We start from the raw sequence: 55,621 nt of genomic DNA, 5'->3' as shown, positions 1-55,621 counted from the left end.
AGGTTGGATGTATCGAGACCCGACAACTCCTCTTCACCGACCGAGAAGGCGACGACCGGAATGTCATCCGCCGAAATGCCCGCAGCTGCCAGTTCCTTGTAGAAACCGATGTTGGCGTCGCCGTTGATGGTCGAGATCACGCCGACCTTCTTGCCGTCCGCGCCCAGCGCCACGACGTCGGCCACGATCTTGGACCAGTCCGAGTGGCCGAAGGGCGTGTAGTTCACGAAGATGTCTTCGGAAGCGATGCCTTTGCCCTCAAGATAGCTTTCGAGAATGTTGTTGGTCGTGCGCGGATAGACGTAATCGGTGCCCAGAAGCGCGAATTTCTCGACGCCGAGCTCTTCCAGGAAATAATCCGTGGCCGGGATCGCCTGCTGGTTCGGCGCGGCACCGGTGTAGAACACGTTCTTGGACGATTCCTCGCCTTCGTATTGCACGGGATAGAACAGCAGGCCGTTCAGCTCTTCGATCACAGGCAGCACCGATTTGCGCGAAACCGAGGTCCAGTTGCCGAACATTACGTCGACTTCGTGAACGGTCAGCAGCTCGCGTGCCTTTTCGGCGAACAGCGGCCAGTCGGAGGCGGGATCGACGACCACCGCTTCAAGCTGCTTGCCCAGAAGACCGCCCTTGGCGTTCTGCTGTTCGACCAGCATCAGCATCGTGTCCTTCAGCGTGGTTTCCGAGATCGCCATCGTGCCGGACAGCGAATGCAGCACGCCGACCTTGATCGTGTGTTCGTCGGCCATCGCGGCCGTGCCAAGCGACGCGGCCACAAGCGTGCCCGCCAATGTGCCTGTCAGCGTGGATTTGAGGAAAGTCATATATATCTCCAAAGCGGGCCGTTCGGCACCTGCGTGCGGTTTTCACCGCAGTCGAAGTCGCCTAAGCTGGTCCCGCAACTAAGCGTTGCAAATTCGTGTGGCGGCCGCCCGAGGTCCAATTCGAAAGGTCGCCACACATCCCCCCCGTCGGCGCCTATCTTGCGCGATCAGGTGGGTTCACCGTCGGGTCAAGTCTTTGTGAATGGCAAACACCCTCGCGGGTCAGACGCGGCGGCACGGCGGATTTCGCCTGAATTTTAGGCGGCTGACTGAAAAACGGTAGAAATTTGAGCGGTAAAAGGCAGAATTTCGGCCTCTGCATGGGCAATGCCGCAATCCGGTGCTCTAGTGAGGCGGCGCGGGGGGTGCACTGTGACTCGCCGCGCGACATGCACCGGGGACCGCAGGATTACACATCACGTCACCATACCGGCGACCTTCGCCCGACAGCCCCGCGCCCGCGGGCGTATCGCGGTATCGGCCAAGCTGGCGCGCGGGCGGTCGGTGCTGGCGGACCTGCATCAGGCCGGATCGTCGAAATGCCTGTTTCCACGTTATGACAGTACCGCGCTGGATGCCGTGATCCTGAACACCGCAGGCGGGATCACCGGCGGCGATCACTATGCCGTCGCAGCCGAGGCGCAACCCGGCACCACATTGTGTCTGACCACGCAGGCCTGCGAGCGTGCCTATCGCGCCCAGACCGGCGAGGTGGGCCAGGTGCGCAACACCCTGACCGTGGGGGCCGGTGCGCGCATCGACTGGCTGCCGCAGGAGACGATCCTGTATGACGGTGCAGCACTTGACCGTCGGTTGCAGATAGACCTCGCCACCGATGCGCGTCTGCTGATGGTCGAGCCGCTGGTTTTCGGACGCGCGGCGATGGGCGAGCGGTTGAACGCGGTGGCGTTTCGCGACCGCATCATGATCGACCGCGCGGGCGTGCCGCTCTACCGCGATGCGCTGATGCTGAACGGTGAAGTCTCGGCGCATCTGGCGAAACCCTTTGTTGCAAACGGTGCGGGTGCCATGGCCGCGATGATCTACATCGCCCCTGACGCCGCCGGACAGCTGGACGCGGTGCGCGCGATGCTGCCCGATACGGCTGCTGCCAGCCTGATCGGCGACGAAATGCTGGTCGCCCGTTTCCTTGCCCCCGACAGTTTCGAGCTGCGGCGCAGCCTGCTGCCCGTCCTTGCCCACCTGCGCGGTGGCCCCCTTCCCCGAACCTGGATGATCTGACATGAACCTGACCCCCCGCGAAAAAGACAAGCTGTTGATTGCGATGGCCGCCGTGGTCGCCCGCAAACGGCTGGAGCGCGGCGTAAAGCTGAACCACCCCGAGGCGATTGCCCTGATCACCGACGCGGTGGTCGAAGGGGCGCGCGACGGGCGCAGCGTTGCCGATCTGATGCAGGCCGGTGCGCAGATCATCACCCGCGATCAGTGTATGGAAGGGATCGCCGAAATGATCCACGATGTGCAGGTCGAAGCAACCTTTCCCGATGGCACCAAGCTGGTGACCGTCCACAACCCGATCCGCTGACAGGAGCCTACCTCAGATGAAATCCGTAACGACACTTGCCCTTGGCCTTCTGGCCGTCCCCGCTTTCGCCCACACCGACGCAGGGTTTCACCTGCACCCCCATGCGTCTGACGGGGCAGCAGCCTGGACGCCGGTTCTGCTGGGCATGGCCGCCATTGCCGCAGCCCTGGCCCTGACCGCCGGGCGCGCGGCAATCCGCGCACGCGGGCAAGGCCGCGAACATGACAAGGCACCCAAATGATCCCCGGCGAGTTGATACCGGGGACGGGCGACATCATCTTGAACGCTGAGGCCACGGCAATCACGCTGATGGTCGCCAACACCGGCGACCGACCTGTTCAGGTCGGCTCGCATTACCATTTTGCTGAAACCAACGCTGCGTTGGACTTTGACCGCGACACCGCGCGGGGCCTGCGTCTGGACATCGCCGCAGGCACTGCGGTGCGGTTCGAACCGGGCCAGCGGCGCGAGGTTTCGCTGATCCCCTATGGCGGGGCGCGGCGGGTGTTCGGGTTCAACCAGAAGGTCATGGGAGACCTCTGATGTCAAAGAAATCTGCACGCTACGCCACACCTGTCGAACTCTACGTTTCGTGGATGAACGCCTCGATGCTGATGGTGGAGACCGCCAGCGTCATGACCATGCGGATGATGGGCATGGCGGGCACCTGGTCCGTCACCAAATCGGAAAATGACCGCATGATGTCGGAAAAGCCCACGGCCTTTCTGGACAGTGCGGTCGCGGGGTCGATGGCCGTGATGAGCGGCAAGCGCCCCGACGAGGTGATGAACGCCGCCCTGCGCCCCCTGCGCCGCAAGACCCGCGCCAATGCCCGCCGTCTGGGCAAACGCGGACCCGCCATGCCGGGATCGAAACCCCGCCGCTGACCGCCCACCAAAGGACCTGACCCATGCCCAAGCCCATCGCCCGCGCCGATTACGCCGCCATGTTCGGCCCCACCACCGGCGACCGGATGCGTCTGGCCGACACCGACCTGATCATCGAGGTCGAGCGGGACCTGACCACCTATGGCGAAGAGGTGAAGTTCGGCGGCGGCAAGGTGATCCGCGACGGCATGGGACAGTCGCAGGCGACCCGCGCCGAGGGGGCTGTGGATACGGTGATCACCAACGCGCTGATCGTGGACCACACCGGTATCTACAAGGCCGACGTGGGCCTGCGGGGTGGGCGCATCCACAAGATCGGCAAGGCGGGCAACCCCGACACGCAATCCGGCGTCGACATCATCATCGGCCCCGGCACCGAGATCATCGCGGGCGAAGGGCGGATTTTGACGGCGGGCGGGTTCGACAGCCACATCCATTTCATCTGCCCGCAACAGATGGAGGACGCGCTGCATTCCGGCGTCACCACCTGTCTGGGCGGCGGCACCGGCCCTGCGCACGGCACATTGGCCACCACCTGCACGCCGGGGCCCTGGCACATCGGGCGGATGCTGCAGGCCTTTGACAGCATCCCGATGAACATCGGCCTGTCGGGCAAGGGCAACGCCAGCCAGCCCGGCGCCTTGGTCGAGATGGTCAATGCGGGTGCCTGTGCGCTGAAGCTGCACGAGGATTGGGGCACCACCCCCGGTGCCATCGACTGCTGCCTGTCGGTGGCCGACGACATGGACGTGCAGGTGATGATCCACACCGACACGCTGAACGAAAGCGGCTTTGTCGAGAATACGGTGGCGGCGATGAAGGGCCGCACCATCCACGCCTTTCACACCGAGGGCGCGGGCGGCGGGCACGCGCCCGACATCATCAAGATCTGCGGCGAGGAACATGTGCTGCCCTCGTCCACCAACCCCACGCGCCCCTTCACCGTCAACACGCTGGAAGAGCATCTGGACATGCTGATGGTCTGTCACCATCTCGACAAATCCATCCCCGAAGACGTGGCCTTTGCCGAAAGCCGCATCCGCCGCGAGACCATCGCCGCCGAGGATATCCTGCACGACATGGGAGCCTTTTCGATCATCGCGAGCGACAGCCAGGCCATGGGCCGCATCGGCGAGGTGCTGATCCGCACCTGGCAGACCGCCGACAAGATGAAGAAACAGCGCGGGCGTCTGGCCGAGGAGACCGGCGACAACGACAATTTCCGCGTGCGCCGCTATATCGCGAAATACACCATCAACCCCGCCATCGCCCATGGCATCAGCCGCGAGATCGGCAGCATCGAAGAGGGCAAGCGCGCCGATCTGGTGCTGTGGAACCCCGCGTTCTTTGGCGTGAAGCCCGAAATGGTGCTGATGTCGGGCACCATCGTCATGGCGCAGATGGGCGACCCCAACGCGTCGATCCCCACGCCGCAGCCGGTCTATTCGCGGCCCATGTTCGGCGCGTTCGGCCGGTCGGTAGAACACTCGTCGATCACCTTTGTCAGCGCCGCGGCACAGGACGCCAACATCCGCGAAACGCTGGGGCTGGCCAAGCAGACCGTCGCCGTCAGCAACACGAGGCATATCGGCAAGTCGGATCTGAAGCTGAACACCGCCCTGCCCCACATCGAGGTGAACCCCGAGACCTACGAGGTGCGCGCGGATGGCGAATTGCTGACCTGCGAGCCTGCCGAGGTCCTGCCGATGGCACAACGCTATTTCATGTTCTGAAGGTTTGACCATGCACACCCTGACCGCCTGCATCTATCACGACCACAGCCATGCGACGCCCTTTGCGCAGATCACGCTGGATTACGACACGCGGTTTTTGCGCCGCAAGATGCTGGAGACGGACGACGGCCAGCCGATCCTGATCGACCTTGCGCAGACCACATCGCTGGACCATGGCGGCGTGCTGGTGCTGGCCGACGGGCGCGAGGTGCTGGTGCAGGCCGCCGCACAGGATCTGCTGGAAGTGACAGGCGACGAGTTGCCCCGCATCGCGTGGCACATCGGCAACCGCCACACCCCCTGCCAGATCGAGGACCGCCGTCTGCTGATCCAGCCCGACCACGTGATCCGCGACATGCTGGGCAAGATCGGCGCTTCGGTGCGCGAGGTGCACGAGCCGTTCACGCCCGAGGGCGGCGCCTATGGCGTTGGGCGCACGCACAGCCATGCCCACTGATCCTACTGGCCCCGATCCTAATGGCCCTGGTCACGACGCCGTTCTGACGCTGGCGCAATGGTTCTCGCCGTCGTTTCCGGTGGGGGCATTTGCCTATTCGCACGGGCTGGAATGGGCGGTGCAGGTCGGTGACGTGACGGATGCCGCGCAGACGCGGGACTGGATCGAGACGGTGCTGCGGCACGGTGCGGGCTGGAACGATTGCCTGTTCATCGCTGCGGCCTTTGCGGGAGATGCGGGCGCGGTAGATGCCAGGGCGCGCGCCTTTGCAGCCTCGTCGGAACGCCTGCGCGAGACGGACCTGCAAGGCGCTGCCTTTGCCACCGCCGTCGCTGCGCTGAACGGCACAAAGCCGACGCACCGCACCTATCCCGTGGCCGTGGGCGAAGCGGCGCGGCACGCCGGTCTGCCGCTGGAGCTGACCGCGAAGATGTACCTGCACAGCCTGACCAGCAGCCTTGCAGGGGCGGCGATGCGGCTGGTGCCCTTGGGGCAAAGCGACGGTCAGGCGATCATCCGCGCCCTGACGCCGGTGGCACATGACGTGGCCGCACGCGCCTGCAACGCCAGCCTTGACGATCTGTCGGCCACGGCCTTCCTGAGCGACATCGCATCGATGAAACACGAAACCCAGTATTCAAGGATTTTCCGCACATGACCCAGATGAACGGCCCCCTGCGCGTGGGCATCGGCGGCCCCGTGGGCGCGGGCAAGACCACGCTGACCGCTGCCCTGTGCGAAGCGCTGCGCGACAGCCATTCGGTCGGGGTGATCACCAACGACATCTACACGCAGGAGGACGCCGAGGCTCTGATGCGGATGCAGGTGCTGCCGCAGGACCGCATCATCGGCGTCGAAACCGGCGGCTGCCCGCATACCGCGATCCGCGAGGATGCGTCGATCAACCTGGCTGCTGTGGACCAGATGGTGAAACGCCACCCCGACATCGAAGTGCTGCTGATCGAAAGCGGCGGCGACAACCTGTCGGCCACCTTCAGCCCCGAACTGGCAGATGTGACGCTTTATGTGATCGACGTGGCGGCGGGCGAGGAAATCCCGCGCAAGGGCGGGCCCGCGATCACCAAGTCGGACATCCTGATCATCAACAAGACCGACCTCGCACCCTACGTCGGCGCGTCTCTGGAGGTGATGGAGCGGGATGCAACGCGGATGCGGGCGGGGCGTCCGTTCTTGTTTACCGCGCTGCGCCAGCGCGAAGGCGTGGCCGAGGTGGTGGCGGCGCTGAAGAAGGTGGGTGGGTTGGACTGACGCCCATTCGAAGCACCAAAGCCCGGAAGCAACGTGCATAGCGCCGTCGGCCTCTCGGTGTTCGCAAGCGAAAACCTGTCTGCGACACATTGCTTTGCAATGTGTGAGAGGCAGCGCCCATCCGTCACGCCAAAGGCCTGCTTTCAGAACGACGGGCGGGCGCTGCCCCCGGTGTTTCGCGCCTCAAGGCCAATAAGCCGCCCGCAAATCCTTTTTCAGGATCTTGCCGATCGAACTGCGCGGCAGCACGTCGCGCACTTCCACCGCGCTCAGCCGGTGGCTCTTGCCCAGCTTCTCGTTCGCCCGCGCGCGGATGTCTTCGCCGGTCGAAACGGCCCCCTCGCGCAGCACCACCAGACCCAGGGGCGTCTCGCCCCAGGCGTCCGACGGCACGCCGATCACGGCGGCATCGGTCACCTCCGGGTCGGCCAGCAGGATCAGTTCCAGATCGTTGGCATAGATGTTCAGCCCGCCCGAGATGATCATGTCCTTCTTGCGGTCGGACAGCACCAGAAACCCGTCCGCGTCGAACGATCCCATATCGCCGGAGCGCAGATAGACAGCCCCCTCGGGGCTGCGCCACAGCGTCTCTTCGGTCAGGTCGTCGCGGCCATAGTAGCCTGCCATCATCGTCGGCGAGCGCCCGCAGATCTCGCCCACTTCACCGGGGGGCACCTCGGCCCCGTCGGGGCCGATCAGGCGGATGTCGCAATGCGGCGCAGCCTTGCCCACTGTGTGCAGTTTGTCGGGGTTCTCGTCGGCGATCAGCACGGTCACGCCGCCGCCTTCGGTCAGCCCATAGTATTCCACCAGCTTGCCGGGCATCTGCGCCAGAACCTTCTGTTTCACATCCGCGCGCAGGGGTGCCGAGGTGGACAGCTTCAGGCGCATCGCGCTGAGGTCATAGTCGGCAAACTGCGGCAGCTCGACGATGCGCTTGTATTGCACCGGCACCAGCATGGTGTGCGTGGCGGCCTCGGCCTGCGCCAGTTCCAGCCAGCCCTGCGCATCGAATTTCGACATCAGCACGGCGGTTGATCCGCCCACCAGCGTGGGCAGGAAGGCAACGATGGTCGTGTTGGAATAAAGCGGCGTCGACAGCAGCGTGCGCGCGGCGTCGTCGTAGCCGTTGGCGCTGACCCGGTCCATCTGGGCGGCGCGCAGGAAATGGGTGTGCAGGATGCCCTTGGGCGTGCCGGTGGTGCCCGAGGAATAGATCAGGTTGAACGCGTCATCCATCTCGACCGGCACCAGCGGATCGGTGGTGTCGGCGGCGGCCATTCCTTCGGCGTAGCACTCGAAGCCTGTCGCCTCGAAGTCCAGCGCGATGCGGGTGATGTCCATCGCACCGATGAAGGGCACCAGATCGCGGTAGGCTTCGGCCAGGCAGAACACCGATGCGCCGCAGTCGCGGACCATCTTTTCCAATGCGTCGCTTGATGCCATCGTCGACAGCGGCACGACGCAGCCCCCGGCCCGCAGGATGCCCATGAACAACACCGCATAGGGGATCGAGTTGGGCGACAGCACCGCCACCCGGTCGCCGCGTGTGACGCCCCGCGCGATCAGCATGTTGGCGGCGCGGTTGATTGCCTTGTCGAACTCCGCCCAGCTCAGCCGCGCACCATCGCAGACCACCGCATCGCGGTCGGGGTTTGCCCTGGCCACGCGGCGCACGGCATCGACGACCGTCCGGGTCGGCGGGGTTTCGGGCATGTTGGGAATGATCTGTGGCATGGGGCCTCCTCCGCTGCGACTTTGGCGCGATCCTTGCGCGGGGCGCGGGTGATTTCCAGCCCTGAAAGGGGCGCTGCGGCGCATTCTGACGTAGGGTCAGTGACCGGCCAGCAACCGCCCCGGTCCGCGCGCGGCAAGCCCCGAGAGTTGCGACATGTGCCAGGCCAGAACCACATTCGACGACAGCACCGGAAGATCCAGCGCGGCTTCCAGCGGGGCGATCACCGGCAGGGTGCGCAGGTTGGTGCAGGACAGGAACAGCCCGTCGACATCCGCCCCCGCGCACAGATCACGCGCGGCATCGATGATTGCGCCGGGTGCGATGCGCACGACCTTGGCCTCCTCGGCTTCGGCGAAACTGCCGAAGACCGGGGTTGCGATGCCTTCGGCCTCAAGCACCGTGCGCAGCCGGTCCGACACTGCGGCCACGTAGGGCGAGAGCAGCGCCAAACGGCTGATGCCCAGATGGCGGCAGGCGGCGATCAGCGCCGTCACCGGATCGGTCACCGTCTGCACCGCGCGCCCCTGCCGCACCAGCCGCGCGACCTGCGCGGACCCGATCTGTGCGGCACCCGACGTGCAACCATAAGCCAGCGCCGCCATGTCCGCCGACGGGGGCAGCAAGGCGGCGGCAGTCCCTAGATGCGCCGCCATTTCGGCCAGTGTCTCGGGCGTCACCTCCGCGCCGCTCGGCACGCGGCTGACAAAAAGCTGCGCATCGCCCAGAAGTGTGCGCATGTCGCCCTCGATGGTCTCGTCGACTTGCAGCACCACCAGCCCCAGCGATGGGCCGACCGCCACGCTGTCGTAGGCATAGACGGTCACAGCCCGACCATCTGGTCATCGCTGGGAATGCTCAGCCATTGCGGCCCTTCGGCGGTGATCACGATGTTTTCCTCGTGGACCATAATCCGCTCTGCCCTGAGCGCAATTGATGGCTCGAGCGTCAGCACCATGCCCGGTTCCAGCACCGTGCGATCGGCAGCGATCAGCGAGGGCCACTCGGTCAGCTGCATCCCCAACCCGTGCCCCAGCCGCCCCGCATCGGTGCCGCCTGCTCCGCCCGTCAGGACGCGGTCCATCGCGTGAAACAGATCCGCTGCCGTGGCACCGGGCGTTGCCGCCTCGAAGGCCACCTCGGTCGCCTCGATCAGCCGTGCGTGCGCGTCGCGGGCAGGTTGGCCCACGTCCCCCACCGCAAAGTTGCGGTCGAAATCGCAGAAATATCCCGCCTTGACCGCGCCCGTGTCCAGCATCAGCACATCGCCGTCGGCCAATGGCACGTCCGTCGCGGGTGAAATCACGTCGCCGTAGCCGCCCTGCCCTGCGGCACCGGCAAGGTAAGGCACCCAGTCGGCACCTTCGGTCAGCAGCAGGATCTGGAAGCGGCGGAACACTTCGGAGAGCGGCAGGCCCGCGCCGATCACCTCGGGCACCCGGTCGAAGGCGGCGTTGGCGATCTGGCAGATGGTGGCGATGCGGTCGATCTCGGCGTCGGATTTGATCAGCCGCAGGCGGCGCATGATGCCCGCGTCGTCGCGGAACTGCGCGCCGGATTGCAGGGTGGCCCATGTGTCGAGCGGCATCCGCAGGTGGGTTTCCGCACCGCTGGGCACGCCGACGGGGCCGCGCACCTCGGCCAGTGCGTCGCGCAGCAGGCTGGTGCCGTCGTCACCGGGCTGCGGGCTGCGCCAGGTGCGGATGTCGGTGATCCAGCTTTGCCCCATCAGATGCGCCCCGATGGAGGGGATCACCGCCACCGGGTCGCCGCTGGCAGGTACGATCAGATACCAGGGCCGTGCGGGGCTTTCCCAAAAGCGCGTCAGGAATCCGGTGAAATAGCGCACTTCGGGTTCGGTGGTCAGCAAGAGGGCGGCCAGCCCCTCGCGGGCCATCATCGCCTGGGCGCGGTGCAGGCGGGCGCGGTATTCTTCGGGGGCGAAATCGGTCATGGCCTACTCGGGTCCTTCGGAGAGGATGCACAGCACGCGGGCCTGCGTGTCGAGGCCAAGCGCCTGCGCGCCCGCGATCAGCCCGGCGATGCCTGCCGCACCGGACGGCGTCGACGGCAAGCCCTGCGCGGCGCAGGCGTCGGCCCCTGCCGCGCCTTCGGCTTCCGAGATCAGCATGAACGCATCCGCGTCCCGCGCCAGGCCCTTGAGTGCGATCAGCGAGGGAGCCTTGCAATCCAGCCGACCCATTGCCGAAGCGGGCCCTTGGGTCGTGACCGGCTTGCCTGCCGACACCGACGCATTAAGCGCCGGGGCCGCGTCCGGTTCGACCACCACGATCTGCACCGCCGCGCCCCATGCCTGTCGTGCCAGCGTCGCACAGGCGCAGGCCAGCCCGCCGACACCCGCCTGCAGGAACAGATGTGTCGGCGGCTGCGGCATCTGGCGGATCACTTCGGCCATCAGCACCAGATAGCCCTCCATCAGCCGATGCGGGCGGTCGTAGTACCCCTCCCACGAGCTGTCGGACAGCAGGGTGAACCCCTCTGCCTCGGCGGCATGCAGCGCGGCGGCCATGCTGTCTTCGTAGATCGCACCGTCGCGGCGGACCTCGGCGCCGATGGCGCGCAAGCGTTCGGCAAAGCTTTCCGGGACAGTTTCAGCGATGTAGACCACTGCGCGCGCCCCGAACGCTGCGGCACCGGCGGCGACGCTCATCCCGTGGTTGCCTGCGCTGGCGGTGACATAGGTGCGCCCCTTTGCCGTGCCATCGGCGGCGTCGCAGGCTATGACATAGGCAGCGCCCAGCGCCTTGAAGCTGCCCAGGCCCATGCGATCCCGCTCGTCCTTGATGTGCAGCGCACCGATGCCTGCCCGTTCGGCCAGCGCGGGGGCGGAGGCAAGCGGGGTTACCGCCGCCACCGGACATTGCGCCACCAGCAGCGCGGCGCGGGCCGCATCGACCGAAGGGAAAGGCACATCGAGAGGCAGCGAGACAGGGCGGCGCGGGGTGTTGTTCAGCAAGTCCATGCCCCAATAGGGGCGCTGCCGCCCGCGCGCGTCAAGCGTCAATGCAACCGCAAGCCCTCAGACAAAGTCGATATGCCGGTTCATCGGCATTTCGCGAATGCGCTGGCCCGTCGCCGCAAAGATCGCGTTCGACAGCGCCGCAGCAGCGGGCGGCACCATCGGTTCACCCATGCCGCGCACGTGAATGTCGTTTTCCAGCCCGCGCACCTCGATCTTGGGGGCCTGACGCATCCGCAGCCCTTCGAAGGCGTAGAAGTTGTCCTGTTCGGCCATGCCGTCGGCATAGGTGATCTCGCAGTTGATCGCGTGACCCAGCGCAAAGATCACGCCGCCCTGCACCAGGTTCTCGAAGTTTACCGGATCAATGACGCGGCCCACTTCTGCGGCGACCCAGACGTTGTCGATGCGGATGCCCTCGGGGGTTGCGGTGACGTCGATCACCTCGGCCACGGGCACGCCGAAGGACGTGCAGAACGCGACGCCGCGCCCGCGTCCTGCGCCGGGCAAGGTGGCCCAATTGGACATTTCCGCCACGGCCTCAAGCACCTTGCGCGAGGGGTCGTGCCACATCAGGCGCAGGCGTTCCTCTAGCGGGTCGGCCCCGGCGGCGTGGATCAGCTCGTCGAGGAACACGTCGTGGAAAAACCCGTTGGTCGATGCCCCCACGGAGCGCCACGAACTGATCGGTGCCAGTTCCGGCGCGCGGTAGCCCGACACGCGGTAGTTGGGAATGGCCAGCGGCTGCTCCCACGCGCCCGCGACGATCTGCAGGTCAGGCCCCGGCACGGTCCAGCCCTGACGGCCCATCTGGCTGGACATGACCGACGGCATCGCGATGCCCAGATCAAAGGCATGGACCTGCCCGTCGCGGACCACGCCGCGCCCGCGCGCCATCGCGATCTGGCGGGGGTGGTCGTGCGTCATGTCCTCTTCGCGGCGGTAGGTCAGCTTGACCGGCGTGCCCTTCATCTGCATTGCGATCTCGGTCGCCTGACGCTCGACATCATCCTCAAGCCGCTGGCCAAAGCTGCCGCCCATCATCTGCACATGCACATGCACGTCATCGACGTTGATGCCGGTCAGCCTGGCGATGTTGGCCTGAACGAAGCGCGGGACCTGCGTGCCGGACCACACGTCGACGCGGGTATCCGTTACCAGAACGGTGGCGTTGCTGGGCTCCAACGGAGCGTGGGCCAGATAGGGCGCGCGGTACTCGGCCTCGACGATATCGGCATCCTCGGCGTCATAGGCGGCAGCGGCCACATCGCCGTCGTCACGCTTGCGGCTGTCCAGCTGGTCGTCGTTGAAGCTGTCGGACAGCGCCTGCCAATGGGCGTCCATCTGCGGCGGATAGGGGGCGTCGCCCCATTCGATGTCGATGGCCTGCGCCGCCGCAAAGGCACGCCAGGTGTTGTCGGCCACCACGGCCACGCCGCCGGTGACGGGCACCACCTTTTGCACGCCGCGCATCGTTTCGGCGGCGCTGGCGTCGTAGGCCAGCATCGCGCCGCCCTTGCGCGGGTTGGTGCGCACGGTGGCATGGACCGCGCCCTCGGGCTCGAAGTCGATGCCATAGGCTTGGGTGCCGGTGGATTTCGCCACGATGTCATGCCGCAGCATCGGCTTGCCCATGATGCGCCAGCGCGAGGGATGGCGCAGCGCCAGATGGTCCACCGGTTCGACCTGCGCTGCCTCGGCGGCAAGATCGGTATAGGCGATGCGGGTGCCGTCGGGCAGGATTACATGGCCACGCTCGGTCGTCATCTTTTTGGGGTCCTGCCCGGTGCGTCTGCCTGCCGCGACCTTCAGCGTCTCGCGCGCCACGGCCCCGGCCATGCGCAGCTTTTCATAGCCGTCGGGCACGGTGGTCGATCCGCCGGTCATCTGCATGCCGGTGAATTTCATCACCGCGTCCATCACGCCACGCGTGGTGTTGGCCATGGTGGAACGATCCGTAGGCCGGAACGGCGCGCTTTCGGCGGCAAGGGCGGTGTTGTAATAGGCGGGGCTGGGCACGCCGGGGTCAACGCGGACCTGATCCATGTCCACGTCCAGTTCCTCGGCGATCATCATCGCCTGCACCGAATAGGCGCCCTGCCCGCTGTCGGCGCGCGGGGTGATCAGGGTGATGCCGCTGGCGTCGATCTTGACATAGGGGGTCAGCGCCGCCTCGCCCTCCTGCAGATCATCGAGCAGCGGGTTCGCGCTCGGCTTGCGGTACATGTAATAGCCAAAGGCGACGCCGCTGACGATGGCGACCGATCCGACCAGAAAGCTGCGGCGGGCGATTGTTCCTACGCGTCCCATCGGCTTAGACCTCGCTCAGTAGGGCGGCGGCGGTTTTGACCGCGGCGCGAATGCGTGGATAGGTGCCGCAGCGGCACAGGTTGCCCGACATGGCGTCGTCGATATCGGCATCCGATGGCGCAGGTGTTTCGGCCAGCAAGGCCGCGGCCTGCATCATCTGGCCCGCCTGGCAATATCCGCATTGCGCGACCTGATGGGTGATCCATGCCTCTTGCACCGCGTGCAGGGCGTCGGGGGTGCCAAGGCCCTGGATCGTGGTGATCTCGGCGCCTTCGGCGTCGGCGGCCCATGTCTGGCAGGAGCGCACGGCTGCGCCGTTCAGATGGACGGTGCAGGCCCCGCATTGCGCGACGCCGCAGCCGTATTTCACGCCCTTGTAGCCCAGTTCGTCACGCAGCACCCACAGCAGGGGCATGTCCTCTTCCACGTCAACCTCGTGGGCGGTTCCGTCTACTGTCAGCTTCATGGTCAATGGGTCCCTGATCCTGTGACAGCCCGTCGCGAACTGTACCGTTCGGTTCAGAATAGCAGAGAATAGGGATGTGCCCAATCACAATTGTGCAGGGTATGAGGAGCGTTTTGGCTGGTGTCCTTTGGGAAATGCCCCGTTGCCAAGCCTACCAAGCCCGGAATCAAGGCACGCAGTGCCGCCAGGCAGCGCCCGACCGCCCCATGGGCGGGCGCTTTCTCGTCGTATTGCCTATCTTCATCCGCAGGCCAAGGCTGTGGGATCAAGTGGCATGGACGGAGGTTGGAGCGCCCACCCGCGGTCGGGCGCTGCCCTGTGTTGGCGTGGATCACTACCGGATAAAGGCCGTCACCATTTCTGGCAACGGCCCACTCAAACCATCAAAATTCGACAACCGCGCGGATCGACTTGCCCTGATGCATCAGCTCGAAACCGTGGTTGATCTCGTCCAGCGTCAGCTTGTGGGTGATCATTGGGTCGATCTCGATCTTGCCGCTCATGTACCAGTCGACGATCTTGGGCACGTCCGTGCGCCCCTTGGCCCCGCCGAATGCCGTGCCGCGCCAGACGCGGCCCGTGACCAGTTGGAAGGGGCGCGTTGAAATCTCGGCACCCGCAGGCGCCACGCCAATGATGATGCTTTCGCCCCAGCCCTTGTGCGCGGCCTCGAGCGCATCGCGCATCACCTTGGTGTTGCCCGTCGCGTCAAAGGTATAGTCCGCGCCGCCCTTGGTCAGTTCGACCAGATAGGGCACCAGATCGCCGTCAATCTTGCTGGGGTTCACAAAGTCGGTCATGCCGAAATAGCGCCCGGTTTCTTCCTTGTCGTCGTTCAGATCGACGCCGACGATCTGGTCCGCGCCGGCAAGGCGCAGGCCCTGGATGACATTCAGACCGATGCCGCCCAGACCAAAGACCACGCAGCGCGCGCCGATCTCGACCTTGGCGGTGTTGATCACGGCGCCGATGCCGGTGGTGACGCCGCAGCCGATATAGCAGATCTTGTCAAAGGGGGCGTCCTTGCGGACCTTGGCCAGCGCGATCTCGGGGATCACGGTGTGGTTGGCGAAGGTCGAGCAGCCCATGTAGTGATGGATCGGCGTGCCGTCCATCATCGAGAACCGCGTGGTGCCGTCGGGCAGCAGGCCCTGCCCTTGGGTGACGCGGATCGCCTGGCACAGGTTGGTCTTGCCCGACAGGCAATATTCGCATTCGCGGCATTCCGGCGTGTACAGCGGGATGACGTGGTCGCCGACTTCCAGCGTGGTGACACCTTCGCCGATTTCAAGCACGACGCCTGCGCCCTCGTGGCCGAGGATGGCGGGAAAGATCCCTTCGGGGTCGTCGCCCGATCGGGTGAATTCATCGGTGTGGCACAGGCCCGTGGCCTTGATCTCGACCAGAACCTCGCCCTTGCGCGGTCCTTCAAGGTTCACGTCCATGATTTCCAGTGGTTTGCCTGCGGCAACGGCGACGGCGGCGCGGGTTTTCATCATCGTAGTCTTCCCTTCGGGTTTTATATCCGGTTGCGCGGCATCAACGCGACGCTGCGGGTCAAAGTCAAGCGGCCCGCAGACCCAGAAGCGCACGGGCCTGCGCCACAGTAGCAACGGGGCGGTCGTGACGTTCGGCAATCGCGACCGTCCGTTTGACCAATGCGGCATTCGACGCGGCCAGCGTGTCGCGGTCCAGCCGCACGTTGTCTTCCAGCCCCGTGCGCGCATGGCCACCGGCGGCGATCGACCATTCGTTCAGCACCGCCTGATTGGCACCGATCCCTGCGGCACACCACGGCGCACCGGGCAGAAGGCGGTTCACCGTCTCGACATAGTAGTCGAACACGTGCTTGTCGGCGGGCATGGCGTTCTTCACGCCCATCACGAACTGGACGTAAGGCGTGTCCTTGATCCGCCCGTCGCCGTGCATCTTGACCGCTTGCAGGATGTGCGAGAGGTCAAATGCCTCGACCTCGGGCTTGATGTCATAGGTGATCATCTCCGCCGCCAGCCAGTCCACCAGATCGGGCGGGTTCTCGTAGACCCGCGTGGGAAAGTTGTTCGACCCCACCGACAGCGACGCCATGTCGGGGCGCAACGACAGCATGGCACCGCGCGCCTGCCCGGCCCCCGAACGGCCACCCGTCGAGAACTGGATGATCATGCCGGGGCAATGTTTCTCAAGCCCTTCCTTGAGCGCCGCGAACTTGTCGGGGTCAGCCGAAGGCGTCTCGTCTGCGTTGCGCACATGGGCGTGGCAGATGGTGGCACCCGCCTCGAACGCCTCATGGGTGCTTTCCACCTGTTCGGCGACGCTGATCGGCACGGCGGGATTGTTCGCCTTGGTCGGCAGCGATCCGGTGATGGCGCAGCAGATGATAAGCGGGTTGGTCATGATAGTTCGGCCCCCTGATGATGATGGATCGCTTATGCCAAGCGGTGCGCCGCGGGGCAATGGGGCGCAAATGATCGCAGGGCGGCGCGGGGTGGATTAATTTCCAACGCAAAGCCGTTTGGGTGGAAATTTCTGCTCACCAACCTATCTGAGAGGGTCAAATCAGATCAGAACTGCGCAGCAATGCGCGCTAGAATGGTCATCAAAGCCAGCACCGGAGGTATCCCCATGAGCAAGCTTGATCCCATATTCGCCACCTACCAGCTGTCCGACCGCTACACCGCGCAGACGGGCCGCGTCTTTCTGACCGGAACGCAGGCCCTTGTGCGGGTGATGCTGGATCAGGCCACCCGCGACCGCGCGGCGGGGATGAACACCGCCGGGTTCGTGTCGGGCTATCGCGGCTCGCCTCTGGGCGGGGTCGACATGGAGATGTGGCGGTCGAAAAAGCTGCTGGCAGAGAATACCATCGAATTCATGCCTGCGGTGAACGAAGACCTCGGCGCCACCGCCGTGCTGGGCGCGCAGCAGGCCACGCTGGACCCCGATTGCACGGTCGAGGGCGTGTTTTCCATGTGGTACGGCAAGGGTCCGGGCGTGGACCGCTCGGGCGATGCGCTGAAGCACGGCAACGCCTATGGCTCGTCGCCCAAGGGCGGCGTGCTGGTGGTGGCGGGCGACGACCACGGCTGCGTGTCGTCGTCGATGCCGCACCAGTCGGATGTCGCGTTCATGTCGTGGTTCATGCCGACGCTGAACCCCGCGACGGTGGCCGAATACCTGGAGTTTGGCGAATACGGCATCGCGCTTTCGCGGTTCTCGGGCACCTGGGTCGGGTTCAAGGCGGTCTCGGAAACCGTGGAGGCGGCGCAGTCGGTCGATCTGAAACCCGCGCGCACCTTCACCCAGCCCGATTACACGGGCCCCCAAGGTGGCCTGCACGTGCGCCCCGCCGACCTGCCAAGCCCCGCAATCGAGACCCGCATCGGTGCCAAGCTGGAAGCGGTCGAGGCCTTTGTCGAGGCAAACCCGATCGACCGGCATATCTATGACGTCAAGGATGCCAAGTTCGGCATCGTCACCACCGGCAAGGGCCATCTGGACCTGATGGAAGCCCTGCGCCTGCTGGGTGTGGACGAGGCCGCCTGCCGCCGCCTGGGCATCGACATCTACAAGGTCGGGATGGTCTGGCCGCTGGCCCGCCGCGACGCGCTGGATTTCGTGCGCGGCAAGCAAGAGGTGCTGGTGATCGAGGAAAAGCGCGGCATCATCGAAAGCCAGTTCAAGGAATATTTCTATGACTGGCCCGGCGACAAGCCCGCGCGCATGGTCGGCAAGCACCGCGCGGCGGGTGATCCGCTGATCCCGTGGACGGGCGAGCTGTCGCCGCTGTTGCTGGCGCCCATCGTGGCCGAACGTCTGGACGCATTCTTTCCAGACGAAAACCTGCCCGCCAAGGCCGCGGCTCTGACTGAAACGCCGCCACCGGTGCTGTCGCGCCCCGGTGCCACGCGCACGCCCTATTTCTGCTCGGGCTGCCCGCACAACACCTCGACCAAGGTGCCCGAAGGATCGACCGCCGCCAGCGGCATCGGCTGTCACGTCATGGCGTCCTGGATGGACCGCGAAACCGTCGGCTATGCCCAGATGGGCGGCGAAGGCGTGCCGTGGACGGCGGCCAGCAAGTTCAACGGCAACAAGCATATCTTCCAGAACCTTGGCGAAGGCACCTGGTATCACTCGGGCTCGCTGGCGATCCGCCAGTCGGTCGCGGCAAAATCCAACATCACCTACAAGATCCTCTACAACGACGCTGTCGCGATGACCGGCGGCCAGCCTGTCGATGGCCCGGTGAGCGTGACGGGCATCGCCCAGACCTGCCGCGCCGAGGGGGTCGAGCGCATCGCGCTGGTGTCCGACAACATCGACAAATTCGACCACGCCGATTTCCCGCGCGGCACCACGTTCCACGACCGCGCCGAGATGGACGGCGTGCAGCGCGCGTTGCGCGAGGTCAAAGGCACCAGCGTCCTGATCTACGAACAGACCTGCGCCACCGAGAAACGCCGCCGCCGCAAGCGGGGCACCGCCGAAGATCCGCCGCGCTTTGCCTATATCAACGATCTGGTCTGCGAAGGCTGCGGCGATTGCTCGGTCGAGAGCAACTGCCTGAGCGTCGAGCCGAAGGAGACCCCCTTTGGCCGCAAGCGCAAGATCAACCTGTCGTCGTGCAACAAGGATTTTTCGTGCCTGAACGGCTTTTGCCCCAGCTTTGTCACCGTCGAGGGGGCCACAAGGCGCAAGCGCGAGGTCAGCATTGATCTGAGCGGTCCGCTGTCGCGCCTGCCGCAGCCGGCGGTGCCGCGTCTGACTGGCCCTTACGGTTTGCTGGTCGCGGGTGTCGGGGGCACCGGTGTCGTGACGGTCGGCGCGCTGATCACCATGGCGGCCCACCTTGAGGGCAAGGGGTCGAGCGTGCTGGACTTTACCGGCTTTGCGCAGAAATTCGGCACCGTGCTGGGTTATGTCCGGCTGGCCCCCACGCCCGCAGACATCCACCAGGTGCGGATTGAAGCGGGCCGCGCCGATGCAATGATCGCCTGCGACGCGGTCGTGGCGTCGTCGCCCAAGGCCTCCGCGCATCTGCGCCACGGCACCCGCACGGTGCTGAACCGCGCCGAAATGCCCACCGGCGACCTGGTGCTGCGCCGCGATGCCGACCTTGAGATCGACGAGCGCGAGGCGATGGTGCGCGGCGTGGTGGGCGACGACAACGTGCTGGGCATGGACGCGAACAAGCTGTCCGAGGAGCTGATGGGCGATACCGTTTTCGCCAACATCATCCTGCTGGGCGCCGCGTGGCAACAGGGGCTGGTTCCGGTCAGCGAGATCGCCCTGAAACAGGCGATGGTGCTGAACGGCGTGGCCGTGGACAAGAACAAGCAGGCGTTTGATATCGGCCGCGTGCTGGCCGTGAACCCCGACGCCCTGGGCGTGGTCGACGACGTGCAGCCCGAAGAAACGCTTGAGCAGTTGATCGACCGGCGCGCGGCCTTTCTGGCCGACTACCAGAACGCCAAGTATGCGCAGCGCTACCGCGACCGGCTGGCGCGCCTGTCCGACGATCTGCCGCCCGAGATGGTAATGCTGGCGGCGCGGTCGCTGTTCAAGCTGATGGCCTACAAGGACGAATACGAGGTTGCCCGCCTGATGACCCAGACCGGGTTCGAGGCGAAACTGGCCGAGGAGTTCGAGGGCGACTACAAGGTGAACTATCACCTCGCGCCGCCGCTGCTGCCGCTGGGCCGCGATGCGCGGGGGCGTCCGAACAAGCGCGCCTTCGGTCCGTGGCTGACGCCCATGCTGCGCGGCATGTCGCACCTGAAGGGGCTGCGCGGCACGGTCTTTGACCCCTTCGGGCGCAGCCACGACCGCAAGCTGGACCGCGCATTGCTGCACTGGTTCGACGAGGTGATGGACCGCGTGGCAGTCCACTACAATGCGGACAAGGCCCGCGCCTGCGCCGCCCTGCTGGCCCTGCCGATGGACGTGCGCGGCTATGGCCCCGTACGCGAAAAGGCGGCCGCCGACGTGATGGCCGAGGCAGAGCGGATTTCAGTCTGACATCTTGGGATGAGGGGTCCGGGGCTGGCAGTCCCGGACCCGAACATGCCCCGCCCATAGACCGGCTGGCTTTCACCACATCTGCATCCGCGGGCTCAGCCAGTCGGTGCCGCTGCGGGCCTCGGGTATCTCGCGATCTGATTCACGCGGGCTCTGGACACCGGGCCGACTTGCCCCCAGAATGGTATACCAAACCGATATGCCCTGAATCGCCCCGAAAAGGAGCCCCCAGATGTCCAAGATACGCCCGCAGGATCTACGTTCGCGCAAGTGGTTCCTGAACCCGGACAACATGGAAATGACGGCGCTCTATCTGGAACGCTACCTGAACTACGGGCTGACCCGCGAAGAGCTGCAATCGGGCAAGCCGATCATCGGCATCGCGCAGACGGGCAGCGACCTCAGCCCCTGCAACCGTCACCATCTGGAACTGACCAAACGCGTCCGCGACGGCATCATCGCAGCAGGCGGCGTGCCGATGGAGGTGCCGGTGCATCCCATTCAGGAAACCGGCAAACGCCCCACTGCCATGCTGGACCGCAACCTGGCCTATCTGGGTCTGGTCGAGGCGCTCTATGGCTATCCGCTGGACGGTGTCGTGCTGAACATCGGCTGCGACAAGACCACGCCCGCCCTGCTGATGGCCGCCGCCACCGTGAACATCCCCGCCATCGCGCTGTCCGTAGGCCCGATGCTGAACGGCTGGTTCGAGGGCGAGCGCGCAGGCTCGGGCACCGTCATCTGGAAGGCGCGCGAGCGGCTGGCCGCAGGCGAGATCACCGATGCAGAGTTCATGGACATGGCCGCAGCCTCGGCCCCGTCGGTCGGCTATTGCAACACGATGGGCACCGCGACCACGATGAATTCGCTGGCCGAAGCGCTGGGGATGCAACTGCCCGGCTCAGCCGCCATCCCCGCCCCCTACCGCGAGCGCGGGCAGATCAGCTATGAGACCGGCAAGCGCATCGTCGACATGGTCTGGGACGATCTGCGCCCGTCGGACATCATGACGCGCGAAGCCTTCGAGAACGCCATCGCCATCAACTCGGCGCTGGGTGGATCGACCAACGCGCCCATCCACCTGAACGCCATCGCGCGCCATCTGGGCGTGCCGCTGGACAACGACGACTGGCAGACCCACGGCCACCACATTCCGCTGCTGGTCAACCTGCAACCCGCAGGCAAATACCTGGGCGAGGATTTCCACCGCGCGGGCGGTGTGCCCGCCGTGGTCGGTGCGCTGATGCGGGCGGGGCTGTTGCCGAACCCCGAAGCGATCACCGCCAACGGTCAGTCGATGGGCGACAATTGCGCCGACAAGGCATCGGTGAACGAAGACGTGATCCGCACGGTCGAGGCGCCGCTGATGCAGAACGCGGGGTTCATCAACCTCAAGGGCACGCTCTTTGACAGCGCAATCATGAAGACCAGCGTGATCGACGCCGAATTCCGCCAGACCTATCTCAGCAATCCCGACGACCCCGAAGCCTTCGAGGGGCGCGTCGTCGTCTTTGACGGGCCGGAAGACTATCACCACCGCATCGACGACCCCGCGGAAAACATCGACGCGGGTTGTATCCTGGTGATGCGCGGCGCGGGCCCGAAGGGCTATCCCGGCGGGGCCGAAGTGGTCAACATGCGCGCGCCCTCGTACCTGCTGAAACAGGGCATCCACGCGCTGCCCTGCATCGGCGACGGGCGGCAATCGGGCACCTCGGGCTCGCCGTCGATCCTGAACGCATCGCCCGAGGCTGCGGACAACGGCGGGCTGGCTCTGCTGCGCAACGGCGACCGGCTGCGGATCGACCTCAAACGCTTTACCGCCGACATCCTGCTGTCAGAGGACGAACTGGCGGCGCGGCACAAGGCGTTGATGGAAGACGGCGGCTATAAATACCCCGCCAGCCAGTCCCCCTGGCAGCAGTATTTCCGCGAGCTGGTCGAACCCTTCGACAAGGGGATGACCCTGCGCGATGCGCCAAACTATCGCGATATCGCCCGCAAGAGCCTGCCGCGCGACAACCACTAGCGCGTGCCTAGCCCGCCGCCACATGACGCGCGCCGGGGCTGGGCGGATCTTCGGGCGGGCCTGCGAAACACTGTGCGATTTCCATCCACCGCGCGGCGGCGTCGCCCGTGGTGGTAAGGTCGGTGTCGGCCACGTTGCGCGTCTGGCAGACCACCTTGGCGAAATCCACCGCCGTGCCCTCGACGCGATTATCAGGCTGCGCGTCGTTCCAGGTCCATACGTCACCGGATGGCCCCGTCAGCCGCACAAAGGGCGCAGGCTGCGGCACGTCCAGCCCGCGATTGGCGAAGGTCCAGCCATAGGTCGCGACGCCCAAGTGTGCGATGCTGCGGATGCGGTCGTGTTCCGTGCGGGTCTTGCCCAAGGCGTCGAACACCTCCTGCCCGTGGGCCCATGTCTCCATCAGTCTCGCCGTCACGGATGACAGCGCGCTCATCTCTGGCCCCGCCCATTTCAGGCGCTTCTTCGGGTCGGTCTCGGCATAGGCATCGGCAAGGGAATGCGCAGCGCGCAACCATTCCTCCATCAGCCCGCGACCGCGCAGGCCCGCCAGCCACGGATATTGCAATTCGCGCAGCGAGGTTCCTTTCTCCATGCCCTCCCTGATCGGCGCGAAGAATTCGGCAAAGGCCGCGTCGCTCTCCAGCGACTTCGCGGCGGCGACGTTGAACAGATGCAAATGGCCGATCACGTCGTCGATGGTCCAGCCCTTGAACAGCGTTTCGCGGTCGAACTCGGCATCCGCCAAGGGCCGTAATATCGCGGCCAGCGCATCTGTCTCATTCCGGAAATCTTCGGCTTGTTGCATCGGTGCCTCCCTCTCTATGGTCCTGTCTGCGGTCTTTCATAACCAGCGTTCCAAGGCTATGATAGCGCCAGCAATTTCAAGAGCAACGACGCCCTCAGCGGCGCCATGATCCGAGGTTCCATGAAGCCGTTTTCCAAGATCGCCTGCATCGGCGAAGTGATGATCGAAATCCTGGGGCATCCCAGCGGCGAGGCGCGGCTGAACGTGGCCGGCGACAGCTACAACACCGCCGTCTATCTGGCGCAACTGGCACGCGGATCGGACTGCACGGTATCGTATGTCACGGCGCTGGGGCAGGACACGTTCTCGCAGCGCGCCCTGCACGAGATGCAACTGTTCGGCATCGGCACGGATCATATCGAGCGCCGCTGCGACAGCAATATCGGGCTTTATGCCATCGACACCGACGCTGCGGGCGAGCGCAGCTTTACCTATTGGCGGTCGGAAAGTGCCGCGCGCACGCTGTTCAGCGCGCCGGGCAAAGTGACGCTGGATGTGCTGGCGCAATTCGATATGGTCTATCTGTCCGGCATCTCGCTCGCGATCCTGCCCGCATCCGTCCGCACCGCCCTGATCGACGCGCTGGCCGCCTATCGCCGTAGCGGCGGATTGGTCGCCTATGACAGCAACCACCGTCCGCGCCTGTGGGAAGACGCGCAGACCGCAATCGACGTGAACAACGCGATGTGGGGCGTGACCGACATTGCCGTGCCATCTGTCGATGACGAAATGGCGATCCACGGCGACGCGTCCGAGGCCGCAGTACTGGCCCGCCTGAAGGCGTCAGGCGTCACCGACGGCGCGCTGAAACGCGGGATGGCGGGCCCTTATGACCTGACCCGCAGCACCTCGGGACTAACCTTTGCCCCTGCAACTCGCGTCGTCGATACCACCGCCGCGGGCGACAGTTTCAATGCAGGCTACCTCTTTGCACGCGCATCCGGCGCAGATCAGGCAACAGCCTTGCAAGCCGGGCACGAACTGGCCTCGCGGGTGATCGGACACAAGGGCGCGATTATCAAGATTTAGGGCATCGAGATTTAGGGCGTCGGGGGGACTTACCGGACCACGAACACCGACATATGCGCGTGCGAGGCAAGATGGCCCGCGTTCGACGCCATTATGTATTCCGCAGCGCCCGGCACGTGGCTGGCCATCACGATCAGATCGGTGTCGAGATTGTCGGCAGCACGGACCAGCACCGCATCCAGATCAACCGCCGGGTCATGGCTGGTCTCGGCGTGTGCTGCAAAGTCAACGCCCAGCGCCTTCGACTTGTCCGCGGCAAAACCCGCGAGCTTCTGGGCATATTGCGCTGGCGTCCGCGCCACTTCGGTCGGCTGGCTCTGCCCGACGCCGACGATATGCAGCGCAGCCCCATAGAGTTTTGCCAGATCGGCCGCGACCGACAGCGCCTTGTCCATACGGTCGGTGTGCTTCAGATCGGCGGGGATCATGATGTTGGAATACATGGTGGTCTCCTTTTTCCTCTGACCCTTGGGGTATAGGGGTCAGACCGGGGATACCTTGCGCTCGATCAATCCGGGCCCATTTTTTTCAAGCCTGCAAAAACCGGAACGGCCCCGCAAACAGCAGGGCCGTTCCAAAACGCTTGCGTGTGGTTCAGGCGTCCTGCCCGACCTCCTGACGCTGAACGCCAAGGCCGTCGATGCCCAGCTCCATCACGTCGCCCTTGTCCAGATAGACAGGCTGGGGCTTGATCCCCATGCCGACGCCCGGAGGGGTGCCGGTCGAGATCACGTCGCCGGGATGCAGGGTGAAAAGTCCGCTGAGATGTTCGATGATCTCGGCCACGGTGAAGATCATCGTGCCGGTATTGCCGGTCTGCATCCGCTTGCCGTTCACGTCCAGATACATGTTCAGCGCCTGCGGGTCCGCGACCTCGTCACGGGTCACCAGCCAGGGGCCGGTGGGGCCAAAGGTGTCGCAGCTTTTGCCCTTGGTCCACTGGCCGGTCAGTTGCGACTGATAGTGACGCTCGGACACGTCGTTGATCACGCAGTAGCCCGCAACGTAGTCCAGCGCGTCCTCTTTCGTGACGTATTTCGCGGTCTTGCCGATGACCACGCCCAGTTCGACCTCCCAGTCGGTATGGGTCGAGCCGCGCGGCTTCATCACCGGGTCGTTGGGGCCCACGATGGCGCTGTTGGCCTTCATGAACAGGATCGGATGCGCGGGGATCGCGGCCCCGGTTTCGGCGGCGTGGTCGGAATAGTTCAGACCGATGCAGCAGAATTTGCCGATGCTCCCGACGCAGGGGCCAAGGCGCGGGTTGCCGTCGACCTTCGGCAGGCTGGCGGGGTCGATGTCGCGCAGCTTGGCAAGCCCTTCGTCCGACAGCACGTCGCCCGCGATGTCGCCCACGATGCCGCTGAGATCGCGCAGGGTGCCGTCAGCATCCAGCATCCCCGGCTTTTCGGCGCCTGCATCACCGTAACGTAGCAGTTTCATATCTTGGTCCTTCTTCTTGATATCAGGGTGGTCAACCCGACCAGCCGCCGTCGATCACGTGCGGCTGCCCGGTGGTGAATGCGCTTTCGTCGCTGGAGAGGTACACGACCAGCGCCGCGATCTCTTCGGCCTTGGCCACACGGCCCATGGGTTGCCGCGCGACGAAAGCTTCCAACGCGGCGTCGTAGCTGCCCATCTGGTCGCCCAGCGCCTTGACGCGGTCGTGCCAGCTGGGGCTTTCCACGGTGCCGGGGCAGATGCAATTGCAGCGAATGCCCTGCTTGATGTAATCCACCGCCACCGATTTGGTCAGCCCGATCACCGCCGCCTTGGTGGTGCCATAGATGAACCGGTTCGGCGCGCCGATGATCGACGAACAGGCCGACGACATGTTGACGATCGCGCCCGATCCACGCTCGACCATCCCGGGCAAGGCCGCGCGGATGGTGCGGAACATCGACCGCACGTTCAGATCAAAGGCAAAGTCCCACTCGTCGTCGCTTGCGTCCAGCACCGTGCCGTGGTGCACGAAACCCGCGCAGTTGAACAGCACGTCGGGCCGCGCCTTTTCCACGCCAGCGTTCACGCTGCCCGTGTCGCGCGCATCCAGCACCATCGTCTCGATTCCGTCGCCCTTCAGCGCGGCCAAGGCGTCGGCGCTGATGTCGGTCGCGAACACCTGCGCCCCCTCGGCGGCCATCGCCAGCGCGCTTGCGCGTCCGATCCCCTGCCCTGCGGCGGTGATCAGCGCGCGTTTGCCTTCCAGTCTGCCCATTCTCTCTCTCCCTTTGCGTGAACTCAGTGCGGTGCGACATTGGCGGCGGCGCGCTTGCCCAGAATGCGCTCGCGCTGCCAGATGTAGAAGCCCGCGCCGATGATGATCAGCCCGCCGCCCAGCGTCCAGATCGTCGGCCACTGGTCGAAGAACACGATGCCCGCGACGGCGGCCAGAACGATCTGGATATAGACCACGGGCGCCAAGATCGACGCATCGGCCATGCGGTGTGCCCAGGTCGCCAGAATATGCCCGGTGCCGCCAAAGACGCCGACCAGCAGGAAAAACGCCCAGTCTGCGGGGGCCTGCGGCCACATCCACGACGACAGCGCAAAGGGCGCGATACATATCGTGGCCAGCCCCGAGGACCAGGTCTGGCTGGTCGCGTTGCTCTCGATGCCTGCCAGCAGACGCGTCATCAGGAAATAGAGCGAGGCGCAGATCAACGCACCAAGGTTCAGGAACATCGCGGGGTGAAATTCGGCCCCCCAGGGCTGCATCACCACCAGCACGCCGACAAAGCCCGCGCAGACTGCGATGATGCGGTGCTTGCCCACCCGTTCGCCCAACAGCGGGATCGCCAGCAGCGTCACCACGATGGGCCCCGCGAACATGATCGTCGTCGTGACCGTCAGCGGCAGGTAGTAGAGCGCGTTGAAATTCAGCGCCGTGCTGCCCAGCAGGAAAGCCGAGCGCAGGATCTGCCGGGCTGGTGCCATCGACACCAGCGCCTCGCGGCCTTCGCGGGGCACAAACACCGCCAGCGCCAGCAGGAAATGCACGGCATAGCGCACGAACACCACCTGAAGTGCCGGAAGCCCCGCCAGCACCAGCCATTTGGCCGAACTGTCGATCAGGGTAAAGAACAGCACGCCACCGGCCATTGCCGCCAATCCCATCGCCGTGCGGTCTTCGCGGGGCTGTACGATATGCGGCATTCAATGTCCCTCTGGATCGGTTGCGCACCGGGTCCGCGCCGACCCTGCACACGATGCGTAAGGTGGTCCGGCCAAGAGGTCCAGAGGGCGGCACGCGGCCAAGGCATCGCAGAGGGAAGAAGGGTCAAACATCAGGCATCAGGCACAGGCAGGCGCATCCGAAGACCAGCGATGGATCGGGATGTGATCCTGACCCGACAACTGGGCCCGCGCTGCCAGCCATGCATCGCGCCACTGTCGCCAGTCGTGCAGCACGGTCTGCGGTGCGCTGGCCGACCGGGCGACGAATTCGGGAAAATGGCTGCGCCCGGTCGGCTGGCCGGTCACGTTGTAACGCACATCGAACGACCAGCGGAATGCGTCCGACACGTTGTCGCGCGAGGCATGGGGCGTCAGCGGGTGAAAGATCACCGCACCGCCCGCCTTGACTGGCAGCGGCTGTGCCGCGTCCAGGTCCAGACAGCCATCGGCAATCGCGGTCTGGCGTTTGGGACAGTGCGGATACATCTGCGGGCGACCCGGAATGACCTGCAGACAGCCGTTCTCCAGTGTCGCATCGGTGATCGCCAGCCAGACCGTAACCATCTGCGTCGCGTCGCCCTCCGCATGGGCCACCGCGCGGTCCTGATGCCAGTCGGTCGCCATGATGTGCGCGCGCGCTTCGGTCTGGTCCAGCGTCACGGCGGGCGGCTTCAGCCGCACGTGCTGGATCGGGTTCGAGGTGATCTCGGGGCCGATCAGCTCTTGCACCACGTCCAGCAGCCCCGGATCAGAGATCATGTCGAAGACCGCCGGGCCGAAATGAAACGGCGTGTCGGCGGCGATGGTGTCACCGGGCAGCGAGATATCCATCGGCTGGAACCAGTCGCAGCCCGCGCGGTAGGCGACCAGCAGCTTTTCGAAAAAATCCCCGTCGCAGGGCGGCACGCGCCCCTCGGCCTGCCAGCCCGCATAGAGCCGGTCGAGCAGCGCGCCATATTCCGCGCGCACAGCGTCCAGCACCTGCGGCGACAGCACGTCGTCGATGACCAGATAGCCTTCCTTGGCAAATTGGCGGTGGTGTTCAGCGGTCAGGCGCATGGGACGTCACTCCTTCAGGATGGGCAGGAACGTCGGGCGCGGCAGCCAGTGCCGCGCCCGGTCAGGGATCAAAGAAAGATCGTCACGATCGGCGGCCAGACCAGCAGCACGCTCAGCGCCAGCAGTTGCAGCACGATGAACGGCAGAAAGCCCCGGAAGATGTCGGTCAGCGAAATCTCGGGCGGGGCCACGGATTTCAGATAGAACGCAGCCGGACCAAAGGGCGGCGACAGGAAACTGACCTGCATGTTCATACAGAACACCACGCCGAACCAGATCGGCACATAGCGTGCATCGACACTGCCCAGAAATCCGATCTCTTCGGCAGGCAGGCGCATCACGATGGGCAGGAACACCGGCATGATCAACAGCACGATGCCGACCCAGTCCATGAACATGCCCATGATCAGGAACACCACCATCATCACCAGAATGATGCCCATGGTCGGCAGATCCGCCCCCACGATCAGGTTGGCCACATATGTGGGCCCGCCCACCAGCGTATAGGCCGCAGCCAGAGCCGCCGCACCGATGGTCACCCAGATGATCGTGCCGGTGGACCGCAGCGTGCGGATCAGACTGTCCCAGACGATGTCGAATGTCATCTCGCGGCGCAGCATCCCGATCACGAAGACCGCGATCACGCCCATGCCGGCGGCCTCGGTGATGCCGGTGATCCCGCCATAGATCGAGCCGAGCACGACACCGATCACGACAATCGGCGCGATCAGCCCTTTGCCCATCTTCCAGCCTTTGGCCGTGCGTTCGCGGCCCACCACGAAGAAGATCAGCAGCAGCGCCAGCACGAAAGTGGCGGCGATCCACGGAAGGTCGGACACCATGCCCAGCGGGATCGGGTCCAGACCCTCGCGGATGGTGTTTTCACCGGTGATGGTAAAGAACAGCGCCCGCGCCATCAGAACCCCCGTCAGCCACAGGGTAAAGCGCGACAGGAACCCCAGGAACATCAGCCCCTTGTCGCGCCCCTCCGGCTCGCCCGGAACGGGTGGCGGCAGCGGTGCCAGCGATGGATTGATCTGGGTCCGCACCACGATGTAGATCAGAAAGAACGACGCCAGCATGAACCCCGGCAGGAACGACGCGGTGAACAGCGCCTTGATCGAGGTTTCCGTCACCAGCCCGTAGAAGATCAGCACGATCGACGGCGGGATCATGGTGCCCAGCGAGCCGCTGGCGCAGATCGTGCCGATGGCAAGGTTGCGGTCGTAGCCCAGCCGCAGCATCTGCGGCAGCGCGATCAGACCCAACAGCACGACTTCGCCGCCGATGATGCCCGACATCGCCGCCATGATGACCGCCATGATCGACGTGACGATGGCGATGCCGCCGCGCACCCGGCTGAGCCAGACGTTCAGCGACGAATACATGTCGCGCGCGATGCCGGATCGCTCCAGCATCGCGGCCATGAAGATGAATAACGGCACGGATATCAGAACATAGTTCGTCATCTGTCGGTAGACCGCCTGCCCCAGCACGGACAACGGGCCGCGCCCGAAGGTGCCGAACAACAGGTCGGGCGGGAATTTCAGCATCAGCGTCACGACGGCCAGAAATGCCGAGGCAAAGCCAAGCGGCATGCCGATGGCCAGCAGCGCGAACATCGCCAGCAGGATGATCAGGGACAGGGTGCCAATATCGACCATTCAATTCAGTCCTTATGCAACGTGGCGCGAATGTTGGCGATCTCGGTCTCGTCGATATCATCCATCGGGGTGTAGGCCTCGGGGTCCTTGTTCCAATCCGCGATCAGGTTCGACACGGCCTGAATGGCCACCAGAACGATGATCAGAAGAATGGCAGGCTTGATGATGCCGGGGATGGGCGGGTCCCATGCGGTGCCGAATGTCTCCATCCGCACGAACCGCTTGGCCGCGTCCGAATATCCGCCCCAGACCAGCGCAAAGGTAAAGCCGACGATCAGCAGGACCCCGATTGTGTCGGACGTCTTTTGCGCCCAGCGGGGCATCATGTTGTAGATGATGTAGATGCGGATGTGACTGCGTTGCTGCATGGCGTAAAGCCCCGCCAGCAGGAACACAAAGGCCGCGATCCACAATGACAGCTCGTTCGCCCAGAGCGTCGGGCGCGAAAAGACATAGCGCGACACGACCTCGTAGAACATCACCAGCACCACGAAGGCGGTCATGATCATCGACAGCCGGCCCAGCACCACCGACACCAGATCAAAAAAACCTTCGGGTGGCGTTTCGATCGCGCCCTTGGTGTCCGACAGGAACAGCGATGCAAACAGCAACGCAGCGACCAGACTTATCAGCATCACCTGCACCATCGGCCTGCCCGCGGGGCGGATCATTTCGTACATGCCATAGCTGTCCTCGAGGAACAGCCGTTGCCCGACCAGAAGTGCGTAAAGTACGACCGTCAGCCCCACGAACCCGATCATCGCCATCTTGATCGGTGCGCGCATCCGGCCCAGCCAAAGCGATTTTACCTGCATCACATGCCTCCCCACGTGGTGTTCCCGACCCTGCCGGATCGGTGAAAGAAGGCGGACCCATCAGGCCCGCCTTCGGTGTTGTCTTCAGACGTGTCGGTCCATCTTCAGTTGCCGCTCAGCAGGCCCAGCTGACCAAGATAGGTCTTGTGGCTGGCGAGCAACGCCGCGGCCTCGGGCGAACGTGTGCCCCAGTCGTCCCACGCCACTTGCGCGGCGCGGCGGAACTCGGCCCGGTCTTCTTCCGACCAGTCATAGAGCGTCACGCCCTGCTCTTTCAGCGCGGCAGCGGCTTCGGCGTTGGCCTTCTCATTGGCCAGCGCGACCTGGAACGACAGCTTCTGCCAAGCGGTGTCGATGATGCGGCGCTGCTGTTCGGTCAGACCTTCCCAGACGTCCTGGTTGCACGCCAGGTGGTCCGACGGCATCGAGTGAAAGCCGGGATAGGTGGCATGTTTGACGATGTCGTAGAGGCCGAGGCCCACGTTGTTGGCCAGACCCGACGCATCCGCACCGTCGATGATCCCGGTTTCAAGCGCGGTGAAGATCTCGGTAAAGTCCATCACGATGGGCGACGCGCCCAGTTCCTGGAAAATCTCGGTTTCCATGCCGGGGGGCGAGCGGAACTTCCAGCCTTTGACGTCTTCGAAACCGGCCAGCGGCTTGGACGAGGACAGTGATTCCTGACCGTAGATCGACCAACCGATCAGCTGCATGCCCTGCGAGTTGTAAAGCTCCTGCGCGGCGGCGTAGCCATCACCGTAATAAAGCCAGCTGTACTGCTGCCAGGGCGTGTCATAGCCGCCCATGATGTCGCCGACGAACTGGAACGCGGGGTTCTTGCCGGTCTGATAGGCACCGCCCGTCGCGTCGCAATCCAGAATGCCGTTGATCGCGGCGTCCCATGTCTCGGTCGTGGCAACCACCGAGGATGAATAGAACATTTCGACCGTGATGCCGCCGTCGGACATGGTCTGGACGTCGTCGATCCACTGGGCCAGCAATTTGCCCGTGGGGTGCTCGGTCGCATAGTGGGTCTGGATGCGCAGTGTCACATCCTCGGCAAATGCAGTGCCCGCAACCATGGCAGCGGCCGCGGTCGACAGCAAAAGTGTCTTGAGTTTCATAAGTCTTTCCTCCCAGAGCGACATTGGAGCCGCATATTTTTGATGCCAGCCCCTCAACCGGAAGTTGGCAAAGATGGTATACCATCCAGTCTGACCCTAGCGAGTCGCATATCGACAATCAACAAATTTCGGTATACCAAAATGCGAACAGGACCTGTCCGTATGGTATGCGGACGCCTTCCCTATGGGTCCTTCTTTCTTTATGGACACAGGCATGACCGACAACCCGCTCTCAGAGCAGATCGCCAACCAGCTGCGGCGCAACATCCTGCGCGGCAAGCTGCCGCCCGGTGCCAGCATCAAGGAACGAGACAACGCCACCGAGATGGGCGTCAGCCGCACGCCCCTGCGCGAAGCCGTGCGGATACTGGCCAAGGAGGGGTTGGTCGACCTGCGCCCCGCCCGCAGCCCTATCGTGTCGATCCCCTCGATCAGCCAGGTCTCGGACGAGGTCGAGGTGCTGCTGGCTGTCGAAAAACTGTCGGGCGAACTGGCCTGCCAGCGGGCCACCGACGCGGACATTGCCCAGATCGAAAAGATCGTCGACCAGATGGCCGAGCTCTTCGACACTGCCGACCCGTTGGACCTGTTCGAGATCGACATGAGCTTTCATTCCGCCATCGCGCGCGCCTCGCACAACGCGCCCTTGGCCGAGATTCACCGCACGTTTCTGGCACGGCTCTGGCGCTCGCGGTTCCTTGCGGCGGTCAAGCGGCGCAACCGCGAGCGGGTCATCACGCATCACCGCCAGATCGTGGCCGCCCTGCGCGCCCACGATCCGCAGGCGATCCGCACCGCCATCGGCGAGCATCTGGACAACCTGCGCGAGGACATCATCGACGTGATCCAGCAGGAACAGGCCGCCCCCGATACCAATAACACCCCCGACACCGGCGCGGACTAGGCGCGCGCCATGAGCCGCGCCCCCAATCTGCACGCCCTGCCCTATTTCGAAGCGGTCGCACGGCGTGGCAGCCTGGCCCGCGCCGCCGAGGAAATGTCGGTCTCGCCCTCTGCCGTCAGCCAGCAGATCAAGCTGCTGGAGCAGCAACTGGGAGTAAAGCTCTTCCGCCGCACCGGCCGTGTGCTAAGCCTCACGCTCGAAGGCGAGCTTTTGGCCCAGACCGCAGGCACCGCACTGCGGATGCTGACCGACGCGCAGGCCAATCTGGGTCGCACCCGCACCGCGCACCGACTGAACCTGCGCGTCTCGCCCAGCTTTGGCGTGCGCTGGCTGGGCCCGCGCCTGGCTGATTTCCTGTCGCGTCATCCCGACTGGGACCTGCGCGTGGACGCCGCCCCAGATCCCACCGATTTCGACCGCGAGATCATGGACATGGACATCCGCTATGGCACCGGCGACTGGCCGGGACTGTGGTGCAAGCCGCTGGTCCACGACCACATCCTGCCGCTGGCGCATCCCGATTATCTGGCCGCACTGCCCGCAGGTGACCCGTTGGCCCACGCCCGCCTGATCGACAGCCCGCGCGCCCATGTGCAGTGGGACTACTGGCTTTGGCACCACGACGTGACGGGGGCGAACAACCGCAAGACGGTGCTGATGGACCGCTCGTCGATGGCGATCCAACTGGCCCTCGATGGCGCGGGCGTGGTGCTGGAATCGATGGCGCTGGCCACGGCGGAAATGCAGGCGGGCCAGCTGGTCCCGGTCTGCCCGCACCTGCCCGTTTTACGTTTCGCGGCCCACTGGGCTCGCTGCCCCGCCCGCTTTGTCAAACGCCGGCCCGTGCAGGTGTTCCTGACCTGGGCCGAAGCACAGGCCGCAGCCCACGCGCAAGAGATGGCGACGCTGATGGCGCGCCACGGGATGCAGGTGGAGGACATCGTGCCCCAGGCGGCTTGGCAGCAGCGTCCGCTTTGAAGGTGGGCAATCCCCCGAAGACCCGCGCGCATTGGCGCGCAAGCGCTTCATCCAGTCAGAGGCAGGGGGTTCTTGTCATGCAAACGTCGGAACATGCTGCGCACGATCCAACGGTGGGCGATACCGACGGGGATCATGTAAACACGACCGAACAGATTGTGGACGCACACGGAAGACGTGACCGAAAGCGTGTCACCGTCGATGGAAATACAGGTCATGACATCCACATGGCGATCGCGCTCCGTGAGGACCAAGCAGTCGTCCTGAATATGCTCAACCCGGAAAAAATCCAAGTATTCTCCGACCTCTATGCCATGAACCGGATTTCCGCTAAACCCACCGATCTGCTTGACCCCGAACGCTGATGAAATCGCGTCTCGTATTCGAAATGCAACTTTTAGCAATGGCTGCGGATCACTCATGATCGTATTCCATGCGTCCAATGCCGTCATTGTCCTGGGCAGCCGGGTGTCCTGTCTATCAAAGTAATAGAGCCGTGATACTGGCTCCAGGATAAAAATATTGGTTTCAGGTAAATTGAACATTTCCAGACCTTAGCTGCATCGCAGCAAAGGGCAAGATGAACTCTCTGCGGAGGTGCGCGCCATTGGAAAAATTGACGCCCCGGCCGCGCGGAGCAGGCTTTTGCCGAGGCGGCGACAACGGCTGATTTTGCAAGCCAACCACCTGCGATCCCCTAGTGGATCAAAGACCCGCCGTTCACGTCGACCTCGGACCCCGTGACATAGGCCGAAAGGCTGGAGGCCAGGAACAGCGCGCAACCCGCCACATCGTCCGCCGTGCCTGCGCGGCCCATCGGAATGCCGTCCAGCACCTGCGCGCGCATCTCGTCGGTCAGTTTGCCCGCGGTGATGTCCGTGGCGATGAACCCCGGACAGATCGCGTTTGACCGCACGCCCGCAGGGGCCAGTTCGCGCGCCATCGCCTTGGTCAGGCCCAGTATCCCCGCCTTGGCTGCGGAATAATGCGGCCCGCCGAAGATGCCGCCGCCGCGCTGCGCCGATACCGACGACAGGTTGACGATGCTGCCCTGCCGCCGCGCGCGCATGTGCGGGATCACCGCCTGCGACATATAGAGCGTGCCGCGCAGGTTCACGTCCAGCACCGCGTCATAGTTGTGGGGTGCGATCTCCATCAGCTTCAGCGGCTGGGTGATGCCCGCGTTGTTGACCAGGATATCCACCTGCCCCCACTGGGCGATGATGTCCGCGACCACCGTGTCGCAAGCGGCCTTGTCGGTCACGTCGCACACGCCCGATGTGTGCCCTGTGCCCGGCAAATCTGCCGCAGCCTCGGCGGCCTCGTCCGCGTCCAGATCCAGGATCGCCACGCGCGCGCCGTGCTGCGCGAAGAGCCGTGCCGTCGCCTTGCCCAGACCGCGCGGGCTGGCGGCCCCCGTGATGATCGCCGTCATTCCATCCAGAAGTTGCATTCCGTTCCCCTTCAAAGCCATGATTTCACGGCAGCCGTCACCGCGCTGACCGAAATTCCGTATTGGTCGTGCAGCGTCGGCAGCGCGCCCGCGTCCAGAAACGCGTCCGGCAGGCCGATCTGGCGGAACGGCACATGCACGCCCGCGCGCATCAGCGTCGCCGCAACCGCCTCGCCCAGACCTCCGATCACCGAGTGGTTCTCGGCGGTGACCACCAGCCGCCCGCCCTTCGACGCCTCGGCGATGATGGTTTCCGCATCCAGCGGCTTGATCGTCGGCACGTGCAGCACGGCGCAATCCACGCCGTCCTTTTGCAGCGCCTTCGCCGCGTCCAGCGTGCGCATGGTCATCAGCCCCGAAGACACGAACAGCACGTCGCGCCCGTCGCGGATGATCTGCGCGCGGCCCAGCTTGAACCGGTAGCCGTATTCGCCCAGCACATTCGGCACCTGCCCGCGCAGCAGCCGCATGTAGACCGGACCAGGCGTGTCGGCGATGGCGCGCGTCGCCTGGTCGATCTCGACCGCGTCGCAAGGGTCGATGATGGTCAGGTTCGGCATGCCCCGCATGATCGCCAGATCCTCGGTCGCCTGGTGGCTGGGGCCATAGCCCGTGGTCAGCCCCGGCAGGGCGCAGACGATCTTGACCGGCAGGTTTTCCTCGGCAATCGCCATGATGATGAAGTCATAGACCCGGCGCGACGCGAAGACCGCATAGGTGGTGGCGAAGGGCGTGAACCCCTCGCGGGCCAATCCTGCGGCGGCGCTGATCATCACCGCCTCGGCCATGCCCATCTGGTAAAACCGATCCGGGTAGGCTTTGGCAAAGACATGCAGGTCGGTGTATTTCGACAGGTCCGCCGTCAGGCCGACGATGTCCTCGCGGGTTTTCGCCAGATCGACCAGCGCGTGCCCGAACGGGGCGGCGATGGTCTCGCGGCCCTCGGCGTCCAGCGATGCAATCATGGCGGATGTGGCCACCCGTTCGCCCGACGCCACCTTGCGGGCGGTGTATTTCGACTGGCGGCGCGACAGTTCCTGCGGCTTCATTGCGGTTTCTCCCCGTCGAGTATCTCCAGCGCCCTGGCCCACTCCTCGGGCTCGACGCGCACGAAATGGGTGATCTCGCGGCTTTCCAGAAACGGGATGCCTTTGCACATGGTGGTGTTGCAGATGATCACGCGCGGTTGTGCCGCGCCGTGGTTGCGGGCCGCGTCAAAGGCCGCGACCACCGCGTCCAGATCGTTGCCATCCACCTCCTGCGCGTACCAGCCGAAGGCCTGCCATTTCGCCGCCTCGGGCACCTGCGCCAAGGCCTGCGTGGTCGGTCCGTCCGCCTGCTGGTTGTTGAAATCGACAATGGCGATCAGGTTGTCCAGTTTCCACTGCACGGCAGACATCACCGCCTCCCAGGTCGATCCTTCGCCCAGTTCGCCATCCGAGAGCATGTTGTAGACAAAGGCGGGGTTCTTCTTGCGCTTCAGCCCCAGCGCCATGCCGACCGCGATGCCAAGGCCGTGGCCCAATGATCCGCCGGTGATCTCCATCCCCGGCGTATAGGCGGCCATGCCCGACATCGGCATGCGGCTGTCGTCCATGCCGTAGGTTTCCAGCTCGTCCTCGGGCAATATGCCCGCCTCGATCATTGCGGAATAAAGCGCGATGGCATAATGTCCGATCGACAAAAGGAACCGGTCGCGGCCTTCCCATTCGGGATCGTCCGCACGGTAGCTGAGCGCGTGGAAATAGGACACGGCCAGCACGTCCGCCACGCCCAGCGCCTGCCCGATGTACCCCTGCCCCTGCACCTCGCCCATGCGCAGCGCGTTGCGCCGGATCGCCCATGCGCGCCGCGCCAGACTGACGTTCGATCCGTGCCTGGCCTCACCTGTGGTCATAGCCTCTGCCCCCCTTGGTTCCGCCACCAGATGGCACCGGGACCACGCGCCGAACAATTAAAATCCCTTAACTGCACGGTAAGCACAGCTTCAATGTTGCGGCCCCTGCACCGTGCTAACCTCTGGGCCGAAAGCCTGAAGGAGCCCCGCCCCATGAACCTCAAATCCCTGCTCGCCGCCCGTCGCAGCGCGGGCCGTCCGGTGCGCATCGGCCTGATCGGAGCGGGCAAATTCGGCTCGATGATCCTCGCGCAGGCGCGGTTCATCGACGGCTACCATGTGGTGGGCGTGGCCGATCTGGACGTCGAGAAAGCGCGCGGATCATTCCAGCGCACCGGCTGGGCGGCCGAGCAATACGACGCCGCCAGCATGACAGAGGCCGTGCAATCGGGAACCACCTGCATCACCGACGACGTCGCCGCCCTGCTGGCCTGCGACCAGATCGAGTGCATCATCGAGGCGACCGGCCACCCCATCGCAGGCACCCGTCACGCACTGGCCGCAATCGACGCGGGCAAACACGTGATCATGGTCAACGTCGAGGCGGACGTGCTCTGCGGCCCCGTTCTGGCGCACCGCGCGGCGCAACAGGGCGTGGTCTATTCCATGGCCTACGGCGATCAGCCCGCCGCCATCTGCGAGCTGGTCGACTGGGTCCACGCCTGCGGGTTCGAGCTGTGCGCGGCGGGCAAGGGCATGAACTTTGCGCCGCCCTACCGCTATTCCACCCCCGACACGGTCTGGGGCTATTTCGGGTGGAGCGAGGCGGAAGTGGCCGCAGGCGACTTTAACCCCAAGATGTACAATTCCTTTACCGACGGCACCAAGGCCGCCATCGAAATGGCCGCCGTCGCCAATGCCACCGGGCTTGACTGCCCCGGCGATGGTGTGGCCTTTCACCCCGCCGGGCTGCACGATCTCGCGACCGTGTTCCGCCCCGAAGCCGAGGGCGGCAGACTGGCACGCGCCGGGCTGGTCGACATCGCCTCCAGCCGCGAAACCGACGGGCGCGTGGTGCTCAACAACATCCAGTACGGCATGTTCGTGACCTTCCGCGCACCCGACGCCTACACCCGCGACTGTTTCCAGCAATACGGGCTGCTGACCGACCCAAGCGGCTGGTACGGCTCGATGTGGCGACCCTTCCACCTGATCGGGCTGGAGACCTCTGTCTCCGTCCTGAACGCCTGCCTGCGCGGCGAGGCGACAGGGTCATCGACCCGCTGGCGGGGCGATGCAGTGGCCACGTCCAAGGGCGATTTCGCCCCCGGCGAATACCTCGACGGCGAAGGCGGCTTCAAGGTCTGGGCGAAGGCGATCCCCGCCAGCCGGTCGCACCGCCTGAACGCGCTGCCCATCGGGCTTGCGCATCATATCAAGCTGAAGCGCCCCCTGAAGCGGGATCAGATCGTGTGCCTGGACGACGTGGAAATCGTGGACGACAAGGACATATTCGCCCTGCGCGAACAACAGGTTGCCTTCCTCGACGGCTGAGGATCACGCGCGCCTTACGCCACCATCACCCCTCGCGCGGAACGCGCCCGGTTCCCGCATAAGCAGCAATTCGCCAGCGCTCACCCTTGTTCAAAAGCTCGGGAACGAAACAAAATTTCGTGTGTTTTTTCCGTACCACAACTTCAGGAGAACACGATGTTTCACCATTCCAGCAAACTGCAATACAAAGTGCGCGTCGACACCCCCGATCCGCAATTCGCCAAGTTCCTGCAACAGGCGATCGGCGGCATCGAAGGCGAAATTCGCGTCGCGATGCAATATTTCTTTCAGGCGATGGGCGCGCGCGGTGACGACAAATACCGCGACATGCTGATGATGACCGCGACCGAAGAGCTGTCGCATATCGAATTCCTCGGCCACGCCGTCGCTCTCAACCTCGAAGGGGCACCGCTGACCGCACAGGAAGAAGCGGCCAAGGACCCCATCGTCAACGCGATCATGGGCGGCGCCAACCCGCGCCACATCCTGTCGTCGGGGCTGTCTGCGATGCCTGTCAACTCGAACGGCGTGCCCTTCGACATGAGCCACGTTTATGCCACCGGCAACATCGCCGCCGACATGATGGCGAATGTGACTGCGGAAAGCGGCGGGCGCGTGCTGGCCTCGCGTCTCTACAACATGACCGACGACACCGGCATGAAGGACATGCTGTCCTTCCTGATCGCGCGCGACACCATGCACCAGCAGCAATGGATGGCGGTGATCGAAGAACTGGGCGGCATCGAAGCGCAAATGCCGATCCCGAACTCGACGCCGCAAGAGCATGAGGCGACCGAGCATTCCTACTACTTCCTCAACACCTCGCTCGACGAGCCGACGCCAGAGGGCCGCTGGACATCCGGGCCCTCGCTCGACGGTCGCAGCGAGTTCACCAAGCGCGACAAGCCAGAACCGCTGGGCCAGAAGCCCAGCCTCGGCAAGGCGCGGCCCCATTCGGGCACGCAGACCGAGCAACAGTAACCCCATAACTTGAAAGGAGTTCTGTCATGGTAACCACCGTTGGAACCGAAAACGAAGAAACCCACCTGCTGCGCAATCTCATCATCCTGGAGCATGATGCGATCGCGGCCTATGACAGCACCATCGAAAAGCTCGAGAGTGCCGAGTACCGCGCCAAGATCGAAGAGTTCCGCAGCGACCACCACGACCACGTGCGCGAGTTGAACGCGCTTGCGGAAAAGCTGGGGGTGCCCAGCCCGCAAGAGGGCGACATGAAACAGTGGCTGACCACCGGCAAGGTGGCGATGGCGAGCCTCGCTGGGGACAGCGCCGTCCTGGGCGCGATGAAGACCAACGAGGACGACACGGTCTCGGCCTATGAGTCCGCGCTGAACAACTCGGTTGCGACCCCCGAATGGCGGCCCATCCTCGAAAAGGGTCTGGCGGACGAGCGCCGTCACCGCGCCTGGATGGAGCAGGCCTCGAAGTAAGCCATGCTGTCAAGAATCGCCGGTGCCCATCAGGGCACCGGTCTTTCGCGGCGCGGCTCAGCGCGCCTGCGCGCCCCGCAGCCAACCCAGCGTCGCATCCGTATCTTCGCCGGGCTTGTATTCCGCCCCCACGGGCGCATCCCAGTCCAGCCGTGTCAGCACCTCCCAGACATGCGGATAATTCAGTTCGCCATGATCCGGCGCGCCACGATCCGGCACTGACGCCACCTGCACATGGCCGATCAGCGGCAGCAGCCGGACCAGCCGGTGCGTCACGTCACCTTCCATCAGCTGCACATGGTAGCAGTCGAACATCAGCTTGAGGTTCGGCGCACCCACTTCGGCGATGATCGCCTCGGCCTGCGCGGTGGTGCGCAGGAAATACCCCGGCGCGTCGTAATGGTTCAGCGGCTCGATCAGGATCACGCGCCCCTGTGCGGCATCGCAGGCATAGCGCAGCGCATCGACAAAGGCCGCGTGCGCCGCATCGCCTTGGGCAAAGCCTGCCATCACATGCACCGCCGCCGCATCCGTCGCCTGCGCATAGGCCAGCGCCTGATCTATGGCCGCGCGCGCCTCGGCCCTGCGTCCGGGCAGCGCCGACAGCCCGTTCTCTCCCGGCCCGCCCCGCGTGGTGTTCAGACCCAGCATCGGCAACCCGGTCTCGCGCAGCGCCGCCGCCACGTCGTCGGCGGGCACGTCGTAGGGCCAATGGCATTCCACCGCGTCAAACCCAGCCGCCGCCGCCGCACGGATCGCATTGGGCAGTGTCAGTTCGGTCCACAGGAAACCCAGATTGGCCGAAAACCGCATCACATCACCGCGCCGATCTGCCAGGGCACGAACTCGTAATCGCCCAGGCCCTGCGCCTCGGACTTGCTGGCCTCGCCCGAGGCCATGCGCAGCCACATCTGATAGATCTCGCGCCCCACCTCTTGGACGCTGCGGCCTTCCGACAGGATGGTGCCCGCGTTCACGTCCATGTCTTCGTGCAGGCGCGCGTACATCTCGGAATTGGTCGCCACCTTCATCGACGGCGACGGCTTTGCGCCAAAGGCCGATCCGCGCCCGGTGGTGAAACAGACCAGCGTACAGCCGCTGGCGATCTGCCCGGTGACCGACGCAGGATCGTATCCGGGGCTGTCCATGAAGGTAAATCCGCGCGCCGTCACGGGCTCGGCGTATTTGTAGACCCCCATCAGGGGCGTGGTGCCGCCCTTGGCCACGGCGCCCAGCGATTTCTCAAGGATGGTGGTCAGCCCGCCCGCCTTGTTGCCGGGGCTGGGGTTGTTGTCCATCGAGCCGCGGTTGCGTTCGGTGTAATCCTCCCACCAGCGGATCAGGTCGATCAGCTTGTCGCCCGTGGCGCGGTCGTGGGCGCGCGCGGTCAGCAGATGTTCGGCCCCGTAAACTTCGGGCGTCTCGGCCAGCACGCCTGTGCCGCCCTGCGCCACCAGCAGATCGCAGGCATGGCCCACCGCAGGGTTCGCCGTCACCCCCGACCACGCATCCGATCCACCGCATTGCAGCGCCACCATCAGCTCGGACGCGGGCGCGGTCTCGCGCGTGGCGCGGTTCACTTCGGGCAGCATCGCGGTGATCTTCTGCACGCCCAGCTCGACACAGCGGCGCAATCCGCCCACGTCCTGAATGTTCATCGTCTGGAACAGCGGTCCCGGCGTCAGGCCGTAGGCCTCGATCAGCCAGTCGATCTGCATCATCTCGCAGCCCAGCCCCGCCAGCAGCACACCGCCCACGTTGGGATTGCGCGCATAGCCCCACAGCGTGCGCTGCAACACCTCGAACCCCGTGCCGTCGCCGCCCATCGCACAGCCGGTGCCGTGGACGAAGGCGACGACGCCGTCGACATTGGGGTAATCCGCCAGCCTGTCGGGCGTGAAATGCGCCGCGATCTGGCGCGCGGCGGTGGCCGAGCAGTTCACCGACGTCAGCACCGCGATATAGTTGCGCGTACCCACCCGGCCATTGGCACGGCGATAGCCCTGGAACGTATCCTGCGTGGTCGCCGCAGCCACAGGCCGCAGGTTGGTCCCGAATTCATAATCGGTCTCGACCGCGCGAAACTCCAGATTGTGCGTATGCACGTGGGCCCCTTGGGCGATATCCTCGGCGGCATAGCCGATCAGGTTGGCATATTTGCGCACCGCCTCCCCCTTGGCGATGGGCGCTGCGGCCATCTTGTGACCGCGCGGGATCAGCATGGTGGCCCCCTCGTCGCCCACTTGCAGCGGCTGGGTGGCGGTGACGACATTGTCGTCGGCAGACAGTCTGACGGTCTTCATGGCGCTACTCCCATTCCACGTCGAAACGCGTGACGATATCCTGAACTTGCGCCGCACTCAGCGGTCGCCGCTTCATCCCATGCGTCAGCAAGGCCAGCCGCGCGGTGTCTTCCAGCTCTTCAATGGCATAACAGGCCGCTTCCACATCGCGCCCCGCCACCACCGGCCCGTGATTGGCCAGCATCACCGCAGACCGTTTGCCCGCCAGCCCGCGCACCGCGTCGCCCATTGCCGGATCTCCGGGCAGGAAGACGGGCAGCAGCGCGACCTTGCCCAGCTTCATGATCGCATAGGGCGTGAGCGGCGGCAGGAAATTGTCGGGGTCCACATCCTCGAGCATCGACAGCGCGACGGAGTGGCACGCATGCAGATGCACCACGGCCCCCGCCGTGCTGCGCGTCTCGTAGAAAGCCGAATGCAGCGGCATTTCCTTGGTGGGCTTGTCGCCGCCCACATGCACGCCCTGTGCGTCGAAGAGCGACAGTCGCGCGGGGTCCAGCCTGCCAAAGCTGGACCCCGTCGGCGTCACCAGCAATCCGCCATCGTCCGTGCGTGCCGAGATGTTGCCTGACGAGCCACCCGTCAGACCGCGATCATAAAGCGATTTGGCCAGCGTGCAGATCAGCTCGCGCAGGGCGGTATCGGCGCTCATGTGTCCAGCTTTCCCAATGCGGCGGCAAAGAAGTCTTCCGTGCCGAAATTGCCCGACTTCAGCGCCAGCGCGATCTGCTGCCCGCCGCTTGGGGCCGCGCACCACGGCACGCCGGGTGCAATTTCGGGGCCGACGTCCAGCCGTGCCACTCCCAGCGCCTGCGTCACGGCGCCCGAGCTTTCGCCGCCCGCCACGATGAACCGCCGCGTGCCCGCGTCCCGCGCGGCAATGGCGATGTCGCCCAGCGCCTCCTCGACCACGGCACCGGCTTTGTCCCGGCCCAACGTATCCTGCGCCGCGCGCACCATCTCGGGCGCGGCCGTGGCGTAAATCAGCGGCGCGCCCGATTGCGCGGCCAGCCAGTCCAGCACCGGCTGCACCCCGCCTTGCACCAAGGCCACGGGATCGAGCCGATAGCTTGGATTGTGGGCGGCATAACGCGCCACCTGCGCCTGCGTTATCGCAGAACAGGACCCCGACAGCACCAGCGCGGGACCTCGTGGCGCGCGCCACGCCGCCGCCGCACCGCCATCCTGCAACAGCCCTGCCGCACGGTAGAGACCCGGCAAGGGCATCGCCAACGCACTGCCGCCCGTCATCAGCACGGCGTCGCGGCAAGCCTCTGCGATCACGTGCAGGTCACTGTCGGCCACCGCGTCCACCACCACATGCGGCGCCGCCTGCGCCAGCGCGCTGCGCACCGCATCCGCACCACGCGCCACGCACAGGCGGTCCACCAGCCCCACGTCGCGCGTGACCTGCGGCAGCAGCAGCCGCACCAGATTGCTGTCGCGCATCGGGGTCAGCGGATGGTCCTTCATCGGGCTCTCGGACAGCGGCACCTGACCGACAAAGAGATTGCCCATAAAGACCGTGCGCCCGTTTTCGGGGAAGGCCGGACAATAAATCGTCTGCTTGGCCCCCGTCGCCTCCATCAATGCCTCGGCCACGGGGCCGATATTGCCATCGGCGGTGGAATCGAAGGTCGAGCAATATTTCCAGAAGAACCGCGCGGCCCCCGCCTGCGCCAGCCATCCATGCGCCGCGCGCGCCTGCGCCACCGCCTCGGCCACCGGGGCCGTGCGGATCTTCAGCGCGATCACCTCGAAGGGGGCGGCATCCTCGACCGGCCCCTCCGGCACGCCGATGCGCAACGAGACACGCGCTCCGCTGCGGGCCAGCAATCCGGCCAGATCCGTCGCCCCGGTGAAATCGTCGGCAATCGCGCCCAGAAGCGTGCTCATGCCTCCCCCGGCAATGTCAGCCCCGCGTTGCGCGCATATACCTTGGCCAGCGCCGCGTCATCCTCGCGGCCCAGACCTGACCCCGACGCCGCCAGCCACTGCTGCAGGGCCGCCGCCGTGACCGGCGCGCCGAACTTCGCGGATTGCGCGATATCGAGGACGATACCCAGATCCTTGGGCCAGATGTCCACAGCACTCAGCGGCGTGTAATCCCCGTCGCGCACGTGCGGCCCCCGGCTTTCCAGCGCCCAGGATGTGCCCGCGCATTGCGATATCACCTCGAGGAACTGATCGGGCTCGATCCCTTGGGTCATGCCGAAGGTCATCGCCTCGGCCATCGCCGCGATGTGGATGCCCACCAGCATCTGGTTCACCGCCTTCATCGACGACCCCGCGCCGACCTGATCACCCAGTTCGAACACCTTTTCGGCCATTGCCGCCAGCGCGGGCCGCGCGCGGGCAAAGGCCGCCTGCGATCCCGACGCGAGGATCGACAACTTCCCCTCCGCCGCGCGGATCGTGCCGCCGGAAACCGGCGCATCCAGGTATTCCAGCCCCAATGCCGCACAGCGTGCGCCCATGTCGCGCGCAAACTCGGGCGAGACCGTGGCGCAGGCCACCACAGCAGTACCAGCCGCCAGCTTGTCCGCGATGCCATCCGGCCCGAACAGCACGTCCTCGGTCTGGGCGGCATTCACCACCACGATCACGACCGCGTCCAGCGTCCCTGCGACCTCTTCCAGCGTGCCCTCTGCCCCGCCTGCCGCGCGAAACCGCGCCACGGCGTCCGCGTTCACGTCGAACCCGTGCGTCACCAGACCGGCGCGCAACAGCGATCCCGCCATGCCGCCGCCCATCGCACCCAGCCCGAAGATGGCCACGGCCCCCGCAGCCATCAGCCGCGCCCGATGTAGGGCATGTTCGTCGCCATCACGGTCATGAACTGCACGTTCGCATCCAGCGGCAGGCTGGCCATATGCAGCACCGAGGACGCCACGTTTGCCACGTCCATCACCGGCTCGATCGCGTTCGACCCGTCGGCCTGCGGCACGCCGCGGGTCATCTTCGCGGCCATGTCGGTCAGCGCATTGCCGATGTCGATCTGCCCGCAGGCGATGTTGAACCTGCGCCCGTCCAGCGAGATGGTCCGCGTCAGCCCCGTCACCGCATGTTTCGACGCCGTGTAGGGCGCCGAGCCCCAGCGTGGCACATAGGCGCTGACCGAGCCGTTGTTGATGATGCGCCCGCCTTGCGGGTCCTGCCTGCGCATCTGGCCAAAGGCCGCGCGCGCGGCGATGAATGCGCCCAGCACGTTCACGTCCAGCAGTTTGCGAATGTCCGACACCGCCAGCTCGTCCAGCGGCGCGCCGCCCAGCGACATGCCCGCGTTGTTGAACAGCGCGTCGATGCGCCCCCAGCTTTGCGCCGCCGTGGCAAAGACCGTCTCGACCGCGTCCTCGTCCGTCACGTCGCAGGGCAGCACCAGCGCGCCGCTGTCGCCTGCGGTTTCCTCAAGCGGCTCCTTGCGCCGTCCGATCAGCCCGATATCCCAGCCCGCCGCGATAAAGGCCTGTGCGGTGGCGCGCCCGACGCCGCTGCCGGCGCCCGTGATGATGATGGATGGCATGAAGTCTCTCCCTGCGTTCGATGCTTGCCGCAGGGTGGCAACTTGGTATACCATTTGCAAGAAGAATGCGCAGGAAAGGCCGCCTCGATGAAATCTCTGCTCTGTGCTGCGGTCCTTGCCGCACTTGGCGGGCCGCTTTGCGCACAGGTCGCAGGGGCCGAGGCCTGCCTTGCCGGCGCCGTCAGAGAGGGCACCGACCCCGCGCTGTGCCTGGATGCACCGGACGCCGCCTGCATGGACAACGCGCAGGAAACGCCCGCCGTCAGCACCGCCTGCTTTGCGCAGCTTCGCGCGGAGTGGGGTGCCGCCATCGGCAAACGCATGCGGTCCTTGCCCGAGGACACCGCCACGACCGTCGCCCGGATCGAAGCCAAATACGACGTGATCAGCGCGCTGGTCCAATGCGACCGGATCGAGGAACTGGCCAAGGCCACATCAGACCTGGGCGGCCCGCAGATCGCGTTGCAAAAGGAACGCTGTCTGGCCCGCGCCAATGCACTGACCTATGTGCGACTGTTCGTGCGCACGCATCCTGCGGTGAAAGACTAATTGCGATCAGCACCACACTACGCCAGCCCAGCGCACCAAGCCCGGAATCAAGGTGCGAAGCACCGCCGGCCTCTCGGTGTTGGCAAAGCGAACACCTGCCGGCAACACATTGCTTTGCAATGTGTGAGAGGCAGCGCCCGACCGCCCGTCACGCCGTAGGCGTGCTTTCAGCACGACGGGCGGGCGCTGCCCTATGTTTCGCCAATCCGCAAACCTAATCCCGCCCCTTCTTCGCCTCTTCCTCCATGTCCATCCCGTTCAGCGCCGCCACGTGGTCGGTGATCCTGGGCACGTAATCCTGCCCGTTCCCGCTGGCCTCGACATGGGCGAAATACTGTTTCGCCGCCGCTGCCATCACCGTCATCACCCCGGCACTGTCGGCCATCGCATGCACGTACCGCAGATCCTTGGCGGCATTGGAAATGGTGAACTTGTGCAACTCCTCGCGGTCCACGGCATAGGTCATGAACGTGTCGAAAAAACCGTTCGCCAGCCGTGACGATCCGATCACCTGGCGCACTTTTGCGGGTGGAATGCCGACCGCCGCCCCCAGCACCGTCGCCTCGGCATAAAGCGAGGCATAGCCCATCGAGATGAAGTTCATCAGCAGCTTCATCTTGTGCCCGGCGCCGGTTTCGCCCACGTGGGTGATGTTGCCCGCCCAGCAGTCCAGCACCGGCTTGATCTTGTCGAAGGTCGCGGCGTCGCAGCCCACCATCGCGTCCAGCGTTCCGGCCTCGGCCTCCTTCGGCGTGCGGCCCAGCGGCGCGTCGACCAATGTGCCGCCCTTCGCGGCAAGCTCCTCGGCCAGCGCGGCGGTCGAGGTCGGATCGGCGGTGGTCGTGTCGATCACGATCAGCCCCGCGCGTGCGCCCGCCAGAATACCGCTCTCGCCGCGAAACGCCGCCTCGACCTGCTCCGAGTTCGACAGGCACAGATGGATGATGTCGCAGGCCTGCGCCATCTCGCGCGGGCTGGCGGCCTCGGTCGCACCCATGCCGACCAGACTGTCCACCGGCGTGCGGTTGCGGTTGCCCTTCACCTGCAGAGGATAGCCGTTCTGCAGCAGGTTCTTGGCCATGCCGTGCCCCATGAAGCCGACGCCGATGAAACCGATAGTGCTCTTGCTCATGTCTTGTCCTTTTCTCAAATCAAAGGCTGGCGGTGATGCCGCCATCCACAAAAATCGTCTGTCCGTTCACGAAACTGGATGCTTTGGACGACAGGAAGATCGCCGCCCCCACCAGTTCCTCGACCCGGCCCCAGCGGCCTGCGGGTGTGCGTTTCTCCAGCCATTCGGTAAAGGTGGGGTCGGCCACCAGTGCCGCGTTCAACGGCGTCTCGAAGTATCCCGGTGCGATGGCGTTGCAGTTCAGCCCGTGGCGCGCCCAGTCCGTCGCCATGCCCTTGGTCAGGTTGGCGATCGCCCCCTTCGACGCGGTGTAGGGCGCGATGCCGGGGCGGGCCAAAGCGGTCTGCACCGAGGCGATGTTGATGATCCGCCCGTGCCCTTGTGCAATCATGTGCCGCGCCACGGCCTGCCCCACATAGAATGCCGAGTTCACGTTGGTGCGCATCAACCGGTCAAAGGCATCGATCTCGAAATCCTCCAGCGGGCCGCGATGCTGCATGCCTGCGTTGTTCACCAGAATATCAATCGGGCGCTCGGCCGCATAGCCGTCCACCGCCGCGCGCACTGCATCCGCGTCCGTCACGTCGAACACCAGCGTATCCACGTCGTGCCCTGCATCCCGCAAACCCTGCGCCGCGTCCTCCAGCCGTTCGGCGTTGCGCGCGTTCAGCACCACCCGGGCCCCCGCCTCGGCCAGCCCGCGCGCCAGCGCCGCCCCGATGCCCATCGACGCGCCGGTGACCAGCGCCGTGCGCCCGCTCAGATCGAACAGTTCCATATCTCTTCCCCCCTGCCGACATGCCGGTGCCATTGACACCCCGCCGGAATCCGCATTTGATGAAATGGTATACCATTCCCGCCCGGTTGCAAGAACCACCGAAAGGCCCCCCAAGATGCCCCAAGCTCTCTTTGCCCACGGCCCTCATGACCTGAGGTTGGCCGATGTGCCCGCCGACGCACCCGCCAGAGGCGAGGTGCGCATCGCGATGCAGCGCGGCGGCATCTGCGGGTCCGACCTGCATTATTACAACCACGGCGGTTTCGGCACCGTGCGCCTGCGCGAACCGATGATCCTCGGCCACGAGGTGTCGGGCGTGATCGACGCCGTGGGCGAAGGCGTGGGCGAAGGTGTGGAGGGACTGGCCATCGGCGATCTGGTCGCCGTGTCGCCCTCGCGCCCCTGCCGAACCTGCGATCAGTGCCAGCGCGGGCTGCACAACCAGTGCCTGAACATGCGGTTTTACGGCTCGGCCATGCCCTTCCCCCACATCCAGGGCGCCTTTCGCGACACGCTGATCGCCGACGCCAGCCAATGCGTGCCTGCAAAAGGGCTGACGGCGGCACAGGCCGCGATGGCCGAACCGCTGGCCGTCGCCCTGCACGCCGTGGGCCGCGCGGGCGACATGCTGGGCAAACGCGTGCTGGTCACCGGCTGCGGCCCCATCGGTATCCTGGTGATCCTCGCCGCGCGCCGCGCCGGGGCCGCCGAGATCATCGCGACCGACATCGCGGCCCCGGTGCTGGACATCGCTCGCACCGCCGGAGCCGACATCACGCTGAACACCGCTGACCAGCCAGAAGCGCTGCTGCCCTACACCATCTACAAGGGCAGCCTCGATGTGCTCTTCGAGTGCTCGGGCGCACAGGCCGCACTGGTCGCGGGCATCGGTGCGCTGCGCCCGCGCGGGCAAGTGATCCAGCTCGGCCTGTCGGGCGATATGTCCCTGCCGATGATGCAGATCACCGCCAAGGAACTGGCGATCAAGGGCTCGTTCCGCTTTCACGAAGCTTTCCCCCTCGCCGTGCGGATGATGCAGCAGGGGCTGATCGACGTGACCCCGCTGCTGACCCACAGCTATCCACTGGCCGACTTCACCGACGCCTTCGCCATGGCCGGAGACCGGTCGCAGGCGATGAAGGTGCAGTTGGTGTTCGGCGCATGATCGCCTTCACCCTGGCGGTGTTCTTTCTGCTGATAACCCCCGGTCCCGGCGTGCTGTCGACCGCAGGCATCGGCGCGGGCCACGGGTTTCGCGCGGGGCTGCGCTATCTTGGCGGACTGTTCATCGGCACCAACATCGTGGCCTTCGGCGTGATCTCGGGGCTGGCGGCGGTGATCCTGGCCGTGCCGGTGATCCGCTGGGTGCTGATGGGCGCGTCGATCCTGTACCTGCTCTACCTCGCCGCCCGCATCGCCTTCGCGGGCAGCAAGGTCGCGTTTATCGCCGCAGCCACGGCACCGGGCATCGGCGCGGGGATCCTGCTGCAGGCGATCAACCCCAAGGCCTATGCCGTCAACACCACCCTCTTTGCGGGCTTCCCCTATGCGCCCTACAGCCTGCTGTTCGAAACCGTGACCAAGCTGCTGATCGTCAACGCCTTCTGGATACCGATCCATCTGGGCTGGCTCTGGGCCGGGGCCAGCCTGCACCGGCTGAACCTGTCCGACGCGGCCCAGCGCCGCATCAACTATGCGATGGCCGCAGCGATGCTGGGCGTCGTGGCCCTCGCCCTGATCGCCGGAGTGGCGAAATGACCGAAAGGAAGACAACGATGAACATTCTGATCATAGGCGGCGGCGGTGTCGTGGGCCAGAAACTGGCCAAGGCACTCGCCACCAAGGGCACCCTGCGCGGCACCGCCATCAGCCGCATCGTGCTGGCCGACGTGGTCGACCCCGCCCCCGTCGACGCGCCTTTCGCGGTCGAGACCACGCGCTGCGACATCGCCGATGCAGCCTCGGTCGCCTCCGTCGTGACCGAGGACACCGACGTGATCTATCTGCTGGCGGCCATCGTCTCGGCCCACGCCGAGGAAGACTTTGATGCAGGCATGCAGATCAACCTCTTTGGCACCTACAACGTGCTGGAACGCTGCCGCGCCTTGGGCACCAAGCCGGTCGTGGTCTTTACCTCGTCCATCGCGGTCTATGGCGGCGAGGCGCGCAACCCGTTGGGCGATCACACCTATCCCAACCCTCAAACCTCCTACGGCGGGCAAAAGGCCATCGGCGAAATCCTGATCAACGATTATTCACGCAAGGGCTATGTCGACGGGCGCGCGTTCCGGCTGCCGACGATCTCGGTGCGTCCGGGCAAACCCAACCGCGCCGCATCGTCGTTCATGTCGTCGATCCTGCGCGAACCGCTGAACGGGCAAGACGCCGTCTGCCCAGTCGAGGGCGATTTCCTGCACTATTACCTCAGCCCGCGCAAATGCGCTGAAAACCTGGTGAAGGCCGCCGAACTGGACGCCGCTGCCATCGGCGAGAACCGCGCGATGCAGATGCCGGGCAAGGTCTGGTCGATAGATCAGGTCATCGCCGCGATGACCGCCGTGGCAGGACCGGAGCCCGCCAAACTGATCCGCTGGGAAGCGCAACCGGACGTGCAAGCCATCGTGTCCGGCTGGCGCTGGGACATCCACGCCGACAAGGCGCTGGCGCTGGGGTTGGAGGCCGATGCATCCTTCGAGGACAACGTGCGGTATTATCTGGAGGATGACAAGCCCGGCGTCTGACCGCCGGGCAAACCGTTTCAGAACCCTCAATTCACCGGCGTCAGCAATTCCCGCCCCGCCAGATGCGCCGCCACGTTGTCGCGCTGCAGCTTCGCCATCGCGGCGCGGGTTGCGTGGGTGGCCGAGCCCTGGTGCGGTTGCAGCACCACGTTGTCCAGCGCCAGGAAACGCGGGTTCACCTTGGGCTCGCCCACGAAGACGTCCAGACCGGCGCCCGCAATCGCACCGCTTTCCAACGCGTCCAGCATCGCCTCTTCGTCAATGGTGCTGCCGCGCGAGATGTTGATGATCACGCCCGCCTCGCCCAGCGCCGCGATCACCTCTTTCGAGACGTAGTTTTCGGTCTCGGGGCCGCCCACCAGCGCGACGAACAGGTAATCGACGGCCCGCGCCAATTCCACCGGATCGGCGTGATAGGTCCAGCCCGGCGTGTCCTTTTGCGACCGGGCGTGGTAATGAACCTCGCATTTGAACGCGGCCAGACGGTCGGCGATGTCACGCCCGATGCGGCCCATGCCCATGACCCCGACGGTGCCGCCGCTGACCTTGCGGTTCAGCGGCGTCGCGCCCTTCTCGGCCCACGACCCGTCACGCACCCAGGCCTCGGCCTGCCGCATTTCGCGCGCCTGCATCAGCCACATCGCAATCGCCAGATCCGCCACGTCGTCGTTCAGCACGTCGGGCGTGTTGGTCACCTTGATGCCCCGTGCGCTTGCCGCACCCACGTCGATGGCATCGTATCCCACGCCGAAATTCGCGATAACGCCCAGGTTCTCGAACTGGTCCATCTCTTCGGGCCCGAAGGGCCGGTGCCCCTTGTAGGCGATGGCCTTGACGGCGGCGCGGGACGCCCCGTCCAGCGCGTCAAGCTCAGTTCGCGTGGCGATGAACGTCGGTTGCAGTTCCGCAATGAACGCGTCACGTTCGGCTTCGGTATAGGGACCGACGGCAAGGATGGCAGACATGGGGCAACTCCTGAAGTGCAATTTGGTATACCAACGTGTCGCGGCAATTTCAGCCGGTGTCAACTGCGGCTGACCGCCCCCTGAAAGGCATCCAGCGCCGACGCAAGCTCGGGATGATCCGCCGCATGGGTTCGCACGTCCACGCCCGCAGCCTGCGCCACAGCTGCTTGGCGAAAGGCGGTGATCCCCGCCGCAGGCCCGCCCGGATGGCTCATGATCCCGCCGCCCGCGCAGATCAGGGCATCGTCATTGCCCAGCGCCGCCAGCGTCGGACCCACCTGCCAGGGCGTTTGGCCGGATGAAAACACCGGCAGCGCTGCGTGCGCGTGGCTGCCAGACACCGGCGCCTGAACGCTGCGCGCCGCCTCGATCACCACGGCGTCGGGTTCGGTGAACTTGCTGGCCAGCCCGTTCACATGCAGATGATCCGCCCCTGCCAGCCGCCACAGCTTTTGCATCGCGGGGTACGCGATCCCGATATGGGGCGAGCGTGACATCAGCCCCCAGCCGTTGCGATGCGCATGGATCGGCAGGGGCGAGCGGTCGCGCACAGCCCTGAGCCCCGCCAGCCCGATCGAGTTCAGCGAGACCATCGCGCAGGTGGCCCCCAGCCGCTCCAGCAGTTCAAGATGCCGCCACATCTGGGTGATCTCGTCGGTGATGTTGGACGCATACATCGCCTTGCGCCCCGTCGCCTGCGCGGCGGCGTCCAGCGCCTGCATCACCAGCCGCGCCCGATCCGGCAGAGGGCACGCAGGCCCGTTGCCCTGCAATTCGTCGTCCTTGATGAAATCAATCCCCGCCCGCGCCAGATCGCCCGCCAGGGTGGCCGTCTGTGCTGCGCTCAGCCCCACGCTGGGCTTGACGATGGTGCCGATCATCGGGCCCGCATCCACGCCGGCCAGCGCCCGCGTGCCTGCAACACCGAACTGCGGCCCCGGACAGGCGGCGGCGATGCTGTCGGGAATATCCAGCGACAGCAACCTTATCGCGGACACTTCCGCCAGCTCGAACAGGTTGCCCGCCACCGTCGCCAGGATGTTCGGCAGCGACGGCCCAAAGGTGTCCACCGGCCAGCTTAGCGTGATCCGCCCTTGTTCGTAGCGCGCGGCCTTCAACCGGCAGGGCAGCGCTGGATGGTCTGACGCGCCTGTAACTTCGACCGCCTCGACCCGTGCCGCCGACCGCGCACGCAGATCGTCGGTTTCCGATGCCAGTCGCACGAACGTGCCCGTCGACTGCTCGCCTGCGATCACCTCCGCCGCGCGCGCCACGCCCACCGGACTTTCAATCTGATATGTCGCCTGCAACCGTGTCATCGCGCGCCGCCTCCGTCTCTGACCCATCCGAAATAATCGCGGCTGCCCATCTGCCCGCCCTTCAGCGCCAGGTGCAGCCCGTCCATCGCGCCCGGCCCATGGGCGCGGCAGATCGCGGCACCGGGGATCGTCGGCGCCAGTGCCGTCAGCGCGTCGATGCCCAAGGCGGCGCAGACGTGGCCCGAGGTATCGCCACCCGACACCACCGCACGGGATAGCCCGCCGCGTTCGATCAACGCGCGCAACACACGACCCAGAGCGGCACCCATCCGGTCGTTCACCGCAGGCAGATCCGCCCCCGCCGCCGCTCGCAAATCCGCGACCACCGGGTCGTCCGGCCCTCTGGCGGTGTAGATCAACGGCACCTGCCCTGCGTCCAGTGCGGCCAAGCCTGCCTGCACCGCCGCAGCCTCGGCGTCCGCCAGCCCGCCGCCGCACGCCGCCAGCACGTCAAAGGCGATGCCTGCGAACCCATTCCCGCAGGCCCAGGCGATCTGGTCCGCCGTCGTCGGCGACACCGAGCCGGACACCACCGCCATCCGCGCCACCGCGCCCAGCCCCCCGACCGGCTGCGCCGCAGGCAGCCATCCCTGCGCGCGGAAATAGGCGACCAAAGCATAGGCAACGCCTTGCGATCCCGCGACGAACCGGTGCGCGCTGCGGTTTTCCCACAACAGCCGCCCCACCGCGATCTCGTCTGCGGGGGTCATCATGTCCACCGTGACGCCCTGCCCCGCAACCAGCGCCGCATCGGCGCGCGCCGGATCGTGCAGCGCCTCAAGGTCCAGACAGCTCAGCGCCATATCGGTCTGCGCCGACAGGTGCCGCACCACGTCGGCCTCGTGCATCGGGGTCACCGGATGGCGCGCCATGACCGGATGGCGGTCCAGCCGGAACACCCCGGCATCGGTGCCCGCGAACAGATGGCCAAACGATTGGTACCGCCGCATCTGCGGCGCGGCGACCACCACCGGAACCGCCCCGCCGAAACGGGCCTGCCCGATCTGCATCGCGCGCCCGATGCTGCCCACATGCGGCGCGGAATCCAGTGTCGAGCATACTTTATACTGAACCAGCGCCGCCCCCGTCGCAATCAGTGCATCGTAGAGCGCGGGCAGTTCCGCATCCATCCATTCAGGCGCACGCGTGCGTGCCATGCTGGCGATCCCGATGCCGCGCAGCCCCGGAAACTGCGCCAGCCGCGCAGCATCCGGCACCCGCAGGAACAGCGCCACGGGCAGCCCGGCAAAGGCCAGAACCTCCATCACCGCGGCAGCGCCCGTGAAATCGTCGCCCAGCCACGCCAGCACCGGACCATCCAAGGCTTGACCATCCATCGCTTATCTCATCATACCAGTTGCAGCACCAAAGGAACCAAAGCTGCCATGTCCACGCCCACCGACCCGATCCCCCGCCGCAAGCTGTCGGACGCGGTGTTCGACCGCCTGCACGCGATGATCGTGAAGGGTGCCGTGGCGCCCGGCGATCCGCTGCCGTCGGAGCGCGCGCTGATGGACCGTTTCGGCGTCGGCCGCCCCGTAGTGCGCGAGGCGTTGCAATCGTTGCACCAGATGGGGCTGATCACCGTCAGCCACGGCGAGCGCACCCGCGTCAACGCGATCACCCCGCAAAGCGCCGTGGCGCAGCTGGACGGCATTGCACAGACCCTGCTGTCGGTCGCGCCCGAAAATCTGGATCACCTCAAGGACGCGCGGCGCATGTTCGAGCTGGGCCTGGTGCGTGTTGCGGCGCTCAGGCGGTCGGACGACGACCTGCACGCCCTGCACCACCTGATCGCGATGCAATCCGCCGCGCGCGACCGGCCAGATGATTTCGTCGCCGCCGACATAGCCTTTCACGCGCGTATCATCGCGATTGCGGGCAACCCGGTGATCACGGCGCTGGCCGACGCGATGCTGAAGTGGATTTTCCACAACCACGGCGCGTTGCTGCGCTGGTCCGGGCACGAGGACACCACGCTGGCCGAACACCGCCAGATCGTCGCCGCCATCGACGCACAGGACGGCGATGCGGCGGTCGCGCAGATGGCCACGCATCTTGACCGGTCCGCCGGATTGCAGCCCCGCGCCTGACATATCAGGTGATGCGCTGGATGCTGGCGGCGATCTCGTCCGGCTCGAACACCCGTTTCCAGTCATCCCGCATCAGCATCGGCTTGCCGAAGGTAATCGCCTTGTTGC

56 protein-coding genes (2 of these 56 cut by a window edge) are annotated in these 55,621 nt (G+C 65.5%); 22 read left to right on the top strand and 34 right to left on the bottom strand.

The features are described from left to right. Positions 1-827 carry the 5' portion of an urea ABC transporter substrate-binding protein gene (gene urtA / locus NTA49_RS10990; RefSeq protein WP_261368262.1) on the bottom strand. It extends 469 nt beyond the left edge of the window, so only the first 827 of its 1,296 coding nucleotides appear in the window; the start codon lies at positions 825-827; its stop codon lies beyond the left edge, outside the window. Between the two features lie 372 nt (positions 828-1,199). On the opposite strand from urtA, the gene NTA49_RS10985 reads away from it, so the two are divergent. From NTA49_RS10985 to ureG, 9 genes are read left to right on the top strand one after another with little or no spacing between them, the layout of a single operon-like run. Further along, a complete protein-coding gene (locus NTA49_RS10985; RefSeq protein WP_258294808.1) occupies positions 1,200-2,069 on the top strand; it encodes an urease accessory protein UreD in 870 nt (289 codons plus the stop codon). A gap of 1 nt (position 2,070) precedes the next feature. Beyond that, the gene (locus NTA49_RS10980; protein WP_258294806.1) at positions 2,071-2,373 is read left to right on the top strand and encodes an urease subunit gamma; all 303 of its coding nucleotides are present in this window, start codon (positions 2,071-2,073) and stop codon (positions 2,371-2,373) included. Positions 2,374-2,389: 16 nt separating this feature from the next. Then, positions 2,390-2,614 (top strand): hypothetical protein, encoded by a 225-nt coding sequence (locus NTA49_RS10975; protein WP_258294805.1) that lies wholly within the window; start codon positions 2,390-2,392, stop codon positions 2,612-2,614. Continuing rightward, a complete protein-coding gene (locus NTA49_RS10970) occupies positions 2,611-2,916 on the top strand; it encodes an urease subunit beta (protein ID WP_258294804.1) in 306 nt (101 codons plus the stop codon). The genes NTA49_RS10975 and NTA49_RS10970 overlap by 4 nt, the downstream gene beginning before the upstream one ends. Next, a complete protein-coding gene (locus NTA49_RS10965; protein ID WP_258294803.1) occupies positions 2,916-3,260 on the top strand; it encodes a hypothetical protein in 345 nt (114 codons plus the stop codon). Before NTA49_RS10970 ends, NTA49_RS10965 begins: the two co-directional genes overlap by 1 nt. 23 nt (positions 3,261-3,283) lie before the next feature. Continuing rightward, positions 3,284-4,993, top strand: coding sequence for an urease subunit alpha (ureC, locus tag NTA49_RS10960; protein WP_258294802.1), 1,710 nt, complete (start codon positions 3,284-3,286; stop codon positions 4,991-4,993). Positions 4,994-5,003: 10 nt separating this feature from the next. Beyond that, a complete protein-coding gene (locus NTA49_RS10955) occupies positions 5,004-5,450 on the top strand; it encodes an urease accessory protein UreE (protein ID WP_258294801.1) in 447 nt (148 codons plus the stop codon). Beyond that, complete coding sequence (locus tag NTA49_RS10950; protein WP_258294800.1) at positions 5,440-6,108, top strand: urease accessory protein UreF; 669 nt, start codon at positions 5,440-5,442, stop codon at positions 6,106-6,108. The genes NTA49_RS10955 and NTA49_RS10950 overlap by 11 nt, the downstream gene beginning before the upstream one ends. Then, complete coding sequence (gene ureG, locus NTA49_RS10945; protein WP_261368261.1) at positions 6,105-6,719, top strand: urease accessory protein UreG; 615 nt, start codon at positions 6,105-6,107, stop codon at positions 6,717-6,719. The genes NTA49_RS10950 and ureG overlap by 4 nt, the downstream gene beginning before the upstream one ends. A gap of 183 nt (positions 6,720-6,902) precedes the next feature. Here ureG and NTA49_RS10940 read toward each other — a convergent pair whose 3' ends face one another. From NTA49_RS10940 to NTA49_RS10905, 8 genes are all read right to left on the bottom strand, one after another. Continuing rightward, entirely contained in the window at positions 6,903-8,456 is a 1,554-nt protein-coding gene (locus NTA49_RS10940; protein ID WP_258294799.1) for a class I adenylate-forming enzyme family protein, read from the bottom strand. Positions 8,457-8,552: 96 nt separating this feature from the next. Next, the gene (locus tag NTA49_RS10935) at positions 8,553-9,281 is read right to left on the bottom strand and encodes a maleate cis-trans isomerase family protein (protein ID WP_258294798.1); all 729 of its coding nucleotides are present in this window, start codon (positions 9,279-9,281) and stop codon (positions 8,553-8,555) included. Then, positions 9,278-10,408 carry a M24 family metallopeptidase gene (locus tag NTA49_RS10930; RefSeq protein ID WP_258294797.1) on the bottom strand — a complete coding sequence of 377 codons (1,131 nt, stop codon included), beginning with the start codon at positions 10,406-10,408 and terminating at the stop codon, positions 9,278-9,280. Before NTA49_RS10930 ends, NTA49_RS10935 begins: the two co-directional genes overlap by 4 nt. 3 nt (positions 10,409-10,411) lie before the next feature. After that, positions 10,412-11,437: a pyridoxal-phosphate dependent enzyme gene (locus tag NTA49_RS10925; RefSeq protein ID WP_258294796.1), complete on the bottom strand. Its 1,026-nt coding sequence runs from the start codon at positions 11,435-11,437 to the stop codon at positions 10,412-10,414. 57 nt (positions 11,438-11,494) lie between these two features. Next, positions 11,495-13,744 carry a xanthine dehydrogenase family protein molybdopterin-binding subunit gene (locus NTA49_RS10920; protein ID WP_258294795.1) on the bottom strand — a complete coding sequence of 750 codons (2,250 nt, stop codon included), beginning with the start codon at positions 13,742-13,744 and terminating at the stop codon, positions 11,495-11,497. A gap of 4 nt (positions 13,745-13,748) precedes the next feature. Continuing rightward, complete coding sequence (locus NTA49_RS10915; RefSeq protein ID WP_258294794.1) at positions 13,749-14,210, bottom strand: (2Fe-2S)-binding protein; 462 nt, start codon at positions 14,208-14,210, stop codon at positions 13,749-13,751. 383 nt (positions 14,211-14,593) lie between these two features. Further along, entirely contained in the window at positions 14,594-15,706 is a 1,113-nt protein-coding gene (locus NTA49_RS10910) for an S-(hydroxymethyl)glutathione dehydrogenase/class III alcohol dehydrogenase (RefSeq protein WP_258294897.1), read from the bottom strand. Positions 15,707-15,773: 67 nt separating this feature from the next. Further along, complete coding sequence (locus NTA49_RS10905; protein ID WP_258294793.1) at positions 15,774-16,604, bottom strand: BKACE family enzyme; 831 nt, start codon at positions 16,602-16,604, stop codon at positions 15,774-15,776. 228 nt (positions 16,605-16,832) lie between these two features. Here NTA49_RS10905 and NTA49_RS10900 point away from each other — a divergent pair, with 228 nt between their 5' ends. Together NTA49_RS10900 and NTA49_RS10895 are read left to right on the top strand one after the other, a co-directional pair. Continuing rightward, positions 16,833-20,228, top strand: coding sequence for an indolepyruvate ferredoxin oxidoreductase family protein (locus tag NTA49_RS10900; RefSeq protein ID WP_258294792.1), 3,396 nt, complete (start codon positions 16,833-16,835; stop codon positions 20,226-20,228). 232 nt (positions 20,229-20,460) lie between these two features. Then, positions 20,461-22,257: an IlvD/Edd family dehydratase gene (locus tag NTA49_RS10895; RefSeq protein ID WP_258294791.1), complete on the top strand. Its 1,797-nt coding sequence runs from the start codon at positions 20,461-20,463 to the stop codon at positions 22,255-22,257. Between the two features lie 7 nt (positions 22,258-22,264). Here NTA49_RS10895 and NTA49_RS10890 read toward each other — a convergent pair whose 3' ends face one another. Then, positions 22,265-23,065: a TIGR03084 family metal-binding protein gene (locus NTA49_RS10890; RefSeq protein ID WP_258294790.1), complete on the bottom strand. Its 801-nt coding sequence runs from the start codon at positions 23,063-23,065 to the stop codon at positions 22,265-22,267. 105 nt (positions 23,066-23,170) lie between these two features. Between NTA49_RS10890 and NTA49_RS10885 the strand changes: the two genes are divergently transcribed. Continuing rightward, positions 23,171-24,094: a sugar kinase gene (locus tag NTA49_RS10885; RefSeq protein ID WP_258294789.1), complete on the top strand. Its 924-nt coding sequence runs from the start codon at positions 23,171-23,173 to the stop codon at positions 24,092-24,094. A 29-nt stretch (positions 24,095-24,123) separates the two neighbouring features. On the opposite strand, the gene NTA49_RS10880 is transcribed toward NTA49_RS10885, so the two are convergent. The 8 genes from NTA49_RS10880 to NTA49_RS10845 form a co-directional block, all read right to left on the bottom strand. Further along, a complete protein-coding gene (locus tag NTA49_RS10880; protein ID WP_258294788.1) occupies positions 24,124-24,537 on the bottom strand; it encodes a universal stress protein in 414 nt (137 codons plus the stop codon). A 151-nt stretch (positions 24,538-24,688) separates the two neighbouring features. Then, a complete protein-coding gene (locus NTA49_RS10875; RefSeq protein ID WP_258294787.1) occupies positions 24,689-25,537 on the bottom strand; it encodes a fumarylacetoacetate hydrolase family protein in 849 nt (282 codons plus the stop codon). Positions 25,538-25,568: 31 nt separating this feature from the next. Then, positions 25,569-26,312, bottom strand: a complete 744-nt coding sequence (locus NTA49_RS10870) for an SDR family oxidoreductase (RefSeq protein ID WP_261368260.1) — start codon at positions 26,310-26,312, stop codon at positions 25,569-25,571. A gap of 23 nt (positions 26,313-26,335) precedes the next feature. Continuing rightward, complete coding sequence (locus tag NTA49_RS10865; RefSeq protein ID WP_258294786.1) at positions 26,336-27,250, bottom strand: DMT family transporter; 915 nt, start codon at positions 27,248-27,250, stop codon at positions 26,336-26,338. A gap of 138 nt (positions 27,251-27,388) precedes the next feature. Then, positions 27,389-28,330 (bottom strand): phytanoyl-CoA dioxygenase family protein, encoded by a 942-nt coding sequence (locus NTA49_RS10860; protein WP_258294785.1) that lies wholly within the window; start codon positions 28,328-28,330, stop codon positions 27,389-27,391. A 68-nt stretch (positions 28,331-28,398) separates the two neighbouring features. Then, positions 28,399-29,994, bottom strand: a complete 1,596-nt coding sequence (locus NTA49_RS10855; RefSeq protein WP_258294784.1) for a TRAP transporter large permease — start codon at positions 29,992-29,994, stop codon at positions 28,399-28,401. A 5-nt stretch (positions 29,995-29,999) separates the two neighbouring features. After that, positions 30,000-30,809 carry a TRAP transporter small permease subunit gene (locus NTA49_RS10850; RefSeq protein ID WP_258294783.1) on the bottom strand — a complete coding sequence of 270 codons (810 nt, stop codon included), beginning with the start codon at positions 30,807-30,809 and terminating at the stop codon, positions 30,000-30,002. A gap of 104 nt (positions 30,810-30,913) precedes the next feature. Further along, positions 30,914-31,933, bottom strand: coding sequence for a TRAP transporter substrate-binding protein (locus NTA49_RS10845; protein WP_258294782.1), 1,020 nt, complete (start codon positions 31,931-31,933; stop codon positions 30,914-30,916). 214 nt (positions 31,934-32,147) lie between these two features. Here NTA49_RS10845 and NTA49_RS10840 point away from each other — a divergent pair, with 214 nt between their 5' ends. Together NTA49_RS10840 and NTA49_RS10835 are read left to right on the top strand one after the other, a co-directional pair. Continuing rightward, the gene (locus NTA49_RS10840) at positions 32,148-32,837 is read left to right on the top strand and encodes a GntR family transcriptional regulator (protein WP_258294781.1); all 690 of its coding nucleotides are present in this window, start codon (positions 32,148-32,150) and stop codon (positions 32,835-32,837) included. Between the two features lie 9 nt (positions 32,838-32,846). Beyond that, on the top strand, positions 32,847-33,815 hold the full coding sequence (locus tag NTA49_RS10835; RefSeq protein ID WP_258294780.1) for a LysR family transcriptional regulator: 969 nt from the start codon (positions 32,847-32,849) through the stop codon (positions 33,813-33,815). A gap of 47 nt (positions 33,816-33,862) precedes the next feature. Here the strand turns inward: NTA49_RS10835 and NTA49_RS10830 are convergent, their stop codons facing one another. The 4 genes from NTA49_RS10830 to NTA49_RS10815 all read right to left on the bottom strand — a co-directional run bounded on the left by NTA49_RS10830 (position 33,863) and on the right by NTA49_RS10815 (position 37,165). Beyond that, complete coding sequence (locus tag NTA49_RS10830; protein ID WP_258294779.1) at positions 33,863-34,360, bottom strand: DUF2867 domain-containing protein; 498 nt, start codon at positions 34,358-34,360, stop codon at positions 33,863-33,865. Between the two features lie 152 nt (positions 34,361-34,512). Beyond that, on the bottom strand, positions 34,513-35,268 hold the full coding sequence (locus NTA49_RS10825) for an SDR family NAD(P)-dependent oxidoreductase (protein WP_258294778.1): 756 nt from the start codon (positions 35,266-35,268) through the stop codon (positions 34,513-34,515). An 11-nt stretch (positions 35,269-35,279) separates the two neighbouring features. Then, positions 35,280-36,317: a transketolase family protein gene (locus NTA49_RS10820; protein ID WP_258294777.1), complete on the bottom strand. Its 1,038-nt coding sequence runs from the start codon at positions 36,315-36,317 to the stop codon at positions 35,280-35,282. Beyond that, positions 36,314-37,165 carry a transketolase gene (locus NTA49_RS10815; protein ID WP_258294776.1) on the bottom strand — a complete coding sequence of 284 codons (852 nt, stop codon included), beginning with the start codon at positions 37,163-37,165 and terminating at the stop codon, positions 36,314-36,316. Before NTA49_RS10815 ends, NTA49_RS10820 begins: the two co-directional genes overlap by 4 nt. Positions 37,166-37,318: 153 nt before the next feature. Here NTA49_RS10815 and NTA49_RS10810 point away from each other — a divergent pair, with 153 nt between their 5' ends. The 3 genes from NTA49_RS10810 to NTA49_RS10800 all read left to right on the top strand — a co-directional run bounded on the left by NTA49_RS10810 (position 37,319) and on the right by NTA49_RS10800 (position 40,110). Beyond that, positions 37,319-38,659: an NAD(P)H-dependent oxidoreductase gene (locus NTA49_RS10810; protein WP_258294775.1), complete on the top strand. Its 1,341-nt coding sequence runs from the start codon at positions 37,319-37,321 to the stop codon at positions 38,657-38,659. 156 nt (positions 38,660-38,815) lie between these two features. After that, positions 38,816-39,640 carry a manganese catalase family protein gene (locus NTA49_RS10805; RefSeq protein WP_258294774.1) on the top strand — a complete coding sequence of 275 codons (825 nt, stop codon included), beginning with the start codon at positions 38,816-38,818 and terminating at the stop codon, positions 39,638-39,640. A 26-nt stretch (positions 39,641-39,666) separates the two neighbouring features. Next, the gene (locus NTA49_RS10800; RefSeq protein ID WP_258294773.1) at positions 39,667-40,110 is read left to right on the top strand and encodes a ferritin-like domain-containing protein; all 444 of its coding nucleotides are present in this window, start codon (positions 39,667-39,669) and stop codon (positions 40,108-40,110) included. 57 nt (positions 40,111-40,167) lie between these two features. On the opposite strand, the gene NTA49_RS10795 is transcribed toward NTA49_RS10800, so the two are convergent. The 6 genes from NTA49_RS10795 to NTA49_RS10770 are packed head-to-tail and all read right to left on the bottom strand — an operon-like array spanning position 40,168 to position 45,936. Next, complete coding sequence (locus tag NTA49_RS10795; RefSeq protein ID WP_258294772.1) at positions 40,168-40,923, bottom strand: hydroxypyruvate isomerase family protein; 756 nt, start codon at positions 40,921-40,923, stop codon at positions 40,168-40,170. Next, positions 40,923-42,413 (bottom strand): UxaA family hydrolase, encoded by a 1,491-nt coding sequence (locus tag NTA49_RS10790; RefSeq protein ID WP_258294771.1) that lies wholly within the window; start codon positions 42,411-42,413, stop codon positions 40,923-40,925. Before NTA49_RS10790 ends, NTA49_RS10795 begins: the two co-directional genes overlap by 1 nt. Positions 42,414-42,417: 4 nt before the next feature. Then, a complete protein-coding gene (gene otnC / locus NTA49_RS10785; RefSeq protein WP_258294770.1) occupies positions 42,418-43,065 on the bottom strand; it encodes a 3-oxo-tetronate 4-phosphate decarboxylase in 648 nt (215 codons plus the stop codon). After that, positions 43,062-44,309, bottom strand: coding sequence for a 3-oxo-tetronate kinase (gene otnK / locus NTA49_RS10780; RefSeq protein WP_258294769.1), 1,248 nt, complete (start codon positions 44,307-44,309; stop codon positions 43,062-43,064). The genes otnC and otnK overlap by 4 nt, the downstream gene beginning before the upstream one ends. Beyond that, on the bottom strand, positions 44,306-45,205 hold the full coding sequence (gene ltnD / locus NTA49_RS10775; RefSeq protein WP_258294768.1) for an L-threonate dehydrogenase: 900 nt from the start codon (positions 45,203-45,205) through the stop codon (positions 44,306-44,308). The genes otnK and ltnD overlap by 4 nt, the downstream gene beginning before the upstream one ends. Next, positions 45,205-45,936, bottom strand: coding sequence for an SDR family oxidoreductase (locus tag NTA49_RS10770; protein WP_258294767.1), 732 nt, complete (start codon positions 45,934-45,936; stop codon positions 45,205-45,207). The genes ltnD and NTA49_RS10770 overlap by 1 nt, the downstream gene beginning before the upstream one ends. Positions 45,937-46,023: 87 nt before the next feature. Between NTA49_RS10770 and NTA49_RS10765 the strand changes: the two genes are divergently transcribed. Continuing rightward, a complete protein-coding gene (locus NTA49_RS10765) occupies positions 46,024-46,485 on the top strand; it encodes a hypothetical protein (protein ID WP_258294766.1) in 462 nt (153 codons plus the stop codon). A 214-nt stretch (positions 46,486-46,699) separates the two neighbouring features. On the opposite strand, the gene NTA49_RS10760 is transcribed toward NTA49_RS10765, so the two are convergent. Further along, positions 46,700-47,617 (bottom strand): NAD(P)-dependent oxidoreductase, encoded by a 918-nt coding sequence (locus NTA49_RS10760; protein ID WP_258294765.1) that lies wholly within the window; start codon positions 47,615-47,617, stop codon positions 46,700-46,702. A gap of 19 nt (positions 47,618-47,636) precedes the next feature. After that, positions 47,637-48,395, bottom strand: coding sequence for an SDR family oxidoreductase (locus NTA49_RS10755; RefSeq protein WP_258294763.1), 759 nt, complete (start codon positions 48,393-48,395; stop codon positions 47,637-47,639). Positions 48,396-48,510: 115 nt separating this feature from the next. Between NTA49_RS10755 and NTA49_RS10750 the strand changes: the two genes are divergently transcribed. Genes NTA49_RS10750 through denD form a run of 3 tightly spaced genes read left to right on the top strand, consistent with a single transcriptional unit; the run spans position 48,511 to position 51,136 of the window. Next, positions 48,511-49,560, top strand: a complete 1,050-nt coding sequence (locus NTA49_RS10750; protein ID WP_258294762.1) for an L-idonate 5-dehydrogenase — start codon at positions 48,511-48,513, stop codon at positions 49,558-49,560. After that, entirely contained in the window at positions 49,557-50,153 is a 597-nt protein-coding gene (locus NTA49_RS10745; protein ID WP_258294761.1) for a LysE family translocator, read from the top strand. Before NTA49_RS10750 ends, NTA49_RS10745 begins: the two co-directional genes overlap by 4 nt. A gap of 17 nt (positions 50,154-50,170) precedes the next feature. After that, positions 50,171-51,136, top strand: coding sequence for a D-erythronate dehydrogenase (gene denD / locus NTA49_RS10740; protein ID WP_258294760.1), 966 nt, complete (start codon positions 50,171-50,173; stop codon positions 51,134-51,136). A gap of 26 nt (positions 51,137-51,162) precedes the next feature. Here denD and NTA49_RS10735 read toward each other — a convergent pair whose 3' ends face one another. From NTA49_RS10735 to NTA49_RS10725, 3 genes are read right to left on the bottom strand one after another with little or no spacing between them, the layout of a single operon-like run. Continuing rightward, complete coding sequence (locus tag NTA49_RS10735; protein ID WP_258294759.1) at positions 51,163-52,101, bottom strand: 2-hydroxyacid dehydrogenase; 939 nt, start codon at positions 52,099-52,101, stop codon at positions 51,163-51,165. Between the two features lie 59 nt (positions 52,102-52,160). Next, positions 52,161-53,420, bottom strand: coding sequence for a ribulose-bisphosphate carboxylase large subunit family protein (locus tag NTA49_RS10730; RefSeq protein ID WP_258294758.1), 1,260 nt, complete (start codon positions 53,418-53,420; stop codon positions 52,161-52,163). Further along, positions 53,417-54,757 carry a four-carbon acid sugar kinase family protein gene (locus NTA49_RS10725; RefSeq protein ID WP_258294757.1) on the bottom strand — a complete coding sequence of 447 codons (1,341 nt, stop codon included), beginning with the start codon at positions 54,755-54,757 and terminating at the stop codon, positions 53,417-53,419. Before NTA49_RS10725 ends, NTA49_RS10730 begins: the two co-directional genes overlap by 4 nt. A 48-nt stretch (positions 54,758-54,805) precedes the next feature. On the opposite strand from NTA49_RS10725, the gene nanR reads away from it, so the two are divergent. After that, entirely contained in the window at positions 54,806-55,513 is a 708-nt protein-coding gene (gene nanR, locus NTA49_RS10720) for a transcriptional regulator NanR (RefSeq protein WP_258294756.1), read from the top strand. A 4-nt stretch (positions 55,514-55,517) separates the two neighbouring features. Here nanR and NTA49_RS10715 read toward each other — a convergent pair whose 3' ends face one another. Then, on the bottom strand, positions 55,518-55,621 hold the end of the coding sequence (locus NTA49_RS10715; RefSeq protein ID WP_258294755.1) for a phosphogluconate dehydrogenase C-terminal domain-containing protein. Its footprint extends 727 nt past the window's final position; the window shows 104 of its 831 coding nt (coding positions 728-831); its start codon lies off the right edge, out of view — the gene reads right to left on this strand; the stop codon is at positions 55,518-55,520.

This window comes from Pseudosulfitobacter koreensis (genome assembly GCF_024733015.1).
In the GTDB taxonomy this organism is placed as follows: Bacteria; Pseudomonadota; Alphaproteobacteria; order Rhodobacterales; family Rhodobacteraceae; genus Pseudosulfitobacter; species Pseudosulfitobacter koreensis.
The sequence above is the reverse complement of the archived record's forward strand: the minus strand, read 5'-3'. Positions and strand labels throughout refer to the sequence as shown.

Coding starts and splice junctions, on each gene's coding strand:
- NTA49_RS10800 (WP_258294773.1), top strand. CDS start 39,667: ATGGTAACCACCGTTGGAACCGAAAACGAAGAAACCCACCTGCTGCGC.
- NTA49_RS10865 (WP_258294786.1), bottom strand. CDS start 27,250: ATGCCGCATATCGTACAGCCCCGCGAAGACCGCACGGCGATGGGATTG.
- otnC (WP_258294770.1), bottom strand. CDS start 43,065: ATGAGCGCCGATACCGCCCTGCGCGAGCTGATCTGCACGCTGGCCAAA.
- NTA49_RS10815 (WP_258294776.1), bottom strand. CDS start 37,165: ATGACCACAGGTGAGGCCAGGCACGGATCGAACGTCAGTCTGGCGCGG.
- NTA49_RS10825 (WP_258294778.1), bottom strand. CDS start 35,268: ATGCAACTTCTGGATGGAATGACGGCGATCATCACGGGGGCCGCCAGC.
- NTA49_RS10870 (WP_261368260.1), bottom strand. CDS start 26,312: ATGGGCAGACTGGAAGGCAAACGCGCGCTGATCACCGCCGCAGGGCAG.
- NTA49_RS10835 (WP_258294780.1), top strand. CDS start 32,847: ATGAGCCGCGCCCCCAATCTGCACGCCCTGCCCTATTTCGAAGCGGTC.
- NTA49_RS10760 (WP_258294765.1), bottom strand. CDS start 47,617: ATGAGCAAGAGCACTATCGGTTTCATCGGCGTCGGCTTCATGGGGCAC.
- NTA49_RS10845 (WP_258294782.1), bottom strand. CDS start 31,933: ATGAAACTCAAGACACTTTTGCTGTCGACCGCGGCCGCTGCCATGGTT.
- NTA49_RS10745 (WP_258294761.1), top strand. CDS start 49,557: ATGATCGCCTTCACCCTGGCGGTGTTCTTTCTGCTGATAACCCCCGGT.
- NTA49_RS10920 (WP_258294795.1), bottom strand. CDS start 13,744: ATGGGACGCGTAGGAACAATCGCCCGCCGCAGCTTTCTGGTCGGATCG.
- NTA49_RS10940 (WP_258294799.1), bottom strand. CDS start 8,456: ATGCCACAGATCATTCCCAACATGCCCGAAACCCCGCCGACCCGGACG.
- NTA49_RS10975 (WP_258294805.1), top strand. CDS start 2,390: ATGAAATCCGTAACGACACTTGCCCTTGGCCTTCTGGCCGTCCCCGCT.
- NTA49_RS10885 (WP_258294789.1), top strand. CDS start 23,171: ATGATCCGAGGTTCCATGAAGCCGTTTTCCAAGATCGCCTGCATCGGC.
- NTA49_RS10795 (WP_258294772.1), bottom strand. CDS start 40,923: ATGCGGTTTTCGGCCAATCTGGGTTTCCTGTGGACCGAACTGACACTG.
- NTA49_RS10880 (WP_258294788.1), bottom strand. CDS start 24,537: ATGTATTCCAACATCATGATCCCCGCCGATCTGAAGCACACCGACCGT.
- NTA49_RS10805 (WP_258294774.1), top strand. CDS start 38,816: ATGTTTCACCATTCCAGCAAACTGCAATACAAAGTGCGCGTCGACACC.
- nanR (WP_258294756.1), top strand. CDS start 54,806: ATGTCCACGCCCACCGACCCGATCCCCCGCCGCAAGCTGTCGGACGCG.
- NTA49_RS10855 (WP_258294784.1), bottom strand. CDS start 29,994: ATGGTCGATATTGGCACCCTGTCCCTGATCATCCTGCTGGCGATGTTC.
- NTA49_RS10890 (WP_258294790.1), bottom strand. CDS start 23,065: ATGCAACAAGCCGAAGATTTCCGGAATGAGACAGATGCGCTGGCCGCG.
- ureC (WP_258294802.1), top strand. CDS start 3,284: ATGCCCAAGCCCATCGCCCGCGCCGATTACGCCGCCATGTTCGGCCCC.
- NTA49_RS10970 (WP_258294804.1), top strand. CDS start 2,611: ATGATCCCCGGCGAGTTGATACCGGGGACGGGCGACATCATCTTGAAC.
- NTA49_RS10915 (WP_258294794.1), bottom strand. CDS start 14,210: ATGAAGCTGACAGTAGACGGAACCGCCCACGAGGTTGACGTGGAAGAG.
- NTA49_RS10900 (WP_258294792.1), top strand. CDS start 16,833: ATGAGCAAGCTTGATCCCATATTCGCCACCTACCAGCTGTCCGACCGC.
- NTA49_RS10765 (WP_258294766.1), top strand. CDS start 46,024: ATGAAATCTCTGCTCTGTGCTGCGGTCCTTGCCGCACTTGGCGGGCCG.
- NTA49_RS10895 (WP_258294791.1), top strand. CDS start 20,461: ATGTCCAAGATACGCCCGCAGGATCTACGTTCGCGCAAGTGGTTCCTG.
- NTA49_RS10755 (WP_258294763.1), bottom strand. CDS start 48,395: ATGGAACTGTTCGATCTGAGCGGGCGCACGGCGCTGGTCACCGGCGCG.
- NTA49_RS10790 (WP_258294771.1), bottom strand. CDS start 42,413: ATGAAGACCGTCAGACTGTCTGCCGACGACAATGTCGTCACCGCCACC.
- NTA49_RS10875 (WP_258294787.1), bottom strand. CDS start 25,537: ATGAAACTGCTACGTTACGGTGATGCAGGCGCCGAAAAGCCGGGGATG.
- NTA49_RS10750 (WP_258294762.1), top strand. CDS start 48,511: ATGCCCCAAGCTCTCTTTGCCCACGGCCCTCATGACCTGAGGTTGGCC.
- ureG (WP_261368261.1), top strand. CDS start 6,105: ATGACCCAGATGAACGGCCCCCTGCGCGTGGGCATCGGCGGCCCCGTG.
- NTA49_RS10965 (WP_258294803.1), top strand. CDS start 2,916: ATGTCAAAGAAATCTGCACGCTACGCCACACCTGTCGAACTCTACGTT.
- NTA49_RS10830 (WP_258294779.1), bottom strand. CDS start 34,360: ATGTTCAATTTACCTGAAACCAATATTTTTATCCTGGAGCCAGTATCA.
- NTA49_RS10925 (WP_258294796.1), bottom strand. CDS start 11,437: ATGGACTTGCTGAACAACACCCCGCGCCGCCCTGTCTCGCTGCCTCTC.
- NTA49_RS10810 (WP_258294775.1), top strand. CDS start 37,319: ATGAACCTCAAATCCCTGCTCGCCGCCCGTCGCAGCGCGGGCCGTCCG.
- NTA49_RS10980 (WP_258294806.1), top strand. CDS start 2,071: ATGAACCTGACCCCCCGCGAAAAAGACAAGCTGTTGATTGCGATGGCC.
- NTA49_RS10860 (WP_258294785.1), bottom strand. CDS start 28,330: ATGCGCCTGACCGCTGAACACCACCGCCAATTTGCCAAGGAAGGCTAT.
- NTA49_RS10820 (WP_258294777.1), bottom strand. CDS start 36,317: ATGAAGCCGCAGGAACTGTCGCGCCGCCAGTCGAAATACACCGCCCGC.
- NTA49_RS10955 (WP_258294801.1), top strand. CDS start 5,004: ATGCACACCCTGACCGCCTGCATCTATCACGACCACAGCCATGCGACG.
- NTA49_RS10910 (WP_258294897.1), bottom strand. CDS start 15,706: ATGAAAACCCGCGCCGCCGTCGCCGTTGCCGCAGGCAAACCACTGGAA.
- NTA49_RS10950 (WP_258294800.1), top strand. CDS start 5,440: ATGCCCACTGATCCTACTGGCCCCGATCCTAATGGCCCTGGTCACGAC.
- denD (WP_258294760.1), top strand. CDS start 50,171: ATGAACATTCTGATCATAGGCGGCGGCGGTGTCGTGGGCCAGAAACTG.
- NTA49_RS10905 (WP_258294793.1), bottom strand. CDS start 16,604: ATGACCAACCCGCTTATCATCTGCTGCGCCATCACCGGATCGCTGCCG.
- NTA49_RS10735 (WP_258294759.1), bottom strand. CDS start 52,101: ATGTCTGCCATCCTTGCCGTCGGTCCCTATACCGAAGCCGAACGTGAC.
- NTA49_RS10725 (WP_258294757.1), bottom strand. CDS start 54,757: ATGGATGGTCAAGCCTTGGATGGTCCGGTGCTGGCGTGGCTGGGCGAC.
- NTA49_RS10850 (WP_258294783.1), bottom strand. CDS start 30,809: ATGCAGGTAAAATCGCTTTGGCTGGGCCGGATGCGCGCACCGATCAAG.
- ltnD (WP_258294768.1), bottom strand. CDS start 45,205: ATGGCTGCGGGGGCCGTGGCCATCTTCGGGCTGGGTGCGATGGGCGGC.
- otnK (WP_258294769.1), bottom strand. CDS start 44,309: ATGAGCACGCTTCTGGGCGCGATTGCCGACGATTTCACCGGGGCGACG.
- NTA49_RS10930 (WP_258294797.1), bottom strand. CDS start 10,408: ATGACCGATTTCGCCCCCGAAGAATACCGCGCCCGCCTGCACCGCGCC.
- NTA49_RS10840 (WP_258294781.1), top strand. CDS start 32,148: ATGACCGACAACCCGCTCTCAGAGCAGATCGCCAACCAGCTGCGGCGC.
- NTA49_RS10770 (WP_258294767.1), bottom strand. CDS start 45,936: ATGCCATCCATCATCATCACGGGCGCCGGCAGCGGCGTCGGGCGCGCC.
- NTA49_RS10730 (WP_258294758.1), bottom strand. CDS start 53,420: ATGACACGGTTGCAGGCGACATATCAGATTGAAAGTCCGGTGGGCGTG.